The organism is Brachybacterium sp. GCM10030252 (assembly GCF_042666535.1).
In the GTDB taxonomy this organism is placed as follows: Bacteria; Actinomycetota; Actinomycetes; order Actinomycetales; family Dermabacteraceae; genus Brachybacterium.
This window is the reverse complement of the sequence record NZ_JBHTDM010000036.1, coordinates 113089-168997: the sequence shown is the minus strand read 5'-3', so window position 1 is coordinate 168997 and position 55909 is coordinate 113089. Positions and strand designations below refer to the sequence as shown.

Here is a 55909-nt window from a genome sequence, read left to right as displayed (position 1 = left end):
GGGCTTCATCCGCAGCAGGTAGGGCACCGCGCCGATGTGGTCCTCGTGGCCGTGGGTCAGCACGATCGCGGCGACGTCGTCCAGGCGATCGCTGATCATGTCGAAGTCCGGCAGGATCAGGTCGACCCCGGGCTGGGCGTCCTCGGGGAAGAGGACCCCGCAGTCGACGATGAGCAGCCTGCCCTCGAACTCGAGCACGGACATGTTGCGGCCGACGTCCCCCAGCCCGCCCAGCGGGGTGACCCGCAGGGTGCCGCGCTTCAGCTTCGGCGGCTGGTTCAGTCGGTGGGAATACGAAGTGGTCATAGAGGCCTCCGAGCCTTATCGCGTGGGGGGTACGCCGTCGGCCGCGTCCAGCGCGGCGGCGAGCGCGCGCAGCTGGTCGGCATCGGCAGGAACATGGGGGCCGCGCATGGCCGCGTGGGGCAGCACGCCCTGCAGGGCGAGAGCGGCCTTGGCGGCGACGGCCCCGGGGATGTGATTCATGATGGCCTCGACCACGGGGGCGAGGCGGTTGTGGGCGTCGCGCGCGGCGACGAGGTCGGACCGGTCCACGGCCTCGACCATCTGCTTCTCGAGGTCACCGGCGACCTGGCCGACGACGGAGACCATGCCCGCGGCGCCGATCGTCAGCCACGGCAGGTTCAGGCCGTCCTCACCGGAGTAGTACGCCAGCCCCGTCTCCGCCATCACCCGGGTGGCCTGGAGCAGGTCCGCCTTGGCGTCCTTGACCGCCAGGATCCGATCGTGCTCGCCCAGGCGCAGCAGCGTCTCGTAGGCGAGCGCGGCCCCCGTGCGACCGGGGATGTCGTACAGCATGACCGGCAGGTCGGTGGCGTCGGCGACCGCGGTGGTGTGCGCGATGATGCCGGCCTGGCTGGGCTTGGAGTAGTACGGGGTCACCACCAGCAGCCCGTCCAGGCCGAGCTCGGCGTGCGCGCGGGCCAGGTCGATCGAATGGGCCGTGTCATAGGTGCCCACCCCGGCGACGACCTTGATCTCGGGGCCGACGGCCGCACGCACGGCGCGGGCGAGCTCGATCTTCTCGACGTCGGTGAGGGTCGGGGCCTCTCCGGTGGTGCCGGAGACCACGATGAGATCGTTGCCGTGCTCGCTGACGTGCGCGGCCAGTGCCTGGGCGGCATCGAGGTCGATCTCGTGGGCGTCCTCGGTGAACGGAGTGACCACAGCGGTCCCCACGGTGCCGAAGGGCCGCAGGGGGCGCGAATCGGGGCTGGTCATGGTCTCCTCCCGGAAAAGTCGTGGTCCCCGGAGCCTAGTCCAGGCCGGGCCGCGGTCTGTGCCCTCACGCGGGGCCGAGATCGACCAGGATCGCCAGCGGAGTGCGCTGGCGGCCCTGGCCGAGGGGGTTGTCGGCGAACGTCGCCTCCAGGCGCTCGTTCGCGGTCGTCACGTCCGACCCCAGCACGTTGCGGCCGATGTCGTTGGCGTCCATCACGACCGTGCCGGTGAAGCTGTCGCGCACGGCCGCCGGGATCTCGGCGCCGCGGATGGCCGCCGAGATCCGCGCGGAGACGGCGTCGGGATCCTTCGGCGGCAGTTTCGCCGAGACGTTCGAGGGGAAGGCGGAGTACGGGGTCGGCCCGTCGATCGCACGGACGTCGGCCCCCACCACGTGGTAGAAGAGCCCGCGCTTGCCGATCAGTTTGCCCGCGGCTCCGGCCGCCGAGGCGGCGACCACCCGGGGAAGTCCGACCTCGCGCACGGCCAGCTCCATGGTGGTGGGATCGCCCAGTCCGATGCCGGCCGGCGTGCGGGTGACGAACCGGCTGAGGACCCTCGCGGCGGGGCGCGGCGTGATCTCCCAGGTGAACCACGAGCGGCCCTGGGCGATGGCGATGATCTTCTCGCTGATCACGAAGTACCACGGTGCGCCGGCAGGGAGAGCATCGGCGGGGAGGGAGGCGGCGAACCGCTCGACGTGCTCGCGGACCCGCGCCTCGATGTCATCGCCGCGGGCGACCAGCTCGGTCTGCAGCGGGAAGCGGCGCCAGATATGGCCGTCGGCCTCCGAGACCAGGTCGAGCTGCTTGCCCGGGTTGGCCGTGTAGTCGCTCTTGGCCTCGGCCGCCTCGTCCGGATCCGCGGTCGGCGCGGTCGTCGTCCGTGCGGCGCGGTCCGCAGCAGGCCCACCAGAGCCGGCCGGGCCACCCGACTCGGCCAGGGTGGAGCTCTCGGGGGCGTCGATGTAGGTGCGCAGCCACAGCTCGAGGTTCAGCAGGCGCCAGAAGACGCCCGTGTCGTGGGTTCCCGGGTTCGCCAGGAAGTCGTCGAACAGGGCCAGCACGCTGGGGGCGTCGACATAGGGCCGATCGGCGAAGCTCTCCGAGGCGAAGATCTCCCGCACGTCCGGGCCGAGGGCGCGGAGCCACTCGTCCTCGGCGGAGGCGAGAACGCCGGCTGCTGCGGCGCCGGCATCGGCATCGTGTCGGCCCCGATGGTCGGTGCTCGCGCCGGGCACGACCCCGTCCATCGTCTCACGCAGGATCCCGCAGCCGCGCCCGCCGGCGAGGAAGGCCGACTCCTCGAGGGAGAACAGGAAGGCCAGCAGCTCCTTGTCGAGGAAGGGCAGGCGCCCCTGGACCCCGGAGCGCCTCGAGAACCTGTCGTGCTCGCGCAGCAGCGCCGGCAGCGAGGTGCGGAACACGTCCTCCAGCAGCCGCTGCTTGAGGTCGTCCTGGACGAGGCTGAGCGTCTCGGCGCTGTGCTCCTCCACGAAACCGGAGTTCAGCAGCGCGTCGACCGGCACCGCGGCGCGTCCGGAGCCCCGCCGCGCGGCCGCGCGCAGGAGGTCACGGGAGGCGGCGAGCTCACGGGCCAGCGGGCCGAGTCTCCTCTGGCGGCGCAGCTGTCGCAGGTACACCCGGTGATGTCGCTCGTCCCCGGCCATCGTCTGGCTCGCTCCGAGGCCGTCCAGCAGCGCCGTGACGTGCTGGCCGGCCTCGCGAAGGACCGCGTACCGCGCATACGGAGCGCTCGAGGCGGCCGGCTCCCCCTGGGCGCGGACCGCCTCGCGGAGGTCCTCGAGGTCGTCCCCGGCGCCCGTGCGCACCTCGTGTGCGGCGATCTGGCCCTGGTAGTCGGCGAGCAGGGAGTCCACGTCGGAGGCATCCTGGTCGACGGCGCCGGTGGGGGTCGCGCGGAGAACGTGCTGGCGGGCACCGACGGCGCTGTATGCCTCGTCGTCGGGCTCCTCGCGCAGGCGGCGCGCGATCACGGCGGCGATCGCCGAGGAGCCCAGGTCGCCGGAGACGGAGGTGCCCACGGTCCCGTCGGAGGGCAGGCGCAGACGGATCGCGCGCTCGAAACGCTCCCGGTACTCGGCGACGGTGTCCTGGTCGACGGGCCGGCCGGGGCGCGCGGCGATCCGGCGCAGCTCCTCCTGCAGGCTCGAGAACTCGGTCACCTCGGCGGACGCTGTGCTGCCCGTGCTGCCCGTGTTGCCCGTGCTGTCCGTGCTGACTCGCAGGACCTGGCCGGGCAGGAGCCGGCGCACACCGTCGAAGAAGGTCCGGGAGTCCTCGTCGTGAACGCCGAACTGCAGGTAGCGGTAGACGGTGCGGTCATCCGGTGCGGCCTCGAACTGCTCCGCGGCCAGCAGGGCGGAGATCTCGGACGCGAAGAGGAGCTGGGGACCTCGCCCGCCGTCGCCCAGCCAGTAGTAGAGGGGTTTGATTCCGACCTGGTCGCGAGCCAGGACGAGCTCGCCGGTCTGCGTGTCGTGGATGGCGAGCGCGAACATGCCGTTGAAGCGGTCGTAGGCGGCGGTGCCCCATTGCGCGTGCGCCGCCAGCACCACCTCGGTGGCCGTGTCGGTGCGGAAGCTGTGGCCGAGCTGCTCGAGCTGCGTGCGCAGCTCCCGGTGATTGTGGACCTCGCCGTCGTGGACGATCGTGTACCGGCCGTCCGATGAGGCCATCGGCTGAGTGCGGTCCGGGCTGCGGTCGTTCGGCTCACTATGCACCAGAGCGGCCTGGTCGGTGACGACGAGGGCCTCGTCCTCCGGGACGGTGCGGGCCCCGTCGTGGGCCAGGGCGCCGGCCATCCGCCGGGCGATGCCCTCGGTGTCGGCGCCGAATCCGTAGCTGCCGGAGATTCCGCACATGGGACGAGTCCTTTCGAGGGGGACGGCACCGGTCATCGGCCCGGCGCTGCAGCAGCCGCTCGGCGCCGCGCCACCGGTGAGGGTCGGGCCGAGATCGGCAAGCCGCCTGAGCTTATCAACGCGGTCCCGGCGCACAGGCCCGACGCGGCGAGGCGTCTCAGCTGCCGCGGCGCGAGAGCACGAGGTCCCCGTCGCTGACGCGGATCTCGAGGTCGTCCAGCGACGTGACCAGGGCGTCCGCGATCGGCGCCAGATCCGCGGCCGGGGTGGTGCTGGTCACCGCGACGGTACGGGCACCGGCGTCGGCGCCGGATCGCAGGCCGCCCACGGAGTCCTCGACGACGATGCACGCGCCGGGTTCCGCCCCGAGACGCTGGGCACCGAGGCGGTAGGGCTCCGGGTCCGGCTTGCCACGGGTGACCTGGTCCGCGGTGACCATGTCCGGTGGGACGGGCAGACCGGTCGTGGCCCAGCGGGCCTCGAACAGGGGCGCGGTGCAGGAGGTCACGATCGTCCAGGTGGCCCGGCCCAGCTGCTCCGCAGCGGCATCGAGCTCGCGCAGCAGCCGCTCGGCGCCCGGCAGGGTGAGGATCGAGCCGACGTCGGCGATCTCGAGCGCCTCGACGCGGGCGTGGGCCTGGTCACGCTGTTCCTCGGTGAGCTCGGGCAGCAGCTCCGCGAGGACCTGGCGGGCCAGCTTGCCGTGCATGTCGTGGCCGAACTCCACGCCGGCGTCGTACTCGCGCAGCAGCGTGTTCCAGGCGCGTTCGACCGCCGGTCCGGAGTCGATCAGGGTGCCGTCCATGTCCAGCAGCAGCGCTCGCGCGCGCAGCGGGAGCTCATCGACAGGAGTGGGCACGTCAGGAGTGTCCGGGGTGGCCGTCATGGCCCTACGTTCTCACATCGCGAGGCGGACGCGAAGGCAGTGTCCTCCCTGGTGACCGTACAGTGTCGACCATCATGACGACCGCTTCCTCCTCGGCCGGCCACAGCGGACCGGAGCTCCCCCTGCGGCTCCGTGCGATACGCCGCACCGGATTCTCGATCGGCCTCGCGACGGGCCTGTACGGCATCTCCTTCGGAGCACTCGCGACGGCCTCGGGGCTGGACGTGTGGCAGGCGATGGTGCTGTCGGCGGTGATGTTCACCGGGGGCAGCCAGTTCGCCTTCGTCGGCGTGATCGGCGGGGGCGGCTCCGCCGCCGGGGCGGCCATCGCCTCGGTGCTGCTGGGGGTGCGCAACACGCTGTACGGGCTGATCCTCGCGCCGTCCTTCGCCCGCGGCGGATGGCGGGGCCTCGCGCGGACGCAGCTGACGATCGACGAGTCGGCTGCCCTGGCCGCCTCCGGCACCACCGACGAGGAGAGGCGCGCCGGCTTCTGGGCCGCCGGTCTCTGCGTCTATGCCTTCTGGAACCTGTTCTCCCTGGTCGGCGCGGTCGCGGGGCAGTATGTCGCGGATCCCGGGGCGTGGGGGCTCGACGCAGCGGCCGCCGGAGCGTTCCTGGCCCTGCTGTGGCCGCGGCTGCGCGGCGGCGATGCCGTGGCGATCGCGGTGGCCGGTGCCGTCGTCGCCCTGCTGGCCACCCCTGTGCTGCCCTCGGGGCTGCCCGTGCTCGCCGCGGCCCTGGTAGCCGTCGTCGCAGGGCTCCTGCCGTCGCGGCGGGGCAGTGCAGAGCGCCCCCACCGTCCCGAGGAGGAACGCCGATGAGCACGCTGTGGATCGCGGTGATCGCCGCCTCGGTCATCTCGTTCGCCCAGAAGTGGCTGGGCTACCAGGCGCCGCCGGACGTGCTGGAGCGTCCCCGGGTCGCCCGCATCACGTCCCTGCTGCCGATCGCACTGCTGGGTGCGCTGGTGGCGACGCAGACGGCGACCAGTGGAACGGAGATCGTCCTGGATGCACGTCTGGCCGGCCTCGGCGTCGCGGTGGTGCTGCTGGTGCTGCGCGCACCGTTCCTCGTGGTCGTGATCGGTGCGGCTGTGGCCGCGGCGGGGCTGCGCGCCCTCGGATGGGCCTGACCCGCCCGGCCCTCTAGCGGCCGCGCTGCTCCTCGATCGCGCGCCGGGTCGCCATGCGGGCGCCCTTGCGGTCACGCAGCGCGTCATAGGCGAGGGCCAGGCGGAACCAGGCGCTCCAGTCGTGCTCGGCGCCGTCCTGGATCGCGGCCCGGGCGGACTCGAACTCCGCCCGCGGGTCGTCGGGGATCGCTCCGGGCGGCGGTGCGTAGCGTTCGGCGAGGCGCCCGGAGGCGAGGCCGAACAGCACCTCGCGCCACGTCACCCACACGCTGAGGCCGAGCAGGATCGCGATGCCGAGGGCCAGCCCATAGCCGAGGGCGCTGCCAGCGCGGGCGAAGCCGACGGCTATCCACCCCAGTCCGTAGCAGTACGCCGCGGTGATGAGGACCAGGACGGCGACGAAGAGTTGCTGACGCATGGAGGTCCGCGTGCTCAGCCGAGCTCGAGGTAGCCGTCGAGCCCCACGGTGAGTCCGGGGTGCGCGGCGACCTCGCGGATGCCCAGCAGCACGCCGGGCATGAAGCTGGCGCGGTCGAAGGAGTCGTGGCGGAGCTGGAACTGCTCCCCCGGCCCCCCGAACTGGACGACCTCGTGGGCGACCAGTCCGCGCTGACGGACCGCGTGGACGTGGATGCCGTCGACGACGGCCCCGCGGGCGCCCTGCGGATCCTTCTCGGTCGCGTCCGGGACCGGGCCGAGGCCGGCGGCCGCCCGGCCGCGGGCGATCGCCGCGGCGGTGTGCGTGGCGGTCCCGGAGGGGGCGTCGAGCTTGTTCGGATGGTGCATCTCGATGATCTCGGCGCTGTCGTAGTAGCGGGCAGCGACCTCCGCGAAGCGCATGGCCAGCACGGCACCGATCGCGAAGTTCGGCGCGATCAGGACGCCCACCCCGTCGGCCCCCTCGAGCTGCGTGCGCACTGCGGCCAGGGAGTCCTCGGTCCAGCCGGTGGCGCCGACGACGGCGTGGACCCCGTGCTCGATCAGCCAGCGGACGTTGTCGCCGGTCGCGGCCGGCACGGTGAGATCCACCGCGACCTGCGCCCCGGCCTCGGTGATCGCGGAGAGGTCGTCGTCGCGACCGATACGGGCGACGAGTTCGAGGTCCGGTGCCTCGTCGATCGCACGGCATGCCTCGGTGCCCATGCGCCCTCCGGCGCCGAGCACGGCCACGGGCACGGCGGTCTGGTCTGTCTGGGTCATGGCGTGCTCCTCGATCGTCGGCGGATGGCGGATAGATGATAGTGAGCTGGTCGGGCGATCGGAGTGCGGTGGCCGAGCTGGACGGCACCGGAGGACGGCCCGGAATGCTCGGCTCCCGGCTCGCCGGGGTCAGCTCTCGGGGCCGACCTCGACCCGGGTGCTGAAGGACGTGGACAGGCGGGCGGCGAGATCGCGCACCGCGGCGGCATCGACGCGGCCGATCTTCTCCAGCGTCTCGTCCACGCTCGAGTAGGTGCCGTGGACGAGCTCGATGGTGCCCAGGCGGCCCATGCGGCTGCTGGTGTCCTCCAGCCCCAGCGCGAAGGAGCCGGTGATCTGACCGCGAGCGCGGGCGAGCTCGTCCTCGTCGACGCCCTGCTCCCCCATCCGTGCCAGCTCGGCGCCGAGGAGCTCGACCACCTCGGTGGTCCGGCCCGGACGGCAGGCCGCGTAGAGGCCGAACAGCCCGGCATCGCGGTATCCGGAGCTGAAGGAGTACACCGAGTAGGCCAGTCCGCGCTGCTCTCGGATGTTCTGGAACAGGCGGGAGGACATGCCACCGCCGAGGATCGACATCAGCACCGACATGGCGTGGCGCTCCTCGCTGACCGCCGTGATCCCCTGCCCGCCGAGGTAGATGTGGTTCTGCTCGGCGGGCCGCAGCAATCGGTGCGGATCGATGCCGGCGACGTTCGCGACCACGCCGCCGCCGGACTCGCCTCCGGCGGCGTCGGTTCGCAGCCGTCGCGCGGGCAGGGCGCCGGGCTCGAGTCTCCATCCACCGCGGCGCAGGCCCGCCTGCACCAGCTCGGCGAGCTCGTCGTGGTCGATGTCGCCGACGGCCGTGACCACCAGGTTGCCGGGCCGGTAGTGCTCGGCCCAGTGGGCGCGGACGTCCTCGATGCTCAGCGCGTTCACGCTCTCGGCGGTGCCGCCGACGGGACGGCCGATCGCCGTGTCGGGCCCGAGGACGTCGGCGAGGAAGGTCTCGTAGCCGATGTCGGTCGGGTCGTCCTCTGCCATGGCGAGCTCTTCGAGGATCACCTCGCGCTCGGTGGCCAGGGCCTCCTCCTCGAGGCGGCTGGCGGTGATCATGTCGGTCAGGACGTCGACCGCCCTGGGAACGTCCGCTGAGCGCACACGCCCGAAGTACAGGGTGTGCTCCTTCGCCGTGATGGCGTTGGAGTCGCCGCCGACCTCATCGAACGCCGTGGCGATGTCCATCGCGCTGCGGCGGTGGGTGCCCTTGAACATCAGGTGCTCGAGCACGTGGGTGGAGCCGGCATGCTGCGGCAGCTCGTCGCGGGAGCCGACCGGCAGCCAGAGCCCGATGGTCGCGCTGCGCACGCTGGGATCGGTCTGGGTCAGCAGCCGCACGCCGCCGGGCAGGATGCTGCGGCGCACGCCGGTGGCGGCATCGAGCATCACATCGGACGCGGGGTCGTCGAAGGCGAGGTCGGAAGGCATCGATTGATTCTCCCACGGGCCGGAACACCCCGGGGGAACCGCTCCGAGGCGCCGGGAATCGGGGGGTGCACGGCGGCACCGGAGAGACGGCGCTTCCTCGACTCCGTCGGCGAGGGCGGGAGCAGAGATGAGGAGTTCAGGGCACGACGATGTGCTGTCGGCCATCGATGAGCTCACGGACGATGTCCAGATGGCCCGCGTGCACGGCGGTCTCCTCGAGCATGCGCAGGAGGATGCCGCGGCCGTCGGCCATGATCGGCCCGTCGAACACACTCGCGGGCGGTCGCCAGCGCGGCGGCTCGGCGAGGTCGACGCGCGCGAGGACCTCGTCGGAGCGCTCGATCTCCTCGCGGTACCGGGAGATGGCGTCCCGCCCGGAGGCCGGGCCGTCTCTCCATCCGTCGCACAGTCCCTCGATCGCTCGGGGCTGGGCATCGAGCACCGCGGAGATCCAGAACCTCTCGTCGTCGAAGGTCAGGTGGCCGAGCAGCTGCGTGATCGACCATCCCGAGGGCACATGGACCTCGGCCATCCGCGCATCGTCGAGACCGTCGACGGCCGCCAGCACATGGCCTCGCTGCTCGGTCAGCAGCGCGATCAGATCAGGATCGTGCATGGATGCTCCTCAGCGTCGTGCCGTCGCGCGTCCATCACATCAGGTCCCACCCGAACGTGGAAGCCCTGGAACGACGGACGGGCGGCACCCCCGCAGGGATGCCGCCCGTCCGTCGTTGCCGGATCACCCGGCGAGGATCACTCCTGGCCGGCGTCCTCGGCCGGCTTCTCGTCGGCCTGCTCGTCCTCGATCACGCCGAGGGAGATCTTGCCGCGGGCGTCGATCTCGCGGATCTCCACCTCGATCTTCTGACCGACCTTGGCGACGTCCTCGACGTTCTCGACCCGCTTGCCGTCGTTCAGCTTGCGCAGCTGGGTGACGTGGAGCAGGCCGTCCTTGCCCGGGGTGAGGGAGACGAACGCGCCGAAGTCGACCACACGCACCACGGTGCCGAGGTAGCGCTCGCCGACCTCCGGGACCATCGGGTTGGCGATGGCGTTGATCGCGGAGCGGGCGGCCTCGGCCGAGGGGCCGTCGGTCGCACCGATGTACACGGTGCCGTCGTCCTCGATCGTGATGTCCGCGCCGGTGTCGTCCTGGATCTGGTTGATCATCTGACCCTTGGGGCCGATGACCGCACCGATCTTGTCGACGGGCACGGTGACCGCGAGCACGCGCGGGGCGTGCGGGCTCATCTCGTCGGGCGTATCGATCGCCTCGTTCAGCACGCCCAGGATGGCCAGGCGGGCCTCACGGGCCTGCGACAGCGCGCCGCCCAGCACCGAGGCGGGGATGCCGTCGAGCTTGGTGTCCAGCTGGATCGCCGTGACGAACTCTGAGGTGCCGGCGACCTTGAAGTCCATGTCGCCGAAGGCGTCCTCGGCGCCGAGGATGTCGGTCAGCGCCGCGTAGCGGGTCTCACCGTCGACGGTGTCCGAGATCAGGCCCATCGCGATGCCCGCGACCGGTGCCCGCAGCGGCACGCCGGCGTTCATCAGCGACAGGGTGGAGGCGCAGACGGAACCCATCGACGTGGAGCCGTTGGAGCCGAGGGCCTCGGAGACCTGACGGATCGCGTAGGGGAACTCCTCGCGGCCGGGCAGGACCGGGACCAGGGCGCGCTCGGCGAGCATGCCGTGGCCGATCTCGCGACGCTTCGGGGAGCCCACGCGACCGGTCTCGCCGGTGGAGTACGGCGGGAAGTTGTAGTGGTGGACGTAGCGCTTGCGGGTCACCGGCGACAGCGAGTCGATCTGCTGTTCCATCTTGAGCATGTTCAGCGTGGTCACACCCAGGATCTGGGTCTCGCCGCGCTGGAACAGAGCCGAGCCGTGCACACGCGGGATGACCTCGACCTCGGCCGACAGCGCGCGGATGTCACGCAGACCGCGACCGTCGATGCGGACGCCGTCGGTGAGGACCTTCTTGCGCACGACCTGCTTGGTCAGGGCGCGGAAGGCTCCGCTGACCTCCTTCTCGCGGCCCTCGAGCTGCTTGCCCTCACCGGCGAGCTCGTCGGTGACCTCGGCCAGCAGCTGCTCGGTGCGCTCCTCGCGCTCGCTCTTGCCGGAGATCGACATGACCTCGGCGAGACGATCGGTGGCGGCTCCGGCGACGATCTCGTAGGCATCGTCCTGGTAGTCCAGGAACAGCGGGAACTCGCGCACCGGCTTGGCGGCGGTGGCGGCCAGCTCCTGCTGGGCCACGCACAGGCTGCGGATGAAGACCTTGGCGGCCTCGAGGCCTTCGGCGACGACCTCCTCGGTGGGGGTGATCGCGCCCTGCTCCTTGATCAGCGTCCAGGAGTTGTCGGTGGCCTCGGCCTCGACCATCATGATCGCCACGTCGGACTCATCGCCCTCGCCGGTGATGCGGCCGGCGACGACCATGGAGAACACGGCCTCCTCGAGCTGGGAGAACGTGGGGAAGGCGACCCACTGGCCGCCGCCCTGGGCGGTCGGGATCAGGGCGATGCGCACCGCACCGATCGGGCCCGAGAAGGGCAGACCGGAGATCTGGGTGGAGGCGGAGGCACCGTTGATGCCGACGACGTCGTACGCGTCGTCAGGTCCGTTGGCCATGACGGTCAGGACGACCTGGACCTCGTTGCGCAGACCCTTGACGAAGGCGGGGCGCAGCGGACGGTCGGTCAGGCGCGCGGCGAGGATCGCGTCGGTGCTGGGACGGCCCTCACGGCGGAAGAAGGAGCCGGGGATGCGGCCCGCGGCGTACATCCGCTCCTCGACGTCGATGGTGAGGGGGAAGAAGTCGAACTGGTCCTTGGGACGGTTCGAGACGGCGGTGGCCGACATGATCATCGTGTCGTCGTCGAGGTAGACGGCGACGGCGCCGGCGGCCTGCTGGGCGAGACGACCGGTCTCGAAGCGGACCTCGCGGCGGCCGAACGAGCCGTTGTCGATGACCGCGGTGGTCGCGGTGATTTCAGGGCCTTCCATGGCCATGTGAATCTCCTTGGGTAGGGGGTTCGCCCTGCCGGCGCGGTCATCGCCAGTCACTCGCGGTCCCGGCGGGACCCGGTGATCTGCCGGGGCCTGCGTACCGCACGTCACTGCCGAGGACCGAACCTGGTCGGGGCGGGTATCTGTTATCTGGTTCTTCGGTGGCCCACCGGGGTGGGCACATGAAACCGCCGCCCGCCCTCAGGGGCGAGCGGCGGGTGGTGTCACCGGCGGATGCCGACGCGCTGGATCAGCGAACGGTACCGCTCGATGTCGACGTCCTGCAGGTACTGCAGGAGGCGCTTGCGCTGGCCGACCAGCAGCATGAGACCCCGACGAGTGTGGTGATCGTGCTTGTGGGTCTTCAGGTGCTCGGTCAGGTACTTGATGCGGTGAGTCAGGAGCGCGACCTGGACCTCGGGCGAGCCGGTGTCGCCCTCGGTGGTCCCGAACTCCTTGATGATCTCCTGCTTGGTGGCGGTATCGAAGGCCATGGCTCTCCTGGGTCGTTGCGCGGCGCTCCGGGACCTTGTGTCCTGGGCTCTCTGTGCGAGCTGTCTCCTGTCGGCGCACGCGCCGGGGCGGGTGCTGCGGATAGGGACGGGAATGCTCTCCGCGGCCGAATTCACGGCCTCAGCAGGATATCAGCCGGTGGCTGCGGGACGGGAGCCGTGCACGTCCAGAGTGCGGCGGCTCACCTCCACGTCCTCGCGCATCTGCTCGACCAGGCTCTCGACCGAGTCGAACGTCAGCGTGGGCCGCTGGAACCGGACGAACTCCAGGCGCACCGTGTCGCCGTAGAGGTCGAGGTCGTGGTCACCGTGCACATAGGCCTCCACCGTGCGTCGCGGGCCTCCCGCGCCGTCCTCGTCCTCGAAGGTGGGGTTGGTGCCGATGGAGATCGTCGCAGGTGCGCCGGCCAGCGGCTCGGTGCCCGCATGGCCAGGATCCTGCTCCAGCACGGTGAGGTAGCCGGCGTAGACGCCGTCGGCGGGGATCAGACCGGCCGGTGCCGGGCCGAGGTTCGCGGTCGGGAAGCCGAGCTCGCGCCCTCGCCGATGGCCGTGGTGGATGACGTCGGTGACGGTGTGGAGGCGGCCGAGCGCATCGGCCGCCCCGTCGACGTCACCCCCCAGCAGTGCGGCGCGGATCCCGGAGGACGAGATGCGGCCGGTCCCTTCCCCGTCGGGCCCGAGGTCCGCGACGGTCACGACCTCGAAGCCGTACGTGCGGCCCAGGTCGCGCATGGTCTCGATGTTCCCGGCATTGCCCCGGCCGAACAGGGCGTCCTCCCCCAGCACGACGCACTCGGCGCCGAGCCCCTCGACCAGGAACACCCGCACGAAGTCCTCCGCCGAGTACTGGGCGAAGTCGCGGGTGAACTCGAGGTCGAGGACGCCGCTCATCCCGGCGAGCAGCAGCAGCCGATCACGATCGTCCCGCCCCGTCAGCAGCGGGGGGTCACCGGGAGTGCCCATCACGTGCCGGGGGTGCGGCCAAAAGGTCAGGGCGACCGGGGACAGCGAACGTGCCTGCGCGTGGCGCAGCAGCTGGTCGAGCACGTAGCGGTGGCCGCGATGGACCCCGTCGTAGTTGCCGATCGAGACCGCCGTCGCACCGAGGCCGGCGGGAACCTCCTCGACGGAGTGCCAGATGGGGGCGCGGGTCACGGCGGGGTCGGATCCTTCCAGAGCCGGGAGCACGTCCGAACCCTCGGACGTCGGGACAGGCAGCGGGGTCGCAGCACGTCGCGGAACGTCGCACCGCACGGACGAACGCACCGCGGGAACGACGACCGGCGCAGAACGCAGAACATCGCTCAGCGGCATACGACATCGACGTGCGGGGACACTGTATCCCCCGCGCACGGCCCGGAAAGCGCATCGGGATGATACCCAGCTGTGATGAAGGTCGGCGTTTCACTCATATCCCTCACGATGCGCACTCCGCTACCCTGAACGACAAGGCGGCGCCGGGGAGGGACCCCTGTGCCCTCCCGCGAAGTAAGCGGGGGCTGACATGACGGCCGCTGAGAAACGGATCGATTTCCATGACGAACGTGACCGAACCGGCCGCGCTGGGCGGCCCATCGCGACCCACCGGGCGCCACGGGCGTCGACGCGTCTCCCTCATCGTGGCGGCCGTCGTCGCCGTCATCGCTGTCGTACTCACCGGCGGCGCGCTCGCCTATGCCAAGCAGTTCGAGGGACGCGCCCTGCCGGGCACCGAGGTCCTCGGAAAGGACGTCTCCGGGCAGAGCCCCGAGGAGATCGCCGCACTCGTCGCCGAGCGCGGCGAATCCGTCACGGTGACGGTCACCGCCGGCGACCAGGAGCACGAGGTTTCCCTCGCGGACCTCGGCGTGAACGTCGATGCGGCCGCCACGGCGGCCGCCGCCGTCGAGCGCGACGACTCCTTCACCGGCGTGATCTCCTCGACCTGGTCGGGCGAGCACACGGTCGACCCGGTCGTCTCCGTCGACGAGGGAGCGGTCCAGGACTTCGCCAAGGGCCTCGTGCCCGAGGACAAGACGGAACCGGTCGACGCGCAGGTGACCTTCGACGAGGAGAAGCAGGCGTGGACCGCGGTCCCGGGGACCGACGGCCAGGGCATTGACCCGCAGCCCCTCGTGGACGCCGTCACGCAGAAGGCGTCCTCGCTGGAGGACTTCAGCGTGGAGCAGCCGATCAAGGACATCCCGCCGGCGATCACCACCGAGGAGGCCGAGGAGGTCGTCGGCACCATCAGCGGCATCCTCGAGCAGCCGATGACGATCGCCGGAGCCGACGGGAAGACCCACGAGGTCTCCGCCGAGCGCCGCAGCGACTGGCTGTCGGTCGCTCCGGACGAGGCGGGCCAGTCGCTCGAGATCTCGGTCGACGAGGAGAGCGTGCGCGAGTGGGTCTCTGCGCGCGCCGACAAGGACTCCGTCGAGAAGAAGGACGGCATCGAGCAGGTCGACGAGAACGGTGAGGTCGTCAAGGTCGTCGCCGAGAAGCAGGACGGCCTGGATATCACCAACGCCGACGCCGTGGCCGACGAGCTGATCGCCGCGCTGAACGGCACCACGCCCCTCGAGGCGGCCTTCGAGACGAAGAAGGTCGAGGCGGAGGTCGAGGAGGTCGACGCTCCGAAGTCCGAGGAGGAGAAGGCCGAGGAGGAGAAGGAGAAGGCCAAGGACGAGGAGTCCGAGGACGCCGACGAGGCCGAGGAGGCCACTCCGACCGGCGAGAAGTGGATCGATGTGAATCTGTCCAACAAGACCGTGACCGCGTACGTCGGCGACACGCCCGTGTGGGGCCCCCGTTCGATGGTCGACGGCAAGGAGGGCAATGAGACGGTCACCGGCACCTACGAGATCTACCTGCGCTACGAGAAGCAGGACATGACCAACGCGAGCCGGTACCCCGAGGGGCACGAGAAGTACTACTACAACCCGGACGTCCCGTGGGTGCAGTACTTCCACGCCGGCTATGGCTTCCACGGAGCCCCGTGGCGCTCATCCTTCGGATACTCCGGGTCGCACGGATGCATCAACCTGCCCGTCTCCGACGCCAAGTGGCTCTACGACTGGGCTTCCGAGGGCACGCGGGTGGAAGTGCACCACTGACGCCCACCCCATGACACGAGAAGGCCGCCCCCGGAGATCTCCGGGGGCGGCCTTCGTCGTCGTGCTGTGCGCCGACCGAGCCCCGACGGGGCCGGAGCCTGATCAGCCGCGCGCTTCCGGCGGGATGACCATCATCGGTCGCCACCGCTCCCCCTCGGGCCGCAGCACGGCCCGCAGGGCTCCCTCGGTATCGAGAGCGGCGACCACCTCGTGCTCGGCCTCGTCGTGCTCGGCCTCGTCGTGCGCGGCCTCGCCGGCGGAACTCACAGAGCCGCCGGCGCCGCGCCCATCGGCCCCGCTCCCGAGCGCTGCGATGCCCGGCCGGGCCGGCTCGTCGGACCGGGGGATGCGGCGGCCGTCGGCGAGGTCGCGCGCGGCCTGCTCGTCGACGGGGAGGACGGGCAGGACGCGGGAGGCGGCGTCTCCGAGCCCGAGCAGCGGGAGGTCGACATCGTCCCCCTCACCACGCGCCGGGACGTGGACCGCCTCGGAGACCGGGAAGGGACCGACATCGGTGCGGCGCAGCGCGGTCAGGTGTCCCCCGACCCCGAGTGCGGCTCCGAGGTCGCGGGCGAGCGCCCGGACGTACGTTCCCGAGGAGCAGGTCACCACGGCGTCCAGATCGAGGAAGCCGTCGACCTCTCGGCGGGCCGTGAGCTCGAACCGGGAGATCCGCACGGGTCGCGCCGCGAGCTCGACGTCCTCTCCGGCGCGGGCGCGGGCGTAGGCGCGCTTGCCGTCGACCTTGATCGCGCTCACGGTCGAGGGCACCTGCTGGATGTCCCCTCGCAGGTGGGCGAGCTGCTCCTCGATCGCCGCATCGGAGAGTCCGGTGGCGTCACGGGGCTCGCCGAGACCCTCCCCCTCCCGGTCGTCCGTGGTGGTGGACAGTCCGAGCCGGATCGTGGCGAGGTAGGTCTTGTCCAGGCCCACCAGGTGGGTCAGCAGGCGGGTCCCCTGCCCAATGCCGAGGATCAGCAGTCCGGTGGCCATCGGGTCGAGAGTGCCGGCGTGTCCGACCTTCTTGGTACCCAGCAGCCATCGCACCCGGGCGACGACGTCGTGGCTCGTGCGGTCGGGGGCCTTGTCGACCAGCAGGACGCCGTGCGGAGCGCTCACGCGTCCTCGCGGCCGCGCTCGCCGGTGGCGCCGCCGGCGGGCTCAGCACCGTCGGCCCTGTCGTCCTCGTCGGTCGCGAAGGCGCCGTCGACCCCGGGGGCCGCGTCACCGTCCGCGTCGCCGTCCTCGTCCTCGCGCGCCACGCGGTAGGGGTCCGCGTCTCCGGCGTAGTCGGCGCCCTCCTTGGAGCGAGCGAGCTCGGCGTCGCGGCCGCGGGCCTCGCTCAGCAGATCCTCGATGACACGGGCGTTCTCCGGGACGGCATCGGCGATGAACTCGAGCGTCGGGGTCAGGCGGACGCCGGTCTGCCGGCCGACCTCACGGCGCAGCATGCCGGTGGCGCTGGTCAGCGCCGCGGCGGTGCCCTCTCGCTCCTCGTCGGTGCCGAAGACGGTGTAGAAGACGGTGGCGTGCTGGAGGTCGCCGCTGACACGCACGTCGGTGATCGTCACGAACCCGAGCCGGGGGTCCTTGACGCGGGTGTCGAGCATGGTCGCGACGATGACCTTGATGCGGTCGGCGAGCTTGAGAGCGCGGGGGTTGTCGTTCATGGTCGGATCTTCTCCTGATCGGCGCCGAGAGCTGCGAGCTGCTCGGCGCGGGGATGGTCGGTGGGGATCGCGAGCAGGACGTCGCGGTCGATGGAGCGGTCGACGCGGTGCCGGAAGGCGCCGTCACGGCTGATCACCCGCAGCCCCGCACCGGCCAGCACGTCGCTGGCGTCCTCGTGGGCGAGGGTATGGCGGTTGATCGCCAGGGCGAGGCCACCGCCGTCGCGCAGCAGGGAGCGCCAGGGGCCAGCGGCGCTGCGCAGCACCTCGAGCGGTGAACGCTGCCAGGCACCGGCGGCCTTCGCGCCGTGCTGGACGCCGTAGGGCAGGTCGGCCACCAGCGCGTCGACGCTGCGGTCGGGCAGCAGCTCGCCGAGCCGGGTCGTGTCGCAGCCCAGCACGCTCACACGCTGGCTGCGGCCCTCGCGCTGGGCCTGTTTGCCGGCGGCCAGCTCCGCGTCCAGGCGCGTCCCCAGATGCTGACCGCGCAGGGTCAGCTTCGAGGCGGTCAGGGTGTGCTTGTAGCGGTGGCTGCGCAGCCAGGTGGTCAGGAATGAGCGGTAGGCGTCGACGTCCTTGCGGTCGATCTCCGCTCCGAGCGGGCTCAGGCCCAGGCGCAGCGCCCGGTTGAGCGTGGTGCCGCGACCGCAGAGCGGGTCGAGCAGGCTGAGGGTGCCGTCGAAGAGCCCGGCGCGGCGTGTGCTCAGCGCGGCGGCCAGATTGATCAGGAGCGCGGTGAACTGCTCGTTGGTCTTTCCCGGATACTTGAGAATGGTCTCCAGGTCCCCCGGGTGGGTCACCGTGGCGGGCAGCTCCCGAGGGCGCAGCAGCGGCGCCGGCGGAGCGCCTTCCGGCGCCTGCGCGTCGCGGTCCTCGTCGTCGTCCCCTCCCTCGTCCTCGACCACGTCGAAGGCGCCGAGCGTGACGGACAGCGCCGAGATCAGCTGCTGCGTGCGCAGCGGATCGGTGCCGGAGCCCGAAGGGAGGCGGATCTCGAGGGCGTCCATCCCGCCCAGGCGACGCTCCCGCACGGTCGGCACGGTCCCGAGGTGGGCGCCGAGCACCCAGCGGGCCTCGGCGACGGCGAGCGGCCCGGCGGCCTCCGTGTACACGCGGTTGGCCGACGGGGCGCGGAGGACGAGAGTCACCTCCTGCATGCGGCTCTCCTCCCCGACGGGAGCGGCCGGGCGCCGCGGGGGCGCCCGGCCGCTGTCGGCTCAGTCGCGGGGCTTCTCCTGCATCTCGTACGTCGTGATGACGTCACCGATCTGCAGGTCGTTGAAGGATCCCAGGTTGATGCCGCATTCGAAGCCCTCGCGGACCTCGGTGACATCGTCCTTGTAGCGCCGCAGGCCCGCGATCTCGAGGCTCTCGGTGACCACGACACCGTTTCGGGTGATGCGCGCCTTGCCGCCGCGCCGGATGAGACCGCCGCGCACGATGGAACCGGCGATGTTGCCGAACTTGGAGGAGCGGAAGATCTCGCGGATCTCCGCCGTGCCCAGCTCGACCTCCTCGTACTCCGGCTTGAGCATGCCCTTGAGGGCCTGCTCGATCTCGTCGATGGCGTTGTAGATCACGTTGTAGTACTTGATCTCCACGCCCTCGCGGTCGGCGTACTCGGCGTTCGGGCCCTCGGCCCGGACGTTGAAGCCGATGATGATGGCGTTCGAGGCCACGGCGAGGTTGACGTTGTTCATCGTGATCGCGCCGACGCCACGGTCGATGATGCGCAGGTCCACGCCCTCGCCGACATCGATGCCGAGCAGCGCCTCCTCCAGGGCCTCGACCGAACCGGCCGCGTCGCCCTTGATGACGAGGTTGAGCGTCTCGACCTTGCCCTCGGTCATCGCCTTGTTGATGTCCTCGAGGCTGACGCGCTTGCGGGCCTTGGACAGGGCGGCGGCCCGCTTGGCGGACTCCCGCTTCTCGGCGATCTGGCGGGCGGTGCGCTCGTCCTGGGCGACCAGGAAGTTGTCACCGGCGCCGGGCACGTCGGTCAGACCGAGCACCTGCACGGGACGGGACGGACCGGCCTCGCGGATGGCCTCCCCGTTCTCGTCGAGCATCGCGCGGACTCGGCCATGGCCGATGCCGCAGACGATCGCGTCGCCGACGCGCAGGGTGCCCTGCTGGACGAGCACGGTGGCGACCGGGCCGCGACCGCGGTCGAGGTTCGCCTCGATGGCCACGCCGCGGGCCGGCTTGTCGGCGACCGCCGTGAGCTCGAGAGCGGCGTCCGCGGTCAGCAGGACCGCCTCCAGCAGCGCATCGATGTTCTGGTTCTCGCGGGCGGAGACGTCGACGAACATGGTGTCGCCGCCGTACTCCTCGGCGATCAGGTTGTACTCCGTCAGCTGCTGCCGGATCTTCTCCGGGTTCGCACCGGGCTTGTCGATCTTGTTGACCGCGACCACGATCGGCACGTTCGCCGCCTGGGCGTGGTTGAGCGCCTCGATGGTCTGCGGCATCACGCCGTCATCGGCGGCGACCACGAGGATCGCGATGTCGGTGACGTCGGCACCACGGGCACGCATGGCGGTGAACGCCTCGTGGCCCGGGGTGTCGATGAACGTCAGGGCGCGCTGGTCTCCCTCGTGCTCGATCTGCACCTGGTAGGCGCCGATGTGCTGGGTGATACCGCCGGCCTCGCCGGCGCCCACCTTCGACTGGCGCACGGTGTCCAGCAGCCGGGTCTTGCCGTGGTCGACGTGACCCATGACCGTGACGACCGGCGGGCGGGGCTCGCGGTCCTCCTCGTCCTCCTCGGCGAGCTCGGCATCGAGATCGATGTCGAACTGCTCGAGCAGCTCGCGCTCCTCATCCTCCGGGGAGACGATCTCGATCTTGTAGCCCAGCTCCTCGCCGAGCAGATCGAAGGTCTCCTCGTCCAGCGACTGCGTGGCCGTGGCCATCTCACCCATCGCGAACAGCACGGTGATCAGCGAGGCGGGATTGACGTCGATGCGATCGGCGAAATCGGTCAGCGAGGCGCCGCGGCGCAGACGGATCGTCTGGCCGTTGCCGCGCGGGATCGAGACACCGCCCGGCGCGGGCGCCTGCATCTGTTCGAATTCCTGACGCTTCGCGCGCTTCGACTTGCGCGAACGGGCGGGCTTGCCGCCACGGCCGAAGGCACCCTGGGTGCTGCCGCGACCGCCGCGGCCACGAGGACCGCCGCCACCGCCGCCGCCGGGACCGCCGCCGCTGGGGCCGCCGGGGCGACCGCCGGGACCGGGACGTCCGCCGCGACCGCGGGAACCGGCGTCACCGCCGGGCTTGGCGTCGGCGAGACCACCGTGGGAATGCTGACGCATGATGCCGGGGGTGGGCATCCCGGGACGGGGCGCGCCGCCGCCGGGACGGGGGGCGCCTTCGCGAGGCGTACGCGCGCCGGAATCGGCCTGATCGCCGCCGCGGCCCTGTCCCTGGGGGCGGGGTCCGCCCGGTCGCGGCATGCCCTGCGCGCTGGCGAAGGGGTTGTTGCCCGGACGCGGGGTGCCCTCACGCGGGGGACGGCCGCCGCCCTGGCCCGGCTTGCGGGAACCGGGGCGCGGCATGCCCTGCGAGCTGGCGAACGGGTTGTTGCCCGGACGCGCGCCGCCGGGACGGGCCGCGGGGCGCTCGCCGCCGGGCTTCGGGGCGGGCGCGGGCCGCTCGCCACCGGGCTTGGGTGCCTTGCTCTGCGGGGTCGGTGCCTCGTCGCGGGCGGCCGCGGGCGTCGCGCCGGCGTCGTCCTGGGGGGCGGGCTCCGGGGCAGGTGCCGCGGGCTTCTCGGCCGCGGGGGCCGGCTGCTGCGAGCTCACCGGCTCTGCCGGGGCATTCTTCGCCGCAGCGGCGGGCTTCGCACCGGGCTTCGGCGCACCGCCGGGCTTGGGCGTGCTGCCGGGCTTGGGGGAGCCGCCGGAGGCGCGGCCGCCGGCGGGGGCGCCGGAGCCGCTCTTGGCGGAGTCGCCGTCGCCGTTCTTGGCGGGCAGCTCCTGGCGCAGGCGGCGGGCCACGGGGGCCTCGACGGTCGAGGAGGCGGAACGAACGAATTCGCCCATGTCCTGCAGCTTCTGCAGAACGATCTTGCTCGGGTGTCCGAGCTCCTTGGCGAGCTCGTGGACGCGGACCTTAGCCACATTTCTCCTGTCTCGGTCCGGCCGACAAGAGGGCGCGGACCATTAATTCCTGAGGGCGCTCATGAGCGAGTACTCATCGGATGTCCATGGGTTCTTCTACCTGTTCCACGTTCGGGGGGTATCGAAGTTCTCGAGATCCCGGGGTATCAGCCCGGTGTCGACCGCGCCGCGGAAGGACCGGGCGAAGCCGCCTCGCCGCAGGGCGAGGTCGAGGCATGCTGCGTCGGGGTGGAGCCACGACCCGCGACCGGGTGCCGACCCGGTGGGGTCGACGCGGACGCGTGGAGCGGCACCGTCGGGAGCAGGCTCCCGGACCAGGCGCACCAGTTGCTCGCGCGGGGCCACCTGGCGGCAGCCGACGCACGTGCGCTCGGGGCGATGAGGTGCGGAGTGGGCGACCACGCCTTCACCTCCGTTCCGAGCGAGTCCGCCTGGGGGCCGGCGACCGGTGGGAGGCTCAGCACCCGCTCATCGATCGCTCACCACTGGGCGAACAGCCTGACCAGTCTAGCGGACACGCCCGGGATCAGCCGTACCCGCGAGGCGTGGCACACACCTCACCCGTCGTCGGGCGTGGTCTCAGCCTTCCGCCGTGGCGATCCGGGGCTCCTGCTCCTCGTCGGTGTGGATATCGATCTTCCATCCGGTGAGCTTCGCCGCGAGACGCGCGTTCTGCCCGTCCTTGCCGATGGCGAGCGAGAACTGGCCGGCCGGGACGACGGCTCGCACGGCCCGGCCCACCTCGTCGATGACGGTCACGCTGGAGACCTTCGAGGGTGAGAGGGCGTTGGCGACGAAGGTCGCGGGGTCCTCGTCGAAGTCGACGATGTCGATCTTCTCCCCGCCCAGCTCGCTCATCACCGCGCGGACCCGGGCGCCCATGGGGCCGATGCAGGCGCCCTTGGCGTTGATCCCGGGAGCCTTCGCATGGACCGCCATCTTGGTGCGGTGGCCGGCCTCGCGGGCGAGGCCGGTGATCTCCACCGTGCCGTCGGCGACCTCGGGGACCTCGAGCGAGAACAGCCGGCGCACGAGGTTGGGATGCGAGCGCGACAGCGTGATCTGCGGCCCCTTGGGGCCCCGTCGCGCCTCGGTGACGTAGGCCCGCAGCCGGCGCCCGTGCGAGTAGTCCTCGCCCGGGACGCGCTCGTGCGGAGGCAGCACGGCCTCGACCTCGCCGAGGTCGACCAGCACCATGCGGGGGTCGCGCCCCTGCTGGATGATGCCGGAGACGATGTCGTCGGCCCGGTCGGCGTACTCGCCGAGCACGGCTTCGTCCTCCAGGTCGCGGATGCGCTGGAAGATGACCTGGCGGGCGGTGGAGGCGGCCACGCGCCCGAAGTTCTCGGGGGTGTCGTCCCACTCCTCGACGATGTTGCCCTCGCTGTCGAGCTCGCGGGCGATGACGGCGACCTCGCCGGTGCTCTCGTCGATGATCACCTCTGACTCGCGCACCGGGTGATCGGTGTGGAGGTAGGCGGCGTGCAGCGCCGAGCGGATCGCTTCGAGCAGGACGGGCAGGCGGATGTCGCGCTCGCGCTCGAGCGCGCGCAGGGCACCCATGTCGATGTCCATCTCAGCTCTCCTTCGGGGAGGTCGGGTCCGCGTCAGCGAGCAGCTGCGCGAGGTCGGCGGGTGGATCGAACTCGACTTCCACACGCGCGGAGGCGACGTCCTGGACCGGGATGTCCAGTCGTTCCGTGGTTCCGGGGGCGCGCCGCTTCGGGCGGCCGCGGTCGTCGCGGCCCGGTTCCTGCCGCAGCCGCAGGGTGTTCTCGGCGGTGACCGCGAGCAGGCGCGCGCGCAGCTGCGTCCCGTCGGACGTCGTCAGGCTCAGCAGCCGGCCGCGCGAACGACGGAAGTGCCGCGGGGCGGTGAGCTCCCGGTCCACACCGGGCGTCGTGACCTCCAGGACGGCGGGATCAGGACCGAGCAGGGAGTCATCGGCGTCGATCAGCTCCGAGAGCTCGCTCGAGGCCTGGGCGACGGTGTCGAGGTCGGCGCTGCCCAGCTGATCCTCGGGCAGGTCCACGACGAGGCGGACCTCCGCCGTGCCGCTGCCGCCCGTGATCACGATGTCCTCGAGCACGAGATCGTGGGCTGCCAGGACCCGACCGGCGGTCTCCCGCAGGATGGTGTGGTCCGGGGGACCATCGAGGGCGCTCATCGCTCGCTCACCTCCTCCTGCCTATGGGTACCTGTGCCTGCCGCACGATGTACCGCGCGGCAGGGATGGACCCAGGATAGTGTCCGCACGCCGCCGGTGCCTCCAGGGAGGGCTCCGATGCGAGAATCCTCCTGTGATCCTTCCCCGCGACCCGCGTCCGGCACCGAGCGCCCTCACCCGGCGCGGGGTGCTGATGGCGGGCGGCGCGGCCGCCCTCGTGCTGGCGGTGCCGGCCGGACTGGCAGGCTGCGGGCCGATACGGATCGGCGGGCCCGCGACCTACACGCCCCCGCCGCCGGGGATCGACGATCTCTACCGCACCGACCTGATCGCCGTGCTGGACCGGGCGATCGCGGGGACCGACGCCCTGGTCGGCGGCGCAGCGCCCTCCGACCCTGCGCTCTCGGACGCCCTGGGAGAGCTGACCGCCGCCCTGCCGGCCCAGCGCACCGGACTGCTCACGGGAGCCCAGTACGAGCGGGAGCAGGAGGCGGCGAGTGATCCCGCCCCGGGGCAGACGTCGGCCCCTCCGCCCGCTGACGCCCCGACCGACGCCGCCGGCCTGGTCGACACCCTGGTGGAGCTGCGGTCCCTGGCGACCAGCGCCTCCCGGCAGGTCTCCGGGTCCCTCGCCCGGCCGGTCGCCGCGATCGCCGCCCACACCGAGTGGAACGTGCGACGACTCCACCTGGCCGCCGATGCGGGCGAGGTCCCGGCACTGCCTGCGGCCGAGGAGATCGTGCCCGGCCGTGAGGTCCCGGAGACCGATCCGCCGTCGATCGGCGCGGAGACGGACTACCACTCGAGCATCGAGCGCGCCCAGCAGGAGGAGTGGTACGCGGGCTACGTCCACGAGGTGCTCGCCGCCCGCAGCGAGGGTGAGGATCGCCAGTGGCACCTGACGCTGGCAGAGCGCCATCGGACGCGTGCCGGGGACCTCGGGGCCATCGCCGAGGAGGACGGCTGTCCCGTGGTGGGGCGCCAGGCGGTCTACGCCCTGCCCGGCGGGACCCTGGACGACCGCACGGCCGGTCAGCTGCCCGCGCTGCTGGCGCGCGGACTGCTCGTGGACCACGTCTCCCTGGTCGGGGCCGCCCCGTTCGCCCGCCGCCCCCTGTCCATCCTCGCCGCGATGGAGGAGGCCGACGTCCTGGTCGGCAGGACCGAGAGCCTCGAGCCGCTGCCCGGGGTGCGCGTCGAAGAGGCGCCCGTCAGCGACGGCGGCTGAGGCCCGGCGGGGCTCAGCCCTCCCGGACGATCCCGACCACCGTCTCGACGACGCTGTGCGGAGCGATCTCCTCGACGGCCCCGCTCGCGCGGTCGCGGACCTCGACGACGCCGCTGGCCAGGCCCTTGCCGACCACCACGGAGGTGGGCAGGCCCAGCATCTCGGCGTCCTTGAACTTCACGCCCGGGGACACCTTGGGACGGTCGTCGTAGAGCACCTCGAGTCCGCGGGCCTCGAGCTCGCTCGCGATCCGCTCGGCCTCCTCGGCGATCGCCGGGTCCTTGCCGGTGGCCATGACGTGCACGTCGGCCGGCGCCACCGTCCGCGGCCACACCAGGCCCTTCTCATCGTGGCAGAGCTCGGCGATGGCGGCCACGGCGCGGGTGACGCCGATGCCGTAGGAGCCCATGGTGACCACCGCCGTCTTGCCGTTCTCGTCGAGCACCCGGAGATCCAGCGCCTCGGCGTACTTGCGGCCGAGCTGGAAGATGTGCCCCATCTCCATGCCGCGCGTCAGGCGCATCGGGCCGGACCCGTCGGGAGCCGGATCGCCGTCGCGGATCTCGGCGGCCTCGATGGTGCCGTCGGCGTGGAAGTCCCGGCCGAAGACGAGGTCGTAGACGTGCTTGCCCTGCTCGCCGGCGCCCGCGACCCAGGAGGTGCCCGGCACCACGCGGGGATCGACGAGGTAGCGGATCTTCGAGGCGGATCCGAGCCCCAGCCCCTCGGGACCGATGTAGCCCTTGGCCAGCACCGGGTGCGCGGCGAAGTCCTCGTCCGTGAAGGGGACGGCGATGGCGGGGGCCACCGCGGCCTCGAGCCGCTTCTCGTCGACCTCCCGGTCTCCCGGCAGCGCGATCACCAGAGGCTCGGTGGAGCCGTCGGGGAAGGTGAGACGGTAGGCGAGGTGCTTGAGCATCTCGTAGCGCGTCCACTCCCCCGACTGTGTGGTCGGCCCCTTGCCGGGGAACGCCTGGTTCGAGAAGTCGGTGAGCGCGGCGATGGTGTTCGCCCCCGGGGTGTCCTCGACATGCATGGCGGGCAGGGCGGCGATCTCGGCCTCGTCCAGAGCGGGCGGCGCCGGGGTGGTGACGGCCTCGACGTTCGCGGCGTAGCCGCCGTCGGAGACCACGAAGGTGTCCTCGCCGACGGGAGTGGGATGGAGGAACTCCTCGGAGCGGGAGCCGCCCATCGCGCCGGCGTCGGCCTGGCAGATCACGGTGGGCAGGCCGAGGCGCTCGAAGGTGCGCTGGTAGGCGCCGCGCTGCTTCTCGTAGGAGGCATCCAGACCGGCGTCGTCGATATCGAAGGAGTAGGCGTCCTTCATGATGAATTCGCGGGTGCGCAGCAGGCCGGCGCGGGGACGCGCCTCGTCGCGGTACTTGGTCTGGATCTGGAACAGCATGGCCGGCAGATCCTTGTACGAGTTGTACAGGTCCTTCACGGTGAGCGTGAACGCCTCTTCGTGCGTGGGGGCGAGGAGGTAGTCGGCCTGCTTGCGATCCTGGAGACGGAACAGCGTGAGTCCGTACTCCTCCCAGCGACCGGTGGCCTCGTAGGGCTCGCGCGGCTGCAGTGCGGAGAAGATCAGCTCCTGCCCGCCGATCGCCTCCTGCTCCTCGCGCACGATCGCCTCGACCTTGCGCAGCACCTTCAGCCCGAGCGGCAGCCACGTGTACACGCCCGGGGCGCTGCGACGGATGTAGCCGGCGCGCACGAGGAGCTTGTGGCTGGCGACCTCGGCGTCGGCCGGATCCTCCCGCAGGGTGCGGACGAACGACGACGACAGACGGATCATGGAGCAGGCCTTTCGACACGGGCGGGTCGGCGCCGCCGTCACCGGCCGCGCACGCGGGCCCCATGGTACTGGGCAGGGCGCGGCGCCCCGCCCCGCGCGGCCTGGTCGTAACCCCGCGCAGTACCCTGAGGGCCGGCGCTCGCAGAGGGAGGTGAGCCATGGAGACGTCATCGACCGGCCCCTCGGGAACGGGACCGCGAGAGCCCGGCTCGCCGTTCGCCCTGCCTCCTGCCCCGTCCCGTCGCCGCCTGCTGCGGGGCGTCCGCGCCCTGGCCGCCGCCGGCACCCTCGGCGCGGGCGGTTATCAGGCCTACCGTGTCCTCCGACCCCCAGCCGACCCGCGCACCGTCATCCCTCTGTACTCCGGGACGGTCGCCTACGACGCGACCGGGCAGCGGGTGCTCGTGGGCGCAGCGGGCGTCGAGGCCGCGCTGCGCCCCGGGACGCGTCTGACCGCGGACGTGCCGGGAGGGTCCGCGGCGGCGGAGCGCTCCGAGCAGTTCTGGAGCGTCACCGCGCCCTGGCGCTCGCGCGTGGAGGCCGACGGGTCGATCCCCGCGGAGATCGCCGATCTGGCCGGTTCCGCCCTGGCTGACCTGTGGGTGCTCTGCGACGACCTGCCGGCCCCGGTGGCCGCCTGGACCCCGTACTGGCGGTACGTGTGGCCGCGCGATACGGCTTTCTGCGCCGTCGCCCTGGCCAGGGTCGGCCATGTCGACCACGCCGTGCGGATCCTCGAGCACCTGCAGTCGATCCAGCCCGCCGAGGCCTGGTTCGAGGCTCGCTACGTCCCCGGCACGGACCGGGCACCGGATGACCGCGAGCGCCAGTTCGACGGCACCGGGCTCGGGCTCTGGGCCGCGGCCGAGGTCGCCGACGCCGGCGGCGAGGCCCGCCGGGGCGAGATCGCCCAGCGGCTCTCCCGGCTCATCAGCACCTCGCAGCGAATCCTGCTGACCGCCACCCGAGACGGCGAGGGGATGCCTCCCGCCTCCCCCGACTACTGGGAGGTGCCCGAGCGCCGCGTGACGATCGGGATCATGGCCAGCACTCTCGCCGGTCTCCGGGCCGCCGGCACGCTCACCGGCGAGGACCGTGCACTGCGTGCCGCAGACGCCTTCTCGAGCCTGCTGGCCAGCACGTTCGGTGCCGGTGGCTTCCAGCGCTACCGGCGCGGCGGCGGGCCGGACTCGGGTCGGGCGTTCCTCGACGCGACCGGGTGCCACGGGCTCGTCGCGCCGCGGCAGCTGCGCTCGCTGCGGGCGGACCTGGCCCGACCCGCCGGAGGCATCGCCCCCGGTGCCTCATGGCGCGAGGACGGGATCAGCTGGACACCGTCGACGAGCCTGCTCGGTCTCGCTCTGGCCCGCGCCGGCGAGCGCGATGGCGCCCGCGAGATCCTCCACTGGGTCGCCGCCCACCGCACCCTCGACGGCTCCGTGCCGGAGAAGGTCCTCTTCGACGGCCGTCCCGCCGCTGTGGCCCCGCTCGCCTGGACCGCGGCCAACGTCCTGCTGACCATCGACGCGCTCGCCCGTGCCTGATCCGCCCGATCGGGCCGTGCCCGGTGAGTGCCGCTGACCGCCTGCACAGCGTGCCATCGGGGACCGCCGAACGGCCCGTGCCCGGCGTTGCTTGACACACACGACGCGGTCCGTAGCATGGGCGTGTAATCGATTACCAACGAGGGTAAGAGCGAGGACACTCGCCCCGGTCGGAGGCAATGACGCTGGTGGACCACGATTCGACAACTGCGCACGGAGCGCGGGACGACACTGTCGGCAGCCGACCGCCGCTCCTGGAGGTCCGAGGGGCGGTGAAGACGTTTCCCGGTGTCCGGGCCCTGTCCGAGATGCATCTCGAGCTGCACCCCGGCGAGGTGCTCGCTCTCGTCGGCGAGAACGGAGCCGGCAAGTCCACGCTGATGAAGCTGCTGGCCGGCGTCCACGCGCCGGATGCCGGTGAGTTCCGGTATCTCGGCCGCCCGCTGGCCGTGCGAGGCCCGCGCGATGCCGCGGAGCAGGGACTGGCGATCATCCACCAGGAGCTGAACCTGATGCCGGCCCTCACCGTCGCCCAGAACCTCTTCATCGGACGTGAACCGGTACTCGGCAGGTTCCTCACCCGCCCGTCGCGATTGCACGCACGAGCTCGGGAACTGCTCGATCGCCTCGGGATGGCCCTGGATCCCTCCGCCCCCGTCGCCTCGCTCTCCGTGGCCGAGCAGCAGATGGTCGAGATCGCCAAGGCGCTCTCCTACGACGCCCGGGTACTGATCATGGACGAACCGACGGCCGCCCTCACCGAGCGGGAGGCCGACGCACTGCACGAGCTGGTCCGGCGGTTCATCACGCCGGAGACCGGCGTCATCTACATCTCCCACCGGATGGAGGAGCTGGGGCGCATCGCCGATCGCGTCCAGGTCATCAGGGACGGCGAGTTCGTCGACACCTTCCCCATGGCCGAGGCCTCCGTCCAGGACGTCATCACCAAGATGGTCGGACGCACCCTTCCCGCCGAGACCGGCCCACAGGACGTGCGGCACGATCGCCCCGTCATCCTCCGGGCCGACGGACTCCGGAGCCTGCCCCTGGTGAGGGACGTCTCCTTCGACCTGCGCGAGGGCGAGATCCTCGGTGTCGCGGGCCTCATGGGTGCCGGCCGCACGGAGATGGCCCGGGCGCTGATCGGATCGCTCCCCCGGCAGGCCGGGACGATCACCTATCGGGGCCGGCGGATGGACTTCCGCTCCCCCGCCCAGGCCGCGCGGCACGGAATCGGCTACCTCCCCGAGGACCGCAAACAGCTCGGCCTGCTGCTGGAGCACTCGGTGCAGAAGAACATGGAGCTCTCCGCCCTCGGCGACCGCTTCCACAGCGCCGGCTTCATCCGGGACGGCGCTGCCCGCCACGCCGCGGAGGACCAGCGCCGGAGACTGCGGATCAAGACGCCTGACCTGCAGCGGCAGGTCAAGAACCTCTCCGGCGGCAACCAGCAGAAGGTCGTGCTGGGCCGGTGGTTGATCAAGGACTGCGACGTGCTGATCGTCGACGAGCCCACCCGCGGCATCGACGTCGGCGCCAAGGAGGAGATCTACGAGCTGCTCCAGGACCTGGCCGCTGCCGGCAAGTCGATCGTGGTGATCTCCTCGGAGCTGCCGGAGGTGCTGCGCCTGGCGCACCGCGTCGTGGTCATGGCCGAGGGCCGCGTCACCGGCGTGCTGGAGGCCGATGAGGCCGATTCCGAATCCGTCATGGCCCTGGCCACCACCCCTGAACCGACCGTCACGACGCCGCGCGGCGGCGACGAGCGAGGAGAACGATGAGCACCGCCACCACCGCCGGGACGAGTTCGGAGCCCACCACGGCCGAGCGCGGATCCGCGCTGAAGAACCGGCTCCAACAGCTGCTCGCGGCCGGAACCCTGGCCCTGATCTTCGTGGCCTTCTCCATCGCCAGCCCGGCCATCTTCCCCACCTGGGGGAATCTGGTCACGATCCTGTACTCGACGGTCGTGATCGGGCTGCTCGCCCTCGGCGTCACGTTCGTGATCTCCACCGCCGGCATCGACCTCTCCGTCGGCACGGGCATGGCCCTGTGCGCCGTGATGAGCGGCATGTTCATCGTGAACTGGGGGATCCCCGTGCCTCTCGGGATCGTGCTGGCGATCCTGTTCGGTGGGCTCATCGGACTGGTCAACGGCATCAATGTCGCCGTCCTGGATCTGCCACCGTTCATCGCGACGCTGGCGATGATGATGGTGGCCTCCGGACTCGCCCTCGTGGTCTCCGGCGCCGCTCCGATCTACTTCGAGAGCCCCGCCTACATGGGCTTCTCCACCGGCACGCTACTGCCCTCGATCCCCAACGCCGTGCTGGTGCTGCTGGTGGCGGCAGTGGTGGCCGCCGTGCTCATGTCGCGCACGCTGCTGGGCCGGTACACCATGGCCATCGGCTCCAACCGGGAGGCCGCCGCCCTCGCCGGCGTGCCGATCAAGAAGTGGCTGATCATCGTGTACGTCGTGGGCGGGCTGTTCACCGGACTGGCGGGCGTCATGATCTCGGCCCGGCTGGGCTCGGCGCAGCCGGCCACGGGCATGGGCTATGAGCTCGATGCGATCGCCGCCGTGGTGATCGGCGGGACGTCGCTCTCCGGCGGCCGCGGCACCATCGTCGGCACCGTCATCGGTGCCCTGATCATCTCCGTCCTCACCAACGGACTGCAGATCCTCTCGATCCCGCAGGAATGGCAGGACGTGCTGCTGGGAGCGGTCATCCTCGTGGCCGTGTTCATCGACCGGCTGCGCAGGCGTTCGGAGCGGGCGTCATGAGGCCGACCCGCAGAACCGTCCTCGCCGGTGCGGCCACGGGCCTGCTGCTGCCCGCGGCCGCCTGCACCAGCGGCGGCCGCGACGACATCCGGCACATCGCCCTGGTCTCCAAGGGCTTCCAGCACCAGTTCTGGCAGGCCGTGCGGCGCGGTGCCCGGGCGGAGGCCGAGGAGCAGGGGGTTGAGATGACCTTCGAGGGCCCCCCGTCCGAATCCGATATCGAGGCCCAGATCACGATGCTGCAGAACGCGGTGACGCGGAACCCCGACGCCCTCGGGATCGCGGCGCTGGACTCCCGGGCGGCCGCCCCCGCGCTGGAGGAGGCCCGGGCCAAGGGCATCCCCGTCGTCGCCTTCGACTCCGGGGTGGAGTCCGACATCCCGGTCTCCACGGTCGCCACCGACAACCGGGCCGCGGCGCGGGAGGCCGCCAAGCACATGAGCGAACTGATCGGCGGGCAGGGCCAGGTCGGCATCGTCGCCCACGACCAGGTCTCGCTGTCCGGCACCGACCGGCGCGACGGATTCCTCGAGGGCATGAAGGAGTTCGGGCCGGACGTGGAGATGCTCGAGGTCCAGTACGGGGAGGGCGACCAAGCCCTCTCGGCGAACATCGCCCGCTCACTGGTCACCGCGAACTCGGAGCTGCGCGGACTGTTCGGCACCAATGAAGGCTCCGCGATCGGCATTCTCAAGGGCGTCCAGGAATCCGGTGCCACCGATCTCGCGGTGATCGGTTTCGACTCCGGCCGGGCCCAGGTCGAGGCGATCGAGGCCGGGGAGATGGCGGGCGCCGTCACCCAGGACCCGAAGACCATGGGGGCCCTGACCGTGCGCACCGCGCTGAGCGCCGTGCGTGGTGAGAGCATCGAGCCGATGATCGACACCGGATTCCTCTGGTACGACGCCGCCAATCTCCAGGACCCTGAGGTGCAGCAGGCGATCTATCTCTGAGCTGTTCGTTGCGGCCGTTCATTTCCCACCCCAGCCACCCGCAGCTGGCGGACGCCGGGAGATATTCGCTTCTGGCGCGGCACCGGTCCTGGCTACGGTGAGCACATGGCCGACTCTTCCGCCCGCGGCTCCTCCGCCCGCGACGCCTCTGCCCACGACGCCTGGTTCCGTGACAACCGCGCCAACTGGGACGACCGCTCCGCCGTGCACGAGGCCTCCGGATACGGCATCGAGGAGCTCGTCGCCGACCCCGGCCGCATCAGCTCCGTCCTCGCCCAGGACCGCGAGCGGCTCGGGGATCTCTCCGGGCACGACGTCATCCACCTGCAGTGCCACCTGGGCACCGACACCGTGAGCCTGAAGCGCCTCGGTGCCCGACGCGTAGTCGGTCTGGACCTCTCCCCCGAGTCCCTCCGGCGCGCCCGCCGGATCGCCGCACGCGCCGGGGCGGAGATCGACTTCGTCGAGGCCAACGTGTACGACGCCCGCAGCGCCGTCGAGGGCTGCTTCGATCTCGTGTACACCTCGGTCGGGGTGCTGTGCTGGCTGCCCGACGTCGCCGCGTGGGCGCGGGTCGTCGCCTCGCTGCTGAGACCCGGTGGACGCTTCCTCATCCGCGACGTCCACCCCATGCTCGAGACCATCGGCGAGGACGTCACCGACGGCCTCCGGATCCAGCAACCGTACTTCGAACGCCCAGAGCCGATGACCTGGGACGACGACGTCAGCTATGTCGCCGCTCCCGAAGGCGGCCCCGCGATCACCCACGGGGTCAACCACCAGTGGAATCACTCGCTCTCGGAGATCATCACCGCGGTGCTGCAGGCGGGCCTCGTCCTGGACTCCTTCGAGGAGTACGCCCACTCGGACTGGGCCCCGTGGCCGGAGCTGATGGTCCAGGACGGGGACCGGTACCGGCTGCGCGAGGATCCCGACCGGCTCCCGATGCAGTTCGTGCTCGCCGCGCATCGCCCCGCCGACGACGGTCGCGACACCTGAGACGGCTGAGACGGCTGAGACGGCTGAGACGGCTGAGACGGCTCGGTCAGCTCGGACAGCTCGGACGGCGAGTGGGGCGGCTCAGAACAGGATCGTGGTCAGCTCGCCGACCTGCCGGAACCCCGCGGCGGCATAGGCCCGCCGGGCGGGCTCGTTGAAGTCGTTGACGTACAGCGAGACCTCCGCCGCATGGTCGCGGCGCACCTGATCGATCAGATCCGCCATGGCCGCGCGGCCCAGGCCACGGCCCCGCTGACCGGGGCGCACCCACACCCCGTGGATCTGGGCGACCGGACCGAACAGGGCGCCGACGTCGGCCTTGAACACCACGCGGGAGTCGTCGAAGACCACATAGGTGCGCCCCTGGCGGATCAGGGCGGCCACGCGGGCCCGGTAGGAGCGTCCGGAATCGCCGTGCAACGGGTCGACCCCGACTTCCTCGCGGAACATCGCCACGGCGGCAGGGAAGACGGCGTCCTCCTCCCCCGGCAGTGCGGGGCGCAGACCCGATGGGGAGGTGGCCGCGGTCGCCTCATCCGCCACCAGCAGCGGCTGGCTCCAGCGGTACTCGCGGACGTCGCTCCCCCAGGCCGCGGACAGCGGCGCCCACAGCTTCTCGACGGCGGCGCGGTCACCTACCACGGAGCTGGCTCGCCGCGACCGGGCGGCCATGTGCCGGCCGAAGTCGTCCAGCGCCAGGTCCGTCGCGGACATCGGGGACAGGTTCACCCCGTGCCACAGCAGGCCGACGGGCGCGTCCTCGTCGCCGGCCAGGGAGAACTCCTGGGAGACCGTCTGCGTCCGGCCGACCTCATGCAGCCTCGCCCCTGCGAGCGCATTGGACACCGGATCGGTGAGCGCGTGCGCGAGAGCGACCTCGATGCCGCTGGGGCGGACCGCTCGGATCCGCCCTCCGCGCCGGAACACGGCGGGCTCAGCTGACGGAGACGGTCGGTGCCCCGGCGGCGACGGCCTCCCCGCCGTCGGCCTCGGCCGCGATCCGGTTGGCCTCGGCCAGCAGGGTCTCGACGATCTCGTCCTCGGGGACGGTCTTGATGACCTCGCCCTTGACGAAGATCTGACCCTTGCCGTTGCCGGAGGCCACGCCGAGATCGGCCTCGCGGGCCTCGCCGGGCCCGTTGACGACGCAGCCCATCACGGCCACGCGCAGGGGGACCTCGAGATCCTTCAGGCCCTCGGTGACCTTGTCGGCCAGCGAGTAGACGTCGACCTGGGCACGGCCGCAGGACGGGCAGGAGACGATGTCCAGCTTGCGGGGCTTGAGGTTCAGCGACTGCAGGATCTGGTTGCCGACCTTGACCTCCTCCACGGGCGGAGCCGAGAGGGAGACGCGGATGGTGTCGCCGATGCCCTCGCCAAGCAGGATGCCGAAGGCCACGGAGGACTTGACGGTTCCCTGGAAGGCGGGGCCGGCCTCGGTGACCCCGAGGTGCAGCGGCCAGTCGCCGCGCTCGGAGAGCTGGCGGTAGGCCTCGACCATGATGATCGGATCGTTGTGCTTCACGGAGATGCCGAAGTCGTGGAAGTCGTGCTCCTCGAACAGGGAGGCCTCCCACACCGCGGATTCCACGAGCGCCTCGGGGGTGACGCGGTCACCGGTCATCATGCGCTTGTCGATGCTGCCGGCGTTGACGCCGATGCGCAGAGCCGTGCCGTGCTCCTTCGCGGCGGCGGCGATGTCGCCCACCTGGTCGTCGAAGCGACGGATGTTGCCGGGGTTCACGCGGACTCCCGCGCAGCCCGCCTCGATGGCGGCGAAGACGTACTTGGGCTGGAAGTGGATGTCCGCGATCACCGGGATCTGGGACTTCGCCGCGATCGCGGGCAGCGCATCGGCATCCTCCTGGCGCGGGCAGGCCACGCGCACGATGTCGCAGCCGGCGGCGGTCAGCTCCGCGATCTGCTGGAGGGTGGCGTTGATGTCGTGCGTCGGCGTGGTGGTCATCGACTGCACGGTGATCGGCGCGTCACCGCCGACGTACGTGCTGCCGAGTTTGACCTTGCGCGTCTTCCGGCGCGGTGCGAGCACCGTCGGCGGCTGCTTGACGGACGGGATCCCGAGGCTCACTGAAGTCACTCCTCCATTATGGACTCCTGCGGCAGAGGTGGAAGGCGAGCTACGACACCTCCACCGCACCTGCACGAGCCCGCGGCACGCCGCGAAGCCCCACCGTCCCTCAGGGGAACAGCGTGATGGGCTCGACGATGTCCGCGTAGAGCAGCAGCACCGTCATGAGGATGAAGGCGATCGCGACCGCGTTGGTCAGCGGCAGCAGCCGTGACATGTCCACCGGCCCCGGGTCCGCTCTCCCGCGCAGCCGTGCCAGCAGGCGCCGGATGCCTTCGACCAGGGCTCCAGCCACATGGCCGCCGTCCAGCGGAAGCAGCGGCACCAGGTTGAACACGAACAGCGCCATGTTCAGGGAGGCGAGCATCGAGATCATGGTCCCTGTCTTCTCGCGCAGCTCGAACCCTGGCTGGTCGGCGGAGGCGACCTCGCCGGCGAGTCGGGAGACCCCGACCACGCCGAGAGGGCCGTCGGGGTCCCGCTCGGCGCTGCCGAAGGCCGCCTGGGCCACCTCGTAGAGCCGCACGGGCAGGGTGAGGATCAGCGCCCCGGTGCGGGTGAAGGCGGACCACGCCATCTCGGGCAAGACGGCCGGGGACTGGGGGACCAGTTCCCGGGTGCCGGAGACGCCGAGGAAGCCGACCTGCTCGGTGACCAGATCCCCGTCCTCGTCGTAGACCGCGGAGCCGTCCTCGTCCAGCACCGGCCGCGCGTCCACGATCGGGGTGGCCTCGAGGGTGAGGATCTCGCCGTCGCGCTCGATGACGACGGGCACGGTGCGGTCGCCGCTGGCGCGGACCGCTGAGGTCACGTCGGACCAGGTCTCGATCTCGTGGCCGTCGATCTCACGCAGGGTGTCGCCGGGCCGGATACCGGCCGCGAGGGCCGGGGCCTCGGGCCTGCCCTCGCAGCTCGCGTCGGCCGGAGCATCGGCAGGGACCACGCACTCGGAGACGGTGTCGACGGTCGGGGTGATGGCGGGCAGGCCGATCCCGGTGACCATCACCGCCATCAGCACCACGGAGATCAGCAGGTTCATGGCGGGCCCGCCGAGCATCACCACCAGCTTCTTGGGCACCGAGAGGGCCACGAAGGTGCGGTGGGCGTCCTCGGGTCCGTACTGGGAGGCCTCGTACTCCTTGGCCTCCTGCGACATCTGCGCCATCTGCTGGACGAGCCCGGTGGAGTCCTCCCGGATCGTGCCCTCCGGCTCCCCCTTGTGCGGCGGGAACATCCCGATCATGCGGATGTACCCGCCCAGCGGGATCGCCTTGAGCCCGTATTCGGTCTCGCCGCGGGTGCGGGAGAAGACCGTCGGCCCGAAGCCGATCATGTACTGGGTCACCCGGACGCCGAACAGCTTGGCCGGAAGCAGGTGGCCCACTTCGTGCAGGGCGATGGAGATCGCGAGGCCGGCGGCGACGACCAGGACGCCGACGATGAACAGCAGGGCGCCGCTCATCCTCCGCTGCCCTCGATCAGCTCCCGTGCGGCGGCGCGAGCCCAGGCCTCCACGGCCAGGACGCCCTCGACGCCTCCGCTCGGCGTCGCCTGCGGACGCAGCGGGTGCGCGAGCACGGAGGTGATCAGCTCGGTGATCCCCAGGAAGGTCAGCCGTCCCTCCAGGAACGCGCTGACGGCCTCCTCGTTGGCGGCGTTGTACGCGGCCATCGCTCCTCCGCCCTCGCGGTGGGCGGCGCGGGCGACGGTGATCGCCGGGAAGGTGTCCTCGTCGACCGGTTCGAAGGTCCAGGACTGGGCGGTGGAGAAGTCGAGCGGAGCAGCCAGCCCCGGCAGCTTCTCCGGGTGTGCGAGCGCCCAGCCGATCGCGTGGCTCATGTCCGGGGGGCTCGCCTGGGCGATGGTGGACCCGTCGACCAGCGTCGCCATGGAGTGCACGATCGACTGCGGATGGACGACGACGTCCACGCGGTCCTCCGGCAGGTCGAACTGCAGGCACGCCTCGATGACCTCGAGCGCCTTGTTGACCAGCGTCGCGGAGTTGGTGGTGATCACGGGGCCCATCGCCCAGGTGGGGTGGGTGAGGGCCTGCTCGGGAGTGACCCCTTCGAGCTGCGAGCGAGTGCGGCCGCGGAAGGGGCCCCCGGAGGCGGTCACCACGAGGCGGTCGACCTGCTCGGGGCGGACCCCCGCCAGGGCCTGGGCGATCGCGGTGTGCTCGGAGTCGACGGGGAGGATCTGGCCGGGGGCCGCGGCCCGGGTGACGAGCTCACCGCCGACGACGAGGGATTCCTTGTTGGCCAGGGCCAGCCGGGCTCCGGAGGCGAGGGCGGCGAGGGTGGGCAGCAGGCCGACGGACCCGGTCACGGCGTTGAGGACCACGTCGCCCTCGCCGAGGCTCCCCGCCAGGTGGGCCACGGCGCCCTGGCCGCTCTCGAGGCGGGGAGCGGAGATTCCCGCCGTCCGGCAGGCGGCGGTCACGGCGCGCTCGACGCCCTCGGCGCGGTCCGGGTCGGAGACCACGAGCCGCTCGGGGCGGTGGGCGAGGACCTGTTCGGCGACCAGCTCGGGCCGCGAGCCGCCGACGGCGAGGCCGTGGACCTGGGCGAGGTCCGGGTAGCGGGAGATGACCGCCAGGGTCTGGGTGCCGATGGAGCCGGTGGCCCCGAGCAGCACGAGCCGACGGGCGGGGCCCCCGGTCACGGCACGGAGGCCATCACGTCCGCGACGTGGTCCAGGTAGACGTCGACCACGGCCTCCCGGTATCCGTCCGGGCCACGGCGACGGCGGAAGGCGGCACGACGCACGTCGTCCACGCTCATCGGCAGCCCGTCGGTGAAGTAGGCGACCAGCTGATCGCACAGCGCGTCGACGTCGGCCCGATCGTAGGCCGGCTCCCCCTGGGGCGCCGGTGCGAACCGCTCCCCGGCGGGACGCTCCAGGCGCTCCTTGAGCATCTCGGCGCGTTCGGTGAGCTGGGCGACCCAGACGTCCTCGCCCTTCTCGGCGATGGCGTCGTCCCTGGCCTGCAGGGCGAAGGCGTCCGAGAGACGGTCCAGGGCCTCGTCGACCACGCGCATGTCATAGCCGCCGCGCTCGGTGCCGAAGCTGGCCGAGGTGATGTCCGCTCCGCTGAAGCCGGGATCGCGCCCCTCGTAGGCGGTGCGGGCGCGGGCGAGGAACTCGTCGACCTCGCGCATGTCGTATCCGACGCTGAAGCGAGAGACACGCTCGAACGATGTGCTCACCAGTGGATCCTTCCTCGGTGCTGTCGGTGTCCCACTGTAGCGGCGTGGGCGGTGGGGTTCGTGGACGTCGGCGCCGCGATCACTGGGCGCCGCCGGCGACGGCCTCGACGCGGGCGACCCGGGCCTCACGGTCCTCCCGGTGCACGTCGGTCTCGATGACCTCTGCGGCGAGCTGGCCGCAGGCTCCGTCGATGTCCGAGCCACGGGTGTCCCGGATGGTCGCCGAGATCCCGTTGTCCCGCAGGGTCTGGACGAACTGCTTCTCCACGAACGGATCCGACGCGGTCCACTTCGAGCCCTTGACCGGGTTCAGAGGGATCGGGTTGACGTGGACCCAGTGGGCGCCGCCGTGCGCGATCAGCCGATCCGCCAGCAGCTGGGCGCGGTGCGCCTGATCGTTGATGTCGCGGATCAGGGCGTATTCGATGCTGACGCGCCGGCCCGTGGTCTCGAAGTAGTCGTGGGCCGCCTCGAGGATCTCGTCGACGTCGAAGCGGGTGTTGATCGGGACCAGCTCGTTGCGCAGCGCGTCGTCCGGGGCGTGCAGGGAGACGGCGAGAGTCAGCGGGATCTTCTCGGCGGTCAGCTTGCGCACGGCGGGGGCGAGGCCGACGGTGGAGACGGTGATGTGGCGCGCCCCCATGCCGAAGCCCTCCGGGGCGGGGGCGTTCAGGCGCCGGCACACGGTCGCCACGGGCCGGTAGTTCGCCAGCGGCTCTCCCATCCCCATGAACACGACGTTCGAGACGCGGCCGGGGCCGCCGGGCAGTTCGCCGCCAGCGAGCAGCTGATTGGCGATGCGCACCTGCTCGAGGATCTCGGCGGTCGAGAGGTTGCGGGTCAGGCCCATCTGCCCGGTGGCGCAGAAGGGGCAGTTCATCCCGCAGCCGGCCTCGGAGGAGATGCACAGGGTCACGCGGTCGCTGTAGCGCATCAGCACCGACTCGACCATGGAGCCGTCGAACAGCTTCCACAGGAACTTCTGGGTGGCACCGTGGTCGGCGGACTGCCTCGAGACCACCGTCAGCAGCTGCGGGAAGAAGCGTTCGACGAGTTCCTCGCGGCGGTCCTTGGGCAGGTCGGTGAGGTCCGCGGGATCGGTGGTGAAGTGCTCGAAGTAGTGGACCGAGAGCTGCTTGGCGCGGAAGCCGGGCAGCCCCATCTCCTCGACGGCGGCGATGCGCTCGGCCAGGGTGAGATCGGCCAGGTGCGATGGCGGCTTGCCCCGGCGCGTGGGACGCAGCTGGAGCTGCCCGGGCGCCAGGGCGACCTTCTCGCCGGGTACGGCCTCGCGGGAGAGATCAGGGAGTTCGGCCGGGTCGGTGTTCGTGTTCATGGCAGCAGGACCTCCAGCATGACGTAGGTGGTGGGGGCGGCGAGCAGGACGGAATCGACCCGATCCAGCACGCCCCCGTGGCCGGGAAGCAGATGGCCCATGTCTTTGATCCCCAGGTCACGCTTGAGGAGGGACTCGGCGAGATCACCGCACGTGGAGACGATCACCAGGACCACGCCGAGGATCACGCCCGTCCACCATGGCAGACCCAGGCCGAACGATCCGACGGCCGTGACCGCCGCGGTGCCCAGGATGAGCGAACCGGCGAACCCCTCCCAGCTCTTCTTGGGGCTGATGCCCGGGGCCATGGGATGGGACCCGAACAGGACGCCGCTGACGTATCCGCCGACGTCGTTGCCCACCGGTCCCAGCACGGCCAGCAGCACCAGCAGCGGCCCCTGGTCCAGACCGAACAGCAGCAGGGTGAAGCAGCCCAGGAAGGAGACCCAGGCCAGGGCGAACACTCCCCCGGCGACGTCCCGCAGCGCGGTCAGGCCCATAGACTCCGAGGCCCGCCACACGATCAGCACGCACACCGCGACGGCCGTGGACACCAGCAGCCCCTCGACCTCGAACACGACGGTGGAGACCACCATGCCGATCACGCCGACCAGCAGCGGCATTGCCGCGACCCGCAGACCGCCCTGAGCCAGGGCACGGGTCAGCTCGAGCACGGCGAGCACCATCGTGACCGCCACCAGGACCGGGAAGGCCTGGGGCACGACGAACAGCGACGCGAGCAGCGCCGCACCGAGGCCGAGACCGACCAGGATCGCGGCCGGCAGGTCCCGGCCGGCACCACGGCGCTTCGCGCGCGGGGGCGCGCCGGTCACGCCCTCGGCCGCCTCGAGCGGCATCGAGGCGGCCGGGCGTGCGGAGCGGTCCGGGTCCGAGGTCACGAGGGCGGCAGGAGATCGAGGGTGACGTCAGATCGTCGCGAGCTCGGACTCCTTGGCGCCGAGCGCCTCGTCGATCTGATCGATGAACTTCTTGGTCACGGACTCGAGCTCCTTCTCGGCGCGGTTGCCCTCGTCCTCGCCGATCTCCTTGTCCTTGACCAGCTTCTCAATGCTCTTCTTCGCGTTGCCGCGGGAGCCGCGCACGGCGACGCGGCCGTCCTCGGCCTTGGTGCGGGCGAGCTTGATGTACTCCTTGCGTCGCTCCTCGGTCAACGAGGGCAGGACCACGCGCAGGTTGTCACCGTTGTTGGTGGGGTTCACGCCAAGGTCCGAGTCCCGCAGCGCAGTCTCGACCTGCCCGATCGCGCTCATGTCGTAGGGCGTGACGATGACGGTGCGGGCCTCGGGGAACTGCAGCGAGGCGAGCTGGTTCAGCGGTGTCGGCGCTCCGTAGTACTCGACCATGATGCCCTGGAACATCGCGGCGTTGGCCCGGCCGGTGCGGATGGAGCCGAACTCCTCCTTGGTGACCTGGACGGACTTGGACATCTTGGCCTCGGCGTCCTTCAGGATGCTCGCGGTGTCGTCGCTCACGGGATGCTCCTCGGTTCTCGGTGGGTGGTGGGTTCCATTGTCCCGCACCGTCAAGGCGGGACTGCTGGGTGGACTCTCGCGCGGCGGGCACGCCCCCGCTCCCGGCCTCCGGGGCGGTCGGCGGCCCCGGGCCCCTCGGACGAGCAGAGACCGCGGGGACGTCGGCCGCGCCGGGGGGGCTCGAGCCCTCGCGCGTCCGGATCAGTCGCTGGTGACCACGGTCCCGATCCGGTCCCCGCGCAGCGCGCGGGTGATGTTGCCGGGTGTGTCCAGTCCGAAGACCATCATCTGCTGGGCGTTGTCCATGCACAGGCTGAAGGCGGTGGAGTCGACGACCTTCAGACCGCGCTGGAGGGCGTCGTTGTAGGTGACGGCCTCGAGCTTGACGGCGTCGGGATTCGTGCGGGGATCGGAATCGTAGACCCCGTCGACGCCGTTCTTGGCCATCAGCACCTCTTCACAGCCGATCTCCAGTGCGCGCTGGACGGCGACGGTGTCGGTGGAGAAGTACGGCATGCCCGCGCCGGCTCCGAAGATGACCACGCGACCCTTCTCCAGGTGCCGCACGGCGCGCAGCGGGATGTAGGGCTCGGCGACCTGGCCCATCTCGATGGCGGTCTGCACGCGTGTGGTCACGCCGCGCTGCTCGAGGAAGTCCTGGAGGGCGAGACAGTTCATGACGGTGCCGAGCATGCCCATGTAGTCGGCGCGCCGGCGGTCCATGCCGCGCTGGGACAGCTCGGCGCCGCGGAAGAAGTTCCCTCCGCCGACGACGATGGCGCATTCCACGCCCTGGGCGACACCCTCGGCGATCTCCGCGGCGACCCGCGAGACGACGTCGGGGTCGACACCGACGGCGCCGCCGCCGAAGGCTTCTCCCGAGAGCTTGAGGAGGACCCGGCGGCCGTCCTGCCTCTTCGGGAGAACGGGTATGGGGGACGTGAACGTCTGGGTCATGTCGGTCCTTCCGCGCGGGGTCCTCGGTGATGATACCGAGCCGCGGCCCCGCACCGAGGGTGCGGGGCCGCAGGTCGGCGGCCGCCCGTCGGCGGCCGGTGGGTTCCGGGCGATCAGGCCCGATCCCCGGGGAGTCAGCCTCCGACGCGGAAGCGGACGAAACCGGTCAGCGTGCCGCCGGCTTCCTCGACGATCTTGCCGACCGTCTTCTTGGGATCCTTGGCGAACGCCTGGTCGAGCAGCACGTTCTCCTTGTAGTAGCCGTTCAGGCGACCCTCGACGATCTTCGGGATCGCCTTCTCGGGCTTGTTCTCGTTCTTGGCGGTCTCCTCGGCGATGCGACGCTCGTCGGCGACGAGCTCCTCGGGGACCTCGTCACGATCGAAGTAGGCCGGGGAGAACGCGGCGATGTGCATCGCGATGTCGCGCGCCACCTCGGCGCCGGCCTTGTCGGTGGCCACCAGCACGCCGACCTGCGGGGGCAGGTCCTTGTTGGTGCGGTGCATGTAGGCGGTGACGACCTCGCCCGAGACGCGACCGATGCGGCGCACCTGGATCTTCTCACCCATGGTGGCGCCGGCGTTGGTCAGGGCCTCGCCGAAGGAGGTCTCGGCCAGCTCGGCGGGCTCGGAGGCACCGGACTGGACGGCCGCGGCCACGGCCTCGTCGCCCAGGGCGACGAACTTGTCGTTCTTGGCCACGAAGTCGGTCTCGGAGTTGATCTCGACCAGCGTGCCGGTCTGACCCTGATCGGTGTCGCGCACGTCGACGGCGATCAGGCCCTCGGAGGCGGTGCGGGCCTCACGCTTGGCGATCCCCTTGAGGCCCTTGACGCGGATCAGCTCGACAGCCTTGGACTTGTCGCCCTCGGCCTCGTCGAGAGCCTTCTTGACGTCGAGCATGCCCGCGCCGGTGGACTCGCGGATCTCCTTGATGTCTGCTGCCGTGTAATTGGCCATGTTCCTCTTCCTTGTGGGAGCTGCTAGCGGAGGGTGCGGGGTGGGCTTCGACGATGGCGGGGCCCACCCCGTGGAGGGGCCCGGGAGCGACGTTATCGCCCCCGGGCCCGTTGGTCACTCGGCTGCGGTCGGCTCGGTCCGGCCGTCGGTCGCCTCGGAGGCGGACTCGGCCGTCTCGGCCTCGGCGTCCGACGCGCCCGGCGCGGGCTGCTCCACTGCGGATTCGGTGGCCTCGGCCGCGGGGGCCTCAGCGGACTCGGCCGCGGGGGCCTCGGTCGCTGCCGGGGCGTTCTCCGCGGCGACGGATTCCTCGGCGGGGGCGTCCTGCTGCTGGACCTCGGACTGCTTGAGCAGCTCGCGCTCCCACTCGGCCAGCGGCTCGGCCTCGACGGCGGAGACGTTCTTCTCGCCGCCGCTGGACTTGGCGTGACGCTCCTGCAGGCCGGCGGCCACGGCGTCGGCCACGACCCGGGTCAGCAGCGTGACGGAGCGGATCGCGTCGTCGTTGCCGGGGATCGGGTAGGTGACCTCGTCGGGATCGCAGTTGGTGTCCAGGATCGCGACGACCGGGATGCTCAGCTTCTGCGCCTCGTCGACAGCGAGGTGCTCCTTGTTGGTGTCGACGATCCACACGGCGGAGGGCGCCTTGCCCATGTCGCGGATACCGCCGAGGGTCTTCTCCAGCTTGTCCTTCTCGCGGCGCATCATCAGCAGCTCCTTCTTGGTGCGGCCGGAGGAGGCCACATCGTCGAAGTCGATCTGCTCGAGCTCCTTGAGGCGGTTAACGCGCGCGGAGACGGTCTGCAGGTTGGTGAGCATGCCGCCCAGCCAGCGCTGGTTGACGTAGGGCATGCCCACGCGGGTGGCCTGCTCCTGGATGGAGCCCTGGGCCTGCTTCTTGGTGCCGACGAACAGGATCGTGCCGCCGTGGGCGACGGTCTGCTTGACGAAGTCGTAGGCCTTGTCGATGTACGACAGGGTCTGCATGAGGTCGACGATGTAGATGCCGTTGCGCTCGGTGAAGATGAAGCGACGGACCTTCGGGTTCCACCGACGGGTCTGGTGACCGAAGTGGACGCCGCTCTCCAGGAGCTGGCGCATGGTGACGACTGCCATGATGGTGTCCTCTTATCTAGGCCTGGGCTCGCACGACTCGCCCGGTGGGGCGTCCGCGGTCATCGCGCAGGACCTTCGTTCTCGGTTCTTCCCCGTCACCGGTCGATGCGGGGCCTGGTGCCCGGGAAGCCGGCCGCCCCGGCGGCGGCCCGCGCGCGAGGCGCGGAGGCGACCGGGGACCGTTGGCCGGCGAGCCCTGATGGGCACGCGAAGTCATCCGGACGGACCGGATGCTGTCTCGAGTCTATCTGACGCTCACAGCCGGCACAGCGCGTCGTGCATCACGCCGCGGGGTGTGTCGGCGCGGCGATCGTTCCTCCCCAGGACCTCTTCGTCCACCGGGTCCTCGCCCCGGATGACGCGGTCGGCCGACGTGGCGAGGATGCCGCTATGACTTCTCGAGACGCCCTCGATCGCCGGCCGGCCCGGCAGCGGATCCTGGTCCTGGTCCGGGCCGTGCTGGTCGTACTGTGCCTGGTGGCCGCCTTCGTCGTCGCCATGCCCGGCTCGGCGCGCGCCGAGGAGGTGCGCTGGATGTGGCCGACACCGGCTCCCCATGACGTCGTCACACCCTTCGACGCTCCGGACACCCCCTACGGACCCGGCCACCGCGGGATCGACATCGCGGTGACCGGAGAGGGCGCCGCGGTGCATGCGGTCGACTCGGGCACGGTGCGCTTCACCGGATCGGTGGCTGGGCGTCCCGTGGTCTCGGTGCGGCACGCCGATGGCCTGATCTCCACCTACGAACCGGTCGCCGGCGAGGTGGTGGAGGGGCAGACGGTCCGCGCCGGGGACGTGCTCGGACGGATCACGCCGGGCAGCACGCAGTCGCATTGCGCTCAGATGTGTCTGCATCTGGGTGCGCGGCGCGCTCAGGGCTACGTGGATCCGATGGTGCTGCTGGGGGCGCGGGGACCGAGTGTGCTGCTGCCGCTGGCCCATCACGGGGCTCCCGGGGCGCGCGATGCTGTCGACGCCGGCCCGTGAGCAGATCAGGCGCGCGGGTGTGCCTGGTCGACGGTGCGGCGGAGCCGTTCGGCGCTGACGTGGGTGTAGATCTGGGTGGTCGCGAGTGAGGAGTGTCCGAGGAAGTCCTGGACGCTGCGCAGGTCGGCGCCGCCCTCGACGAGGTGCGTGGCGGCGCTGTGACGCAGCGTGTGCGGGGATATGTGCCTCGAGATGCCGGCCTCGGCGGCGTACCGATCCAGCAGCGTGCGCACGGCGCGATCACCGAGCCTGCCGCCACGGGCGCCGAGGAACAGTGCGTCGCCGGCGCGAGTCGCGCCCGCGCCGCCGGCTCGCGCGAGGACGGGCCGACCCTCGCGCTCCCAGTGCTCCACAGCGGCGAGCGCCGGGGCGCCGACGGGGACGATGCGTTCCTTGTCGCCCTTTCCCCGGACTCGGACGGTGCCTCGGGAACGGTCGATGCCGCTGCGGTCCAGGGCGACCAGCTCCGAGACCCGCAGTCCGGAGGAGTAGAGCAGTTCGAGGACCGCGGCGTCGCGCAGCACCATCGCGCGCCGGGCAGGATCGTCAGGCACGCCCGGGGAGCCGGGGACCTCGGCGCCGTCGGACGGGACGGCGCCGCCTGCGCCATCAGCACCATCGAGGCCGGCACGTGCATCGGCGTCGCTGCCTGTTCCGGACGCCTCGCCGCGTCCTCCGGTCCCGGAGGGGCCCGTCTGTGCCGGCCCGATCCGGTCCAGCAGGTACCCGGCCTGCTCACTGGAGAGCACAGTGGGCAGGTGGCGGCCCCGCCGGGGTGCTTTCAATCGGCCGCCCACGTCGTGCGGGATGCGGCCGGTGGCGGCGAGCCATGTGGTGAAGGTGCGGGCCGCGGCGGCCGACCGCGCCAGCGTGCTCGCCCCCACGCCGCTCTCCGCCCGCGCTGCGAGCCATGAGCGCAGGGCGGCGACGTCGAGCTCGGGGAGCTCGATGCGTTCGACCTCGCGCAGATGCTCGAGCAGGTGGGCGGCCTCCCGGCGGTAGGCGCGCATGGTGTGCTCCGAGCGCCCCCGCTCGAGGCGGAGATGGTCGCTGAAGGCATCGAGCACGGCGTCCTCGGCGCTGCTGCGGTCTGTGCCCATGTCCCCAGTCTCCCGCATCCAGGCGTCCCCGGCCGGGAGGACGTCAGCCGGTGCGCACGCGTCGCACCCTCTCCCCCACGTCCTCGACGAGCCCCAGCAGACGCAGCCGCGCCAGGGCGGATTCGACCTCGACGGCTTCGAAGCCGATCTCCCGGACGATGCGCGCAACCGGCAGGCTGGAGCGCGGCGGCACAGCATCGAGCACCCGACGATCGGCGGGCGTGAGCAGGTCCAACTCGTCCTGGACGGCGAACCCGCCGTCCCCCGCCGCCGGGCCGCCGGGCAGCAGATCGAGCACGTCGGCGCTCTCGGTGATCAGCACGGCACCTCGTTCCCTGATCAGCCGGTGGCACCCGGCGCTGGCTGCGGAGGTGACCGGGCCGGGGACGGCGCCCACGGGACGGGAGATCTGGTCGGCGAGCCGGGCGGTCGACAGCGCCCCGGAACGCCATGACGCCTCGACCACCACCACTGCCTGGGACAGCGCGGCGATCAGCCGATTGCGCGAGAGGAACCGCCAGCGGGTGGGCGCTGTGCCCGGTGGGGCCTCGCTGACCAGCAGGTGTCGGTCCCGGATCCGTTCGAGCATCTCCGCGTTCTCGCGGGGATAGAGCCGGTCCAGCCCACCGGCGAGAACGGCGAGGGTGGCCCCGCCGTCGGCCGAGAGGGCACCGCGGTGGGCCGCGCCGTCGACGCCGTAGGCGCCGCCGGAGACGACCGTGCCGCCGGATGCGGCGAAGGAGGCGGCGAAGGTTCCGGCGATCTCCTCTCCGTAGCCGGTGGCGGCCCGCGAGCCGACGACGGCCGCGCAGCGTCCGGTGACGAGATCGTCGAGCCGGCCCGGGCCCTGCACCCACAGGCAATGTGGGCTCGTCTCCTGCAGATCGTCCAGGGCTGGGGGCCATTCTGCGTCCTCCGGGGTGAGGACTCGTATGTGCCGCTGATCGGCGTCGTCGAGGACCCTGTCGATGTCGAGGCCGTCCAGCCGTGTCCGCCAGCGGGTCAGGGCGCGGCGGGCTCTCAGCTGGTGGGTGCCGGGACCGGGGTCCGCCGCGTCCGTGGGCAGCCGCCCGCCCAGACGTGCCAGCAGCTCGCTCTCCGTGCCGTGCCTGGCGAGCTCCAGAGCGCCGGCGGGCCCGAGCACGCTCCGAGCGAGCAGGGCGACGGGGTCCGCCGGCTCGGCGATGAGTGACCAGGTCACGCGGGCTTCGCGAGTCGCGTCTGCGCCGGTCTCCGCGGAGCCGGGGGCCGGTGCTGCAGGGTCCGGTTCGGCCGCGGTACCGGCAGGATTGCTCGGGGTGGTCATCGTGGTTCTCCTTCGCGCAGGGTCAGGGCGGTGCCGATGTGCCCTTCGCCGGGACGGTCGGAGCCGTCGAGGTCGGCGAGCGTCCAGGCCAGGCGGAGCACGCGGTCGTGTCCGCGCAGAGTGAGGCGACCCTGGGCCACGGCATGGTCGAGCAGCCGGCGCTGTGATGCCTCGGGGGCGAACTCGCGCCGCAGCCGGGGCCCCGGCAGGTGGGCGTTGGTGGACCAGGGAAGACCCTCGTACCGTCGTCGCTGCCGCTCTCGTGCCGCGCGCACACGGTCGGCGATGAGCGCGCTGGACTCGGCGTCCTCGGGGCCGGAGCGGCGGACGTCGACCGGTCCCACGCCGACGCGCATGTCCACGCGGTCCAGGACCGGGCCGGACAGCCGGGCGGCGTAACGACGTCGCTGCAGCGGGCTGCAGGTGCAGTCGGCCCCCTTGCCCCAGGCCTTGCCGCACGGACAGGGATTGGCCGCCAGGATGAGCTGGAACCGCGCGGGGTAGCGGGTCACGCCGCGTGCGCGGTGCAGGGTGATGTCGCCGGTCTCCAGCGGTTCGCGGAGGGCTTCGAGCACGCGCGCGGGGAACTCCGGGGCCTCGTCCAGGAACAGCACGCCGGCGTGGGCGCGCGAGATGGCGCCGGGCAGGGCGATCCCGCCCCCGCCCCCGACCACGGCGGCGGTGGTGGCGGTGTGGTGCGGGTTCTCGAACGGGGCCGTGCGGCGCAGTCCGTCGCGGGCGTCGAACCGTCCGGCCAGGGAGTGGATCGCGGAGACGGTCAGGGCGTCGTCGATGTCGAGCTGCGGCAGGATCCCGGGGACCCGGGAGGCGATCATGGTCTTCCCGGCGCCGGGCGGCCCGCTCAGCAGGAGATGGTGTCCTCCGGCGGCGGCGACCTCCGCGGTGCGCCGCGCCTGGGCCTGCCCGATGACGTCCGCGAAATCCGGGAGCTGGGGGGAGCGGGAGCGCTCTGAGCTCTTCCGCTCCGGTGCCGTCAGCCGGAGGGTCCCGCGTGGCGGTGCCGGCGGGACGTCCGCGCCGAAGCGGTGCAGGACGCTGGTCAGGTCGCCGGCCCCGTCGACTTCCATGCCCTCGACCAGGCGCGCCTCGGGGAGGTTCTCCTCGGGAACGATCGCCCGCGTCGCGCCGTGAGCGCGGGCTGCGAGCAGGGCGGGCAGCACCCCGGGGACCGGGCGCACCCTCCCGTCCAGGCCCAGTTCGCCGAGGAGGACGGTGTCCCCCGGCAGGTGGGTGAGCAGGTCGCCCTGGGCATCGACCACCGCCATCGCGATGGCGAGATCGAAGCCGGAGCCGTGCTTGGGCTGCCAGGCAGGCGTCATGTTGATGGTGATGCGGCGCGCGGCCAGTCGCACCCCGCTGCGGGCGGCGGCCGCGCGGACCCGTTCGCGGGCCTGCAGGGTGGAGGAGTCGGGCAGGCCGACGAGGGAGAACGCCGGCAGGCCCTGGGAGACGTCGGCCTCGACCTCGACCAGGGTGCCGTCGAGGCCGGTGAGAGAGATCGAGAGCGTGCGCGCGTGACCCATCAGGAGACCGCTTCGAGGTGCTCGAGGGAGAAGGTCCCGTCGAGGTGGGCGTGGACGGCGACGACATCGATGCGCACGTCCCGATGCGGCGTGGAGCGCTCCATGAGGTACTGCCCGGCCAGCCTGCGCAGGCGGCGCAGCTTGGAGGCGGTGACCGCGGCCTGCGGCACCCCGGTGACGAACGTGCGACGTGTCTTGACCTCGACGAAGACGAGCGTGGTGTGGGCCAGGGCCACGATGTCCAGTTCGCCCTGGCCGAGCCGGAGATTGCGCTCGATGATCTGCCAGCCGCAGGCGACCAGGTGCTCGGCTGCGAGGTCCTCCCCGGCACGGCCGAGCTCCACGGTGGACATCTCGCGCACACGGCGCGCCTCGGGCGGCGCCGCGGGGCCGGCGACAGGCGGTCCGGACGAGGGCGCCCCGGGAGCGGCCCGGGGCCGGGCACCGGGGGCGGGAGCTGCTGCGGGTCGAGGGACGGGGAGGAGCGAGTTCATGCCCGTCAGCCTCGTCGCGAAGGCCTCCCGACGCATCGCCGGGACGGGTTTTGGGGACGGGCGCCCCTTGGGGAGGAACGGTGCCGCGGCCGGCGCGGCCGCGGCACCGGCGGCGTCGCCGCTACGGCAGGGAGATGTCCGGCTTGTTGAGCTCCTCGATGTTGACGTCCTTGAACGTCACCACCCGCACGGAGCGGACGAAGCGGTTGGAGCGGTAGATGTCCCAGACCCAGACGTCGGCCAGGCGCAGCTCGTAGAAGACCTCGCCGCCACCGGAGCGGACCTGCAGGTCGACCTGGTTGGCGAGGTAGAACCGGCGCTCGGTCTCGACCACGTAGGTGAACAGGCTGACCACGTCGCGATATTCGCGGAACAGCTGGAGTTCGAGGTCGGACTCGTAGTTCTCGAGTTCCTGGGCGCTCACCGACGCTCCTCCTCATGCTGCGGGTGCCACTGGTCGTCCCACAGTACGCCAGCGCGCGAGGGTTCCGGCGCGTCGAGGGGAGTCGTCCCCAGGCGCCAGCTGCGGCGGTGATGCTCATGGACGCCGAGGGTCTCGATCGCCCGGCGATGGGCCGCCGAGCCGTAGCCCTTGTTCGAGGCCCAGCAGTAGTCGGGGGCGAGAGCGTCCAGGGCCACCATCTCGGCATCGCGCGCGACCTTGGCGAAGATGCTGGCGGCCGCGACGCTGGCGCAGTCCCGGTCCGCGGCGACCCGCAGCTCGACCACGGGGGTCGGCCGCGCACCGTCGGCTGCTCGTGCAAGCTCGGCAGAGAGCACGTCGACGTTGCCGTCCAGCACGATCGCGTCGATGTCGATCGCCAGCGCGTCGATGGCACGCACCGCGGCACGGGTCAGAGCGCGGATGATGCCGATCTCGTCGATCTCCGCGGCGCTGGCCCAGCCGACGCTCCCGGCGAGGATGCTCTCGCGGATGGGCGCCACGAGGGCTTCCCGGCGGCGGGCGGTGAGCAGCTTGGAGTCGCGGACCTCCTCGGGCAGGGCCGCGGCGCGCCCGTCGATCACCTCGATCGCGCAGGCGCCCATGGCGACCGGTCCGGCGAGTGCGCCGCGGCCGACCTCGTCGATGCCGACGACGATGCGTCGCCCGGGCCCGCAGCGGGAGGCTAGGGCGAGCTCGGCGTCCAGGGTGGGAGCCGGTGTGCTCACGGCTGGTCGGGAACCTCGTCGAAGGTGTCCCCGGCCTCGCCCAGTCCGCTCCAGCGGCCGGCGGGCCAGAAGATGACCTCGGCCTTCCCGGTGACGTTGTCCTCCGGGACGAAGCCGTCCTCGCCCTGGACCTCGTGATAGGCGGAGTCGGCCGAGGCGTAGCGGTTGTCCCCCATCACCCAGATCTTGCCGTCGGGCACCGTGACGTCGAACGCCGCCTTGCAGGCGGGCGTGTCGGGGTTGATGTACGGCTCGTCCAGCTCCGTGCCGTTGACACTGACGGCGCCGCCCTCCTCCTCGCACTCGACATGGTCGCCGGGCAGGCCGATCAGTCGCTTGACCAGATGATCCTGGGACGGATCGGGGGCGAGCCCGACGAGGCTGAGCACCATCATCATCCGGACCCGCGGCGTCGGGTCGTCGGTGACATCGCCCGGGATCCAGTTGTCCGGGTCCTCGAAGACGACGGCGTCACCGCGGTGGAGGTCGAACACGCCGGGGGTGAGCTTGGAGACCAGGATCTTGTCGTCCTGCAGCAGCGTGGGGTTCATCGAGGCCGAGGGGATGTAGAACGGCTGGATCAGGAACGTCTTGACCAGCACCGCGATCAGCAGGGCGACCGCCATGGTCAGGACCGTGTCCAGCCACAGCGGCATCCGCCGGCGGCGCGACGGGCGGGCATCGGCCGAGGCGGCCGATGCCGGGGCGGCGCCGTCGGCGGACGCGGCGTCCTCGCCGGATGCGGCGTCCTGGGAGTCGGACACAGCGCGGCGGGTCTCATCGGGCGGGTTCATCGCGGTGATCCTATCCGCAGATCCTGCGGATCAGAGGGAGCCGCTGCGGGTGAGAGGCCACACGATGCGGTCGACGTCACCGACGACGCGCTCTGCGGGGATCATCCCGCCGCCCGGTGCGCCCAACAGGTGCCGGGAATCGGTGGAGTCGGAGCGGTTGTCGCCGAGGACGAACATGCGCCCGGCGGGGACCCGGAGATCGAAGTCGATCTCGCTGGGCGCGGTGCCCTCGGGCAGGTAGGGCTCCTCGAGGGGCACGCCGTCGACCGTGAGGGCCCCCACGGGGTCGCAGCAGGCCACTCTGTCGCCGCCGACGGCGATCACGCGCTTGACCCAGTACCGGCCCCCGTCCGCCTGTGAGGGGGCGAAGTAGCCGGTGCCGTCGAAGACGACGACCTGCCCGCGCTCGGCCTCGCCGCGCTGCGTGCGGTCGGCGAGGATCACATCGCCTCGGGCCAGGGTGGGCTCCATCGAGGCCGACGGGACACGGAAGGGCTGGACGACGAACTGGCGCACCGCGGCCGCGGTCAGCAGGAGTAGCACGACACAGACGGCGGCGGCCACCACCAGGTGGGGCCGCCGCCGTCCGCTGCTGCCATCCGGAGTCATATCCGGATCAGGAGTGCTGGCGCTTCTCCTTGATGCGGGCCTTCTTGCCCGTCAGGCCGCGCAGGTAGTACAGCTTCGCGCGGCGCACGTCGCCGCGGGTGACGACCTCGATCTTGTCGACGGTCGGGGCGTGGATCGGGAACACACGCTCCACGCCTACCCCGAAGGAGACCTTGCGGACGCGGAAGGTCTCGCCGACGCCGTGGCCCTGGCGGGCGATGACGTAGCCCTGGAAGACCTGGATACGAGAGCGGTTGCCCTCGACGACCTTCACGTGCACCTTGACGTTGTCGCCGGCGCGGAAATCGGGGACGTCCTCGCGCAGGGACGCCTTGTCGAGCTCATCGAGCTTCTGCATAGTGTGTCTCCAGCCCTCCGCCTCAGGTCGGACGGCATCGTTCGCGGGGCGCTCGTCGGCGCCCGTCCTGAACCGTCGATCCGGCGAGGAGCAGGCTCCTCGTGCCGGTGTGCTGGGCCTCTGGCAGCGACTCCCATCGCCACGGATCTGCCCGGCCGCTCGGTGCGTCCCTCCCCTGAGGCAGAGGGGCGCGCGGCGTGCACAAGGGCTCATTCTGTCAGCGCACGAGGGCCCCGGCAAGCCCCGACCCGTGATGAGAGTGCTGGTCAGCGTCGGCGAGCGGTGTCGGATCCGTCACCCGAGAGGGGCCGGGCCCTCGTCGTCGGCCGGAAGCAGGTCGGGCCGGCGTTCACGGGTGCGGCGGCGAGACTGCTCCCGGCGCCAGGCGGCGATGCGCCCGTGGTCACCGGAGAGCAGGATCGGCGGCGCCTCGCGCACGGTCCCGGCGGGGTCCGTCCAGGACGCCGGACGGGTGTACAGCGGGTACTCCAGCAGCCCGTCGGCATGGGACTCCTCGACCAGGCTGGCCGCGTTGCCGACCACTCCCGGGATCAGCCGGACGACGGCCTCGGTGATGGCCAGGACGGCGACCTCGCCGCCGTTGAGGACGTAGTCGCCGAGCGAGACGAGGGCGACCTCGTGCCCCTGGTCGGCCAGGTGCTCGTAGACGCGCTCGTCGATGCCCTCGTACCGCCCGCAGGCCAGGACGAGCCACTCCCGCTGCGACCAGTCCTGGGCGGTGGCCTGCGCGAAGGGTGCGCCGGCCGGGTTGGGGAAGATGATCAGGGGGTGGGCGTCGGCCCCCAGCGACTCCCGGCCGGCGGAGAGCACCGCGGCGAAGGCCTCCGCCCAGGGCTCCGGCTTCATGACCATGCCCGCTCCCCCGCCGAGCGGGGTGTCGTCGACCGTGCGGTGGCGGTCATGGGTCCACGTGCGCAGGTCGTGCACGTGCAGATCGAGGATCCCGTCGCGCCGCGCCTTGCCGATCAGGGACAGATCGAGCGGGGCGAGGTACTCGGGGAAGATCGTGACGACGTCGAGGCGCATCGCAGCGCTCAGCGTTCGTCGGCCGGCGCCGGAGCGGAGGTGTCGGGCCCGTCGTCAGGGTCCTCCTCCGGCAGCTCGTCGAACAGGCCTCCGGGCGGGTCGGCCACGACGGTGCCGCCCTCGAGATCGACCTCGGGCACGAGCTGCTCCACCAGCGGCAGCTGGACGCGCTTGCCGCTCGGGGTGCGAACCAGCAGCAGGTCCTGCGCCGGGTAGTGATCGATGCCGGTGACGGTGCCGAGCTCCCGGCCGTCGACGTGGCGCACGTCGAGACCCTTCAGCTGCGAGGGGTACCAGGCGTCGGGGTCCTCCTCGGCCTCCTCCTCGGCGTCCACGGACAGGGCCAGCTCGGTGCCGCGCAGCGATTCGGCGCCGGTACGGTCGGTGACCTCCTCGAAGGTCGCGTACCAGCGGTCCTGCTGGAGCCTGGTGCCGCGCACGGTGAGGGTCCGCTGCCCCTGACCGCCGGCGACCTCGAAGACCGTGCCCGGGGCCAGGCGCTCCTCGGGCTGATCCGTGCGCAGGTTCAGGGCGACCTCGCCCCGCAGGCCGTGCGCCCGGCCGATGGTCGCGACGATGACCTCGAATGTGCTCATACCAGTCCTTCGTCTCCTTCGTCGCCGGTTCCGTCGTCGCCCTCCGTGGGCTCCGGTGAGGAGTATCCGGCCGTGTCGCAGCTGGTGCCGAGTTCCGCCAGGGGCTCGCGCAGCCCCTCGGAGGAGGTGTCGCCGTCCAGGGCGTCCTGGAACGGTGCGCGCACCTGCTCGAGTGCCGCCCGGACCCCGTCGTCGTCCACGGCCTCGATCTCGGCGGCGAGCAGGTCCGCGGTGGCCTGCACGTCGTCCATGCGATCTGCGGGCACCGTCCGGGGGCTGAGGCCGACCAGCTTGAACATGTTCGAGGTCAGCACGTTGGCATTGGCGAAATGGGTCAGGGTGCCGGGGGTGTCGAACACGTCGGCGCACACCAGCGCGGCGGGCTTGGTGCCGTCCTCTCCGGGCTCGGCGGCCCAGCTCGCCGCCTCGGAGACGCTCGCGCACTGGGCTGCCACCTCGCCCCAGGCGGTCCGGAAGCCGTCCCGATCGAGGTCGGCACCCTTCTCGGGCTCGGTGCGGAACCACTCGGCGAGCGTCGTGGCCGCGGCGCGGGCGTCCTCGGGGGCGCTCTCGAACGCGGCCTCGACGTCGTCACCGGTCATGGCATAGAAGAAGGGGTCCGACGGGCCGGCCTCGGGCGCGGTCCCGGCGCGGTCGAGGACCGTTCGGGAGAGGGGGTCGGTGTAGTCGGGGTCGCCCCAGAACTCCCCGCACGACGCAGTGAGGGCCGGATCCGGGGTCATGGGCTGTGCGCTCGTCGCCGTGCCCGGGTCTGCGGTGCCGGGCCCGGCCGTGTCCTCCGGGTCTGCCGTGCCCGAGGAGCACGCCGCCAGCAGGAGTGCAGCGCCCAGGGCGGCGATCACCGCGCCGGCGCTGCGCCGGCCCGCGCCGTCGGCTCTCCGGCCGGCCTGGTCGTGCGCATGCCAGGAGCGGCCCTGCCGAGTCCCAGCGACCATGTCGGGCATGGCCGGGGAGCCGGCAGGGCCGCTCCTGAAAGCAGTGCGAGGCACCTCAGCGCCGGTCGACGTCGACGATGTCGACGCGCACGTCGTCCTCCGACAGGGCCGCGGTGACCGTGCGCAGGGCACGGGCGGTGCGGCCGGAGCGGCCGATGACGCGGCCGAGATCGGCAGGGCCGACCCGGACCTCGAGCAGCGGGCCGCGGCGCGTGGACTTCTCGCTCACGCGGACGGCGTCGGGATCATCGACGATGCCGCGGACGAGGTGGTCGAGAGCTTCGGCGCGGGTGCTCATCTCACGCCTCGTCGGTCGATGCGGCCTCGGCGTCCTCGACGGACTCGCCCTCGGCGGGGGCCTCCTCGGAGCCGGGCTCGACACCCTCCTGGGCGCTCTCGCCCTCGGTGCTCTCCGACTTCTTCGCGCTCTGGCGGGACTCGGCGGCGGACTTGTCGGCGTCGGCGATCAGTTCGTCGGCGGACTTCTTGGACTCCGCGGTCTTCAGGGAGCCGGCGGGGTCGCCCTCGCCCGTGAACTTCTGCCAGTCGCCGGTGACCTTGAGCAGCGCGGCGACCTGTTCGGTCGGCTGCGCGCCGACGCCGAGCCAGTACTGCGCGCGCTCGGACTGCACCTCGATCAGCGAGGGCTCCTCGGTCGGGTGGTACTTGCCGATCTCCTCGATCACGGCGCCGTCGCGCTTCTTGCGCGAATCGGCCACGACGATGCGGTAGAACGGTGCACGGATCTTGCCCATGCGCTTCAGACGGATCTTGACAGCCACGTGGGTGGACTCTCCTTCAGGGATGTTCGGGTGAGTCCCGCCGCAGCCTGTGGGGTGATGCGGGCGCTGACGGTCCTCGGGGTGTCGTGCACCGGCGGATAGAGGGCCGGCCAGGGCACATACACAGGAGAGTATGCCAGGGATGCGGCCCGACTGACCAGCCGCGCCCGTGTGCACCGGGGCACACGGCGGGCCCCTCGGATGCTGCCGCCCTGGTGGCGGCGTGATGACCGTACCGGCCGTGCGGTGCCGACGGCATGACGCGCCGACCAGGTGTGGGGCGCCGAGACCTCACCC

The 55909-nt window shown here is 71.7% G+C and carries 55 protein-coding genes (2 of these 55 running past the window's edge); 10 read left to right on the top strand and 45 right to left on the bottom strand.

Annotated elements, in window-relative coordinates; all coding sequences use genetic code 11:
• The 4 genes from ACFQRJ_RS16945 to ACFQRJ_RS16930 all read right to left on the bottom strand — a co-directional run.
• Positions 1–306 carry the 5' end (the start) of a ribonuclease J gene (locus ACFQRJ_RS16945; RefSeq protein ID WP_377020397.1) on the bottom strand. Its footprint begins 1389 nt before the window's first position, so only the first 306 of its 1695 coding nucleotides appear in the window; the start codon lies at positions 304–306; its stop codon lies off the left edge, out of view.
• Positions 307–321: 15 nt separating this feature from the next.
• Positions 322–1242 carry a 4-hydroxy-tetrahydrodipicolinate synthase gene (gene dapA, locus ACFQRJ_RS16940; RefSeq protein ID WP_377020396.1) on the bottom strand — a complete coding sequence of 307 codons (921 nt, stop codon included), beginning with the start codon at positions 1240–1242 and terminating at the stop codon, positions 322–324.
• A 64-nt stretch (positions 1243–1306) separates the two neighbouring features.
• Positions 1307–4126, bottom strand: coding sequence for an asparagine synthase-related protein (locus ACFQRJ_RS16935; protein WP_377020395.1), 2820 nt, complete (start codon positions 4124–4126; stop codon positions 1307–1309).
• Between the two features lie 157 nt (positions 4127–4283).
• Positions 4284–5012 carry an HAD-IA family hydrolase gene (locus tag ACFQRJ_RS16930; RefSeq protein WP_377020394.1) on the bottom strand — a complete coding sequence of 243 codons (729 nt, stop codon included), beginning with the start codon at positions 5010–5012 and terminating at the stop codon, positions 4284–4286.
• A gap of 74 nt (positions 5013–5086) precedes the next feature.
• Between ACFQRJ_RS16930 and ACFQRJ_RS16925 the strand changes: the two genes are divergently transcribed.
• Both ACFQRJ_RS16925 and ACFQRJ_RS16920 read left to right on the top strand, forming a co-directional pair.
• Positions 5087–5836: an AzlC family ABC transporter permease gene (locus tag ACFQRJ_RS16925; protein ID WP_377020393.1), complete on the top strand. Its 750-nt coding sequence runs from the start codon at positions 5087–5089 to the stop codon at positions 5834–5836.
• Positions 5833–6147 carry an AzlD domain-containing protein gene (locus ACFQRJ_RS16920; protein WP_377020392.1) on the top strand — a complete coding sequence of 105 codons (315 nt, stop codon included), beginning with the start codon at positions 5833–5835 and terminating at the stop codon, positions 6145–6147. The genes ACFQRJ_RS16925 and ACFQRJ_RS16920 overlap by 4 nt, the downstream gene beginning before the upstream one ends.
• Before the next feature lie 13 nt (positions 6148–6160).
• Here ACFQRJ_RS16920 and ACFQRJ_RS16915 read toward each other — a convergent pair whose 3' ends face one another.
• The 7 genes from ACFQRJ_RS16915 to ACFQRJ_RS16885 form a co-directional block, all read right to left on the bottom strand.
• Positions 6161–6565, bottom strand: coding sequence for a hypothetical protein (locus ACFQRJ_RS16915; protein WP_377020391.1), 405 nt, complete (start codon positions 6563–6565; stop codon positions 6161–6163).
• 14 nt (positions 6566–6579) lie between these two features.
• The gene (dapB, locus tag ACFQRJ_RS16910; RefSeq protein ID WP_377020390.1) at positions 6580–7347 is read right to left on the bottom strand and encodes a 4-hydroxy-tetrahydrodipicolinate reductase; all 768 of its coding nucleotides are present in this window, start codon (positions 7345–7347) and stop codon (positions 6580–6582) included.
• A 129-nt stretch (positions 7348–7476) separates the two neighbouring features.
• Positions 7477–8814 (bottom strand): M16 family metallopeptidase, encoded by a 1338-nt coding sequence (locus ACFQRJ_RS16905; RefSeq protein ID WP_377020389.1) that lies wholly within the window; start codon positions 8812–8814, stop codon positions 7477–7479.
• A gap of 136 nt (positions 8815–8950) precedes the next feature.
• Positions 8951–9430: a DUF664 domain-containing protein gene (locus ACFQRJ_RS16900; protein ID WP_377020388.1), complete on the bottom strand. Its 480-nt coding sequence runs from the start codon at positions 9428–9430 to the stop codon at positions 8951–8953.
• A gap of 137 nt (positions 9431–9567) precedes the next feature.
• The gene (locus ACFQRJ_RS16895; protein ID WP_377020387.1) at positions 9568–11826 is read right to left on the bottom strand and encodes a polyribonucleotide nucleotidyltransferase; all 2259 of its coding nucleotides are present in this window, start codon (positions 11824–11826) and stop codon (positions 9568–9570) included.
• Between the two features lie 227 nt (positions 11827–12053).
• The gene (rpsO, locus tag ACFQRJ_RS16890) at positions 12054–12323 is read right to left on the bottom strand and encodes a 30S ribosomal protein S15 (protein ID WP_377020386.1); all 270 of its coding nucleotides are present in this window, start codon (positions 12321–12323) and stop codon (positions 12054–12056) included.
• 150 nt (positions 12324–12473) lie between these two features.
• Positions 12474–13499, bottom strand: coding sequence for a bifunctional riboflavin kinase/FAD synthetase (locus tag ACFQRJ_RS16885; protein WP_377020385.1), 1026 nt, complete (start codon positions 13497–13499; stop codon positions 12474–12476).
• 380 nt (positions 13500–13879) lie between these two features.
• Between ACFQRJ_RS16885 and ACFQRJ_RS16880 the strand changes: the two genes are divergently transcribed.
• Positions 13880–15439, top strand: coding sequence for a L,D-transpeptidase family protein (locus ACFQRJ_RS16880; protein ID WP_377020384.1), 1560 nt, complete (start codon positions 13880–13882; stop codon positions 15437–15439).
• A 102-nt stretch (positions 15440–15541) separates the two neighbouring features.
• Here the strand turns inward: ACFQRJ_RS16880 and truB are convergent, their stop codons facing one another.
• From truB to rimP, 7 genes are all read right to left on the bottom strand, one after another.
• Positions 15542–16558 (bottom strand): tRNA pseudouridine(55) synthase TruB, encoded by a 1017-nt coding sequence (gene truB / locus ACFQRJ_RS16875; RefSeq protein ID WP_377020383.1) that lies wholly within the window; start codon positions 16556–16558, stop codon positions 15542–15544.
• Complete coding sequence (gene rbfA / locus ACFQRJ_RS16870) at positions 16555–17109, bottom strand: 30S ribosome-binding factor RbfA (RefSeq protein ID WP_377020382.1); 555 nt, start codon at positions 17107–17109, stop codon at positions 16555–16557. Before rbfA ends, truB begins: the two co-directional genes overlap by 4 nt.
• On the bottom strand, positions 17106–18266 hold the full coding sequence (locus tag ACFQRJ_RS16865; protein WP_377020381.1) for a TRM11 family SAM-dependent methyltransferase: 1161 nt from the start codon (positions 18264–18266) through the stop codon (positions 17106–17108). Before ACFQRJ_RS16865 ends, rbfA begins: the two co-directional genes overlap by 4 nt.
• A 60-nt stretch (positions 18267–18326) precedes the next feature.
• Positions 18327–21233 carry a translation initiation factor IF-2 gene (gene infB / locus ACFQRJ_RS16860; protein WP_377020380.1) on the bottom strand — a complete coding sequence of 969 codons (2907 nt, stop codon included), beginning with the start codon at positions 21231–21233 and terminating at the stop codon, positions 18327–18329.
• Positions 21234–21329: 96 nt separating this feature from the next.
• On the bottom strand, positions 21330–21635 hold the full coding sequence (locus tag ACFQRJ_RS16855; protein ID WP_377020379.1) for a YlxR family protein: 306 nt from the start codon (positions 21633–21635) through the stop codon (positions 21330–21332).
• 177 nt (positions 21636–21812) lie between these two features.
• Positions 21813–22808 carry a transcription termination factor NusA gene (gene nusA, locus ACFQRJ_RS16850; protein WP_377020378.1) on the bottom strand — a complete coding sequence of 332 codons (996 nt, stop codon included), beginning with the start codon at positions 22806–22808 and terminating at the stop codon, positions 21813–21815.
• Position 22809: 1 nt separating this feature from the next.
• On the bottom strand, positions 22810–23400 hold the full coding sequence (gene rimP, locus ACFQRJ_RS16845) for a ribosome maturation factor RimP (RefSeq protein WP_377020377.1): 591 nt from the start codon (positions 23398–23400) through the stop codon (positions 22810–22812).
• A 133-nt stretch (positions 23401–23533) separates the two neighbouring features.
• Between rimP and ACFQRJ_RS16840 the strand changes: the two genes are divergently transcribed.
• Positions 23534–24628: a DUF4439 domain-containing protein gene (locus ACFQRJ_RS16840; protein WP_377020376.1), complete on the top strand. Its 1095-nt coding sequence runs from the start codon at positions 23534–23536 to the stop codon at positions 24626–24628.
• A gap of 13 nt (positions 24629–24641) precedes the next feature.
• Here the strand turns inward: ACFQRJ_RS16840 and ACFQRJ_RS16835 are convergent, their stop codons facing one another.
• Complete coding sequence (locus tag ACFQRJ_RS16835; protein ID WP_377020375.1) at positions 24642–26426, bottom strand: proline--tRNA ligase; 1785 nt, start codon at positions 26424–26426, stop codon at positions 24642–24644.
• Between the two features lie 158 nt (positions 26427–26584).
• Here ACFQRJ_RS16835 and ACFQRJ_RS16830 point away from each other — a divergent pair, with 158 nt between their 5' ends.
• From ACFQRJ_RS16830 to ACFQRJ_RS16810, 5 genes are all read left to right on the top strand, one after another.
• A complete protein-coding gene (locus tag ACFQRJ_RS16830) occupies positions 26585–27970 on the top strand; it encodes a hypothetical protein (RefSeq protein ID WP_377020374.1) in 1386 nt (461 codons plus the stop codon).
• A 272-nt stretch (positions 27971–28242) separates the two neighbouring features.
• Positions 28243–29751 (top strand): sugar ABC transporter ATP-binding protein, encoded by a 1509-nt coding sequence (locus ACFQRJ_RS16825; protein WP_377020373.1) that lies wholly within the window; start codon positions 28243–28245, stop codon positions 29749–29751.
• On the top strand, positions 29748–30755 hold the full coding sequence (locus tag ACFQRJ_RS16820) for an ABC transporter permease (RefSeq protein ID WP_377020372.1): 1008 nt from the start codon (positions 29748–29750) through the stop codon (positions 30753–30755). The genes ACFQRJ_RS16825 and ACFQRJ_RS16820 overlap by 4 nt, the downstream gene beginning before the upstream one ends.
• Positions 30752–31708 carry an ABC transporter substrate-binding protein gene (locus ACFQRJ_RS16815; RefSeq protein ID WP_377020371.1) on the top strand — a complete coding sequence of 319 codons (957 nt, stop codon included), beginning with the start codon at positions 30752–30754 and terminating at the stop codon, positions 31706–31708. Before ACFQRJ_RS16820 ends, ACFQRJ_RS16815 begins: the two co-directional genes overlap by 4 nt.
• A 105-nt stretch (positions 31709–31813) precedes the next feature.
• Entirely contained in the window at positions 31814–32707 is an 894-nt protein-coding gene (locus ACFQRJ_RS16810) for a class I SAM-dependent methyltransferase (RefSeq protein ID WP_377020370.1), read from the top strand.
• An 81-nt stretch (positions 32708–32788) separates the two neighbouring features.
• On the opposite strand, the gene ACFQRJ_RS16805 is transcribed toward ACFQRJ_RS16810, so the two are convergent.
• The 11 genes from ACFQRJ_RS16805 to rpsB all read right to left on the bottom strand — a co-directional run bounded on the left by ACFQRJ_RS16805 (position 32789) and on the right by rpsB (position 43866).
• Positions 32789–33634, bottom strand: coding sequence for a GNAT family N-acetyltransferase (locus ACFQRJ_RS16805; RefSeq protein ID WP_377020369.1), 846 nt, complete (start codon positions 33632–33634; stop codon positions 32789–32791).
• Positions 33635–33641: 7 nt separating this feature from the next.
• Complete coding sequence (ispG, locus tag ACFQRJ_RS16800) at positions 33642–34805, bottom strand: flavodoxin-dependent (E)-4-hydroxy-3-methylbut-2-enyl-diphosphate synthase (RefSeq protein WP_377020368.1); 1164 nt, start codon at positions 34803–34805, stop codon at positions 33642–33644.
• Between the two features lie 100 nt (positions 34806–34905).
• Positions 34906–36258 (bottom strand): M50 family metallopeptidase, encoded by a 1353-nt coding sequence (locus ACFQRJ_RS16795; RefSeq protein ID WP_377020367.1) that lies wholly within the window; start codon positions 36256–36258, stop codon positions 34906–34908.
• Positions 36255–37460: a 1-deoxy-D-xylulose-5-phosphate reductoisomerase gene (gene dxr / locus ACFQRJ_RS16790; RefSeq protein WP_377020366.1), complete on the bottom strand. Its 1206-nt coding sequence runs from the start codon at positions 37458–37460 to the stop codon at positions 36255–36257. The genes ACFQRJ_RS16795 and dxr overlap by 4 nt, the downstream gene beginning before the upstream one ends.
• Positions 37457–38005, bottom strand: a complete 549-nt coding sequence (locus ACFQRJ_RS16785) for a DivIVA domain-containing protein (protein WP_377020365.1) — start codon at positions 38003–38005, stop codon at positions 37457–37459. Before ACFQRJ_RS16785 ends, dxr begins: the two co-directional genes overlap by 4 nt.
• A gap of 79 nt (positions 38006–38084) precedes the next feature.
• On the bottom strand, positions 38085–39341 hold the full coding sequence (rlmN, locus tag ACFQRJ_RS16780) for a 23S rRNA (adenine(2503)-C(2))-methyltransferase RlmN (RefSeq protein WP_377020364.1): 1257 nt from the start codon (positions 39339–39341) through the stop codon (positions 38085–38087).
• On the bottom strand, positions 39338–40240 hold the full coding sequence (locus ACFQRJ_RS16775) for a phosphatidate cytidylyltransferase (RefSeq protein ID WP_377020363.1): 903 nt from the start codon (positions 40238–40240) through the stop codon (positions 39338–39340). The genes rlmN and ACFQRJ_RS16775 overlap by 4 nt, the downstream gene beginning before the upstream one ends.
• A gap of 27 nt (positions 40241–40267) precedes the next feature.
• Positions 40268–40834 carry a ribosome recycling factor gene (frr, locus tag ACFQRJ_RS16770; protein WP_377020362.1) on the bottom strand — a complete coding sequence of 189 codons (567 nt, stop codon included), beginning with the start codon at positions 40832–40834 and terminating at the stop codon, positions 40268–40270.
• A gap of 201 nt (positions 40835–41035) precedes the next feature.
• Positions 41036–41791, bottom strand: coding sequence for a UMP kinase (pyrH, locus tag ACFQRJ_RS16765; RefSeq protein ID WP_377020361.1), 756 nt, complete (start codon positions 41789–41791; stop codon positions 41036–41038).
• A 134-nt stretch (positions 41792–41925) separates the two neighbouring features.
• Positions 41926–42750: a translation elongation factor Ts gene (gene tsf / locus ACFQRJ_RS16760; RefSeq protein ID WP_377020360.1), complete on the bottom strand. Its 825-nt coding sequence runs from the start codon at positions 42748–42750 to the stop codon at positions 41926–41928.
• 114 nt (positions 42751–42864) lie between these two features.
• On the bottom strand, positions 42865–43866 hold the full coding sequence (gene rpsB / locus ACFQRJ_RS16755) for a 30S ribosomal protein S2 (RefSeq protein ID WP_377020359.1): 1002 nt from the start codon (positions 43864–43866) through the stop codon (positions 42865–42867).
• 390 nt (positions 43867–44256) lie between these two features.
• On the opposite strand from rpsB, the gene ACFQRJ_RS16750 reads away from it, so the two are divergent.
• Entirely contained in the window at positions 44257–44856 is a 600-nt protein-coding gene (locus tag ACFQRJ_RS16750) for a murein hydrolase activator EnvC family protein (RefSeq protein ID WP_377020358.1), read from the top strand.
• Positions 44857–44861: 5 nt separating this feature from the next.
• Here the strand turns inward: ACFQRJ_RS16750 and ACFQRJ_RS16745 are convergent, their stop codons facing one another.
• From ACFQRJ_RS16745 to ACFQRJ_RS16675, 15 genes are all read right to left on the bottom strand, one after another.
• Complete coding sequence (locus ACFQRJ_RS16745) at positions 44862–45956, bottom strand: tyrosine recombinase XerC (RefSeq protein ID WP_377020357.1); 1095 nt, start codon at positions 45954–45956, stop codon at positions 44862–44864.
• A 43-nt stretch (positions 45957–45999) separates the two neighbouring features.
• A complete protein-coding gene (gene dprA / locus ACFQRJ_RS16740; RefSeq protein WP_377020356.1) occupies positions 46000–47262 on the bottom strand; it encodes a DNA-processing protein DprA in 1263 nt (420 codons plus the stop codon).
• Complete coding sequence (locus ACFQRJ_RS16735; RefSeq protein WP_377020355.1) at positions 47259–48806, bottom strand: YifB family Mg chelatase-like AAA ATPase; 1548 nt, start codon at positions 48804–48806, stop codon at positions 47259–47261. The genes dprA and ACFQRJ_RS16735 overlap by 4 nt, the downstream gene beginning before the upstream one ends.
• Positions 48806–49159 (bottom strand): YraN family protein, encoded by a 354-nt coding sequence (locus ACFQRJ_RS16730; protein WP_377020421.1) that lies wholly within the window; start codon positions 49157–49159, stop codon positions 48806–48808. Before ACFQRJ_RS16730 ends, ACFQRJ_RS16735 begins: the two co-directional genes overlap by 1 nt.
• A gap of 262 nt (positions 49160–49421) precedes the next feature.
• Positions 49422–49724, bottom strand: coding sequence for a DUF2469 domain-containing protein (locus ACFQRJ_RS16725; protein ID WP_377020354.1), 303 nt, complete (start codon positions 49722–49724; stop codon positions 49422–49424).
• Positions 49721–50470: a ribonuclease HII gene (locus ACFQRJ_RS16720; RefSeq protein ID WP_377020353.1), complete on the bottom strand. Its 750-nt coding sequence runs from the start codon at positions 50468–50470 to the stop codon at positions 49721–49723. Before ACFQRJ_RS16720 ends, ACFQRJ_RS16725 begins: the two co-directional genes overlap by 4 nt.
• The gene (lepB, locus tag ACFQRJ_RS16715; RefSeq protein ID WP_377020352.1) at positions 50467–51264 is read right to left on the bottom strand and encodes a signal peptidase I; all 798 of its coding nucleotides are present in this window, start codon (positions 51262–51264) and stop codon (positions 50467–50469) included. The genes ACFQRJ_RS16720 and lepB (ACFQRJ_RS16715) overlap by 4 nt, the downstream gene beginning before the upstream one ends.
• 30 nt (positions 51265–51294) lie before the next feature.
• Entirely contained in the window at positions 51295–51873 is a 579-nt protein-coding gene (lepB, locus tag ACFQRJ_RS16710; RefSeq protein ID WP_377020351.1) for a signal peptidase I, read from the bottom strand.
• 7 nt (positions 51874–51880) lie between these two features.
• Complete coding sequence (gene rplS / locus ACFQRJ_RS16705; RefSeq protein WP_377020350.1) at positions 51881–52231, bottom strand: 50S ribosomal protein L19; 351 nt, start codon at positions 52229–52231, stop codon at positions 51881–51883.
• Between the two features lie 294 nt (positions 52232–52525).
• Positions 52526–53278 (bottom strand): tRNA (guanosine(37)-N1)-methyltransferase TrmD, encoded by a 753-nt coding sequence (gene trmD / locus ACFQRJ_RS16700; protein WP_377020349.1) that lies wholly within the window; start codon positions 53276–53278, stop codon positions 52526–52528.
• 8 nt (positions 53279–53286) lie between these two features.
• Positions 53287–53874 carry a ribosome maturation factor RimM gene (gene rimM / locus ACFQRJ_RS16695; protein ID WP_377020348.1) on the bottom strand — a complete coding sequence of 196 codons (588 nt, stop codon included), beginning with the start codon at positions 53872–53874 and terminating at the stop codon, positions 53287–53289.
• Positions 53871–54830: a hypothetical protein gene (locus ACFQRJ_RS16690; RefSeq protein WP_377020347.1), complete on the bottom strand. Its 960-nt coding sequence runs from the start codon at positions 54828–54830 to the stop codon at positions 53871–53873. The genes rimM and ACFQRJ_RS16690 overlap by 4 nt, the downstream gene beginning before the upstream one ends.
• 55 nt (positions 54831–54885) lie before the next feature.
• Positions 54886–55128 (bottom strand): RNA-binding protein, encoded by a 243-nt coding sequence (locus tag ACFQRJ_RS16685; protein WP_377020346.1) that lies wholly within the window; start codon positions 55126–55128, stop codon positions 54886–54888.
• Position 55129: 1 nt separating this feature from the next.
• Positions 55130–55612, bottom strand: coding sequence for a 30S ribosomal protein S16 (gene rpsP, locus ACFQRJ_RS16680; RefSeq protein WP_377020345.1), 483 nt, complete (start codon positions 55610–55612; stop codon positions 55130–55132).
• A 291-nt stretch (positions 55613–55903) separates the two neighbouring features.
• Positions 55904–55909, bottom strand: partial view of an Nramp family divalent metal transporter gene (locus ACFQRJ_RS16675; RefSeq protein WP_377020344.1) — the final stretch only. 1371 nt of this gene lie beyond the right edge of the window; only the last 6 of its 1377 coding nucleotides appear in the window; its start codon lies beyond the right edge, outside the window — the gene reads right to left on this strand; the stop codon is at positions 55904–55906.

Coding starts and splice junctions, on each gene's coding strand:
- ACFQRJ_RS16750 (WP_377020358.1), top strand. CDS start 44,257: ATGACTTCTCGAGACGCCCTCGATCGCCGGCCGGCCCGGCAGCGGATC.
- ACFQRJ_RS16685 (WP_377020346.1), bottom strand. CDS start 55,128: ATGAGCACCCGCGCCGAAGCTCTCGACCACCTCGTCCGCGGCATCGTC.
- ACFQRJ_RS16690 (WP_377020347.1), bottom strand. CDS start 54,830: ATGGTCGCTGGGACTCGGCAGGGCCGCTCCTGGCATGCGCACGACCAG.
- ACFQRJ_RS16820 (WP_377020372.1), top strand. CDS start 29,748: ATGAGCACCGCCACCACCGCCGGGACGAGTTCGGAGCCCACCACGGCC.
- ACFQRJ_RS16795 (WP_377020367.1), bottom strand. CDS start 36,258: ATGAGCGGCGCCCTGCTGTTCATCGTCGGCGTCCTGGTCGTCGCCGCC.
- lepB (WP_377020352.1), bottom strand. CDS start 51,264: ATGAACCCGCCCGATGAGACCCGCCGCGCTGTGTCCGACTCCCAGGAC.
- ACFQRJ_RS16930 (WP_377020394.1), bottom strand. CDS start 5,012: ATGACGGCCACCCCGGACACTCCTGACGTGCCCACTCCTGTCGATGAG.
- ACFQRJ_RS16810 (WP_377020370.1), top strand. CDS start 31,814: ATGGCCGACTCTTCCGCCCGCGGCTCCTCCGCCCGCGACGCCTCTGCC.
- rimP (WP_377020377.1), bottom strand. CDS start 23,400: ATGAGCGCCCTCGATGGTCCCCCGGACCACACCATCCTGCGGGAGACC.
- dprA (WP_377020356.1), bottom strand. CDS start 47,262: ATGACCACCCCGAGCAATCCTGCCGGTACCGCGGCCGAACCGGACCCT.
- ACFQRJ_RS16730 (WP_377020421.1), bottom strand. CDS start 49,159: ATGTCCACCGTGGAGCTCGGCCGTGCCGGGGAGGACCTCGCAGCCGAG.
- rpsO (WP_377020386.1), bottom strand. CDS start 12,323: ATGGCCTTCGATACCGCCACCAAGCAGGAGATCATCAAGGAGTTCGGG.
- ACFQRJ_RS16900 (WP_377020388.1), bottom strand. CDS start 9,430: ATGCACGATCCTGATCTGATCGCGCTGCTGACCGAGCAGCGAGGCCAT.
- ACFQRJ_RS16905 (WP_377020389.1), bottom strand. CDS start 8,814: ATGCCTTCCGACCTCGCCTTCGACGACCCCGCGTCCGATGTGATGCTC.
- trmD (WP_377020349.1), bottom strand. CDS start 53,278: ATGCGCCTCGACGTCGTCACGATCTTCCCCGAGTACCTCGCCCCGCTC.
- ACFQRJ_RS16925 (WP_377020393.1), top strand. CDS start 5,087: ATGACGACCGCTTCCTCCTCGGCCGGCCACAGCGGACCGGAGCTCCCC.
- ACFQRJ_RS16815 (WP_377020371.1), top strand. CDS start 30,752: ATGAGGCCGACCCGCAGAACCGTCCTCGCCGGTGCGGCCACGGGCCTG.
- rpsB (WP_377020359.1), bottom strand. CDS start 43,866: ATGGCAGTCGTCACCATGCGCCAGCTCCTGGAGAGCGGCGTCCACTTC.
- ACFQRJ_RS16895 (WP_377020387.1), bottom strand. CDS start 11,826: ATGGAAGGCCCTGAAATCACCGCGACCACCGCGGTCATCGACAACGGC.
- tsf (WP_377020360.1), bottom strand. CDS start 42,750: ATGGCCAATTACACGGCAGCAGACATCAAGGAGATCCGCGAGTCCACC.
- ACFQRJ_RS16745 (WP_377020357.1), bottom strand. CDS start 45,956: ATGGGCACAGACCGCAGCAGCGCCGAGGACGCCGTGCTCGATGCCTTC.
- ACFQRJ_RS16865 (WP_377020381.1), bottom strand. CDS start 18,266: ATGCAGGAGGTGACTCTCGTCCTCCGCGCCCCGTCGGCCAACCGCGTG.
- ACFQRJ_RS16880 (WP_377020384.1), top strand. CDS start 13,880: ATGACGAACGTGACCGAACCGGCCGCGCTGGGCGGCCCATCGCGACCC.
- nusA (WP_377020378.1), bottom strand. CDS start 22,808: ATGGACATCGACATGGGTGCCCTGCGCGCGCTCGAGCGCGAGCGCGAC.
- pyrH (WP_377020361.1), bottom strand. CDS start 41,791: ATGACCCAGACGTTCACGTCCCCCATACCCGTTCTCCCGAAGAGGCAG.
- ACFQRJ_RS16735 (WP_377020355.1), bottom strand. CDS start 48,806: ATGGGTCACGCGCGCACGCTCTCGATCTCTCTCACCGGCCTCGACGGC.
- rimM (WP_377020348.1), bottom strand. CDS start 53,874: ATGAGCACATTCGAGGTCATCGTCGCGACCATCGGCCGGGCGCACGGC.
- lepB (WP_377020351.1), bottom strand. CDS start 51,873: ATGACTCCGGATGGCAGCAGCGGACGGCGGCGGCCCCACCTGGTGGTG.
- ACFQRJ_RS16935 (WP_377020395.1), bottom strand. CDS start 4,126: ATGTGCGGAATCTCCGGCAGCTACGGATTCGGCGCCGACACCGAGGGC.
- rplS (WP_377020350.1), bottom strand. CDS start 52,231: ATGCAGAAGCTCGATGAGCTCGACAAGGCGTCCCTGCGCGAGGACGTC.
- ACFQRJ_RS16920 (WP_377020392.1), top strand. CDS start 5,833: ATGAGCACGCTGTGGATCGCGGTGATCGCCGCCTCGGTCATCTCGTTC.
- dapA (WP_377020396.1), bottom strand. CDS start 1,242: ATGACCAGCCCCGATTCGCGCCCCCTGCGGCCCTTCGGCACCGTGGGG.
- dapB (WP_377020390.1), bottom strand. CDS start 7,347: ATGACCCAGACAGACCAGACCGCCGTGCCCGTGGCCGTGCTCGGCGCC.
- ACFQRJ_RS16835 (WP_377020375.1), bottom strand. CDS start 26,426: ATGATCCGTCTGTCGTCGTCGTTCGTCCGCACCCTGCGGGAGGATCCG.
- ACFQRJ_RS16915 (WP_377020391.1), bottom strand. CDS start 6,565: ATGCGTCAGCAACTCTTCGTCGCCGTCCTGGTCCTCATCACCGCGGCG.
- rbfA (WP_377020382.1), bottom strand. CDS start 17,109: ATGAACGACAACCCCCGCGCTCTCAAGCTCGCCGACCGCATCAAGGTC.
- rlmN (WP_377020364.1), bottom strand. CDS start 39,341: ATGAACACGAACACCGACCCGGCCGAACTCCCTGATCTCTCCCGCGAG.
- ACFQRJ_RS16830 (WP_377020374.1), top strand. CDS start 26,585: ATGGAGACGTCATCGACCGGCCCCTCGGGAACGGGACCGCGAGAGCCC.